The sequence below is a fragment of the Aeromonas sp. s6 genome (genome assembly GCF_040907815.1).
Lineage (GTDB): Bacteria > Pseudomonadota > Gammaproteobacteria > Enterobacterales > Aeromonadaceae > Aeromonas > Aeromonas caviae.
On record NZ_JBFOCN010000027.1, the window covers coordinates 113,350 to 154,725 of the forward strand.

Here is a 41,376-nt window from a genome sequence, read left to right on the forward strand (position 1 = left end):
TGTCCGGGTTGACCTGGATCAGCTGGCGGAACTTCTTGTAGGAGATCTCGGCGACTTCACAGGCGCCTTTGGCACGTACCCAGGCGGAACGCTCCGGATTCTCGTTCTCTTCGAACATCCCCATCTCGCCCAGAAAATCCCCCTGATTCAGGTAGGAAAGGATCATCTCCTTGCCTTCGTCATCCTTGATCAGGACGGCGACGGTGCCCTTGACGATGTAGTAGAGGGTTTCCGCTTTTTCACCGGCGTGGATCAGGGTGCTCTTGGCGGGATACTTATGAATGTGGCAATGCGACAAGAACCACTCAAGGGTGGGATCGCTTTGCGGTTTGCCAATGATCATGAGACTTCCTCTGTAGTGTCATTTTTATGGACTGTGCGTCCAGGCAAGTTGCCAAGCTTGCCATTCCTTACTCTTTGGTCGCAGTAGAATAAGAGCCTTTGCCTGTGCTGACAAGGCTTTGGGGTTTTGCCGTCCACCGGTGAGCCGCCATCTGCTGCGTCGTCCGGGGCATTCTAGGCAAGAAGAGGAGGTCGGATGTTGATTTCGATCTATTTCCCTTTGGGTCGTCGTCCGTTTCGCAGGAGAGGCTGCTGTCGCCACAAACGGGGCTTTATCGTCGGGAACGGGCAAGATCATGGCGCATGTGCCACTCGACCCCGGCTTGAGGTATGCTATGGGCGTTAGAACTGTTGTCATTGAGAGGAAAGTGAGAGATGAAAGCCAAGGTCAGCTGGGTGGAAGGCATGAAGTTTGTGGGGGAGAGCGAGTCCGGTCATCAGGTGACCCTGGATGGCGCCAACCCGGGTGAAGGTGCCAGCCCGATGGAGATGATCCTGCTGGCTGTCGGCGGTTGCAGCTCCATCGATGTGGTCTCCATTCTGGAGAAGGCCCGTCAGTCCGTGACCGCCTGCCATGTCGAACTGGAAGGGACCCGCGCCGATACCGTTCCCCGGGTATTTGAGCAGATCCACCTCAAGTTCGTGGTGACCGGCAAGGGGCTGGCGGAGAAGCAGGTCGCCCGTGCGGTGGATCTGTCCATGGAAAAATATTGTTCAGTTTCCCTGATGTTGGAAAAAGCGGTAGAAATTACCCATAGTTATCAAATTCTTGAGGGTTGACCGCTAAAGTTTGTCCCGTCGATAACGCCATGACATAAGGAAAGTGCGATGAAAAAAATGATGATGTTGCTTCCCCTGTTCGGTCTGGCCGCCTGCAGCATGCCGCAGCCGACCCAGTATCAATACAGCCAGTATCAGTGCGGGGAAGAGTTGCTGGCCATCACCTATGATGCCCAGGCCGACATGGTGCAGTTCCCTTATGCCGGTGTCTATCACAAGCTGGGGCGCATCGAGTCGCCCAAAGAGACTGCCAGCTATTCCGACGGGGTGACTACCTTCTCCCGTCAGGACAAGCAGGCCACCCTGGTCAAGAGCGGTGTGACCCAGCTGACCTGCGAGTTGAAGTGACCCTGATGCCGTCACGGCGTGCATGGAAAACGGCCTGCGTGAAGCAGGCCGTTTTTGTTGAAAGAGACATCAGTCTGACGGTAGCGAGCCCAGCAACTGGGCGGCCAGTTGCTGGCTAAGCTGGCCACGGGCTTCCTCTGCGACAGGCACGTCGCTGGCGAGCTGGATGGCGCTGCTCCACACTGCTTTCTGGCTATGCCCGTCGAGCAGCACGACGGCCAGGGTCCCCTTGCGGGCATTGGCGGCGGCGTTCAGGCCCGGTGTCATGCCGAGGCGGGAGAAGATCTCGCCATCGCTCATGTCCTGGCTGCCAGCTACCCCGATGGCGACCCAGACGTCGGCCTCATCCAGGGGAACGCTGCGCCAGCCTTTGCCGTCCAGTTGCCGGATGACGGCCTGCTGTACCGGCTCGAGCCAGGGCGCGGCGCTGTTGCCCGCATACTGGAATTGTTCGGCCAGCGCATAGCGTGGTGTCGCCCCGTAGGTCCAATGCTCCGCCGGGCGAACCACCATGGTGCCCGTTTCGACCGTGGGGGCGGCGGGGCCGGAGCTGCAACCCCCCAGCAGGGTTGCCAGCGTGAATGAGAGAAGTGCAGCGCGCATCGTTAAGCTCCTTGGCTCAGGTGATCTTGCCCGTTTCGATCAGTTGCTGGATCAGGGGGCGCAGGATCAGTTCCATTGCGAAGCCCATCTTGCCACCCGGCACGACGATGGTGTTCATCCTGGACATGAAGGCGCCGTCTATCATCGACAGCAGGTAGGGGAAGTCCACCTGCTTGATGCCCCGAAACCTGATCACCAGCATACTCTCGTCCAGGCTGGGTATCACCTTGGCGCTGAAGGGGTTGGAAGTATCGACGGTCGGCACCCGCTGGAAGTTGATGTGGGTACGGGAGAACTGCGGCGTGATGAAGTTGATGTAGTCGTCCATGGAACGCACGATGGAGTCGGTCACCGCCTCGCGGGAGTGGCCGCGTTCCGAGGTGTCGCGAATGAGCTTCTGGATCCACTCCAGGTTGACGATGGGCACCACGCCGATGAGAAAGTCCACGTGCCGCGCCACGTTGTGCTCCCCCGTGACCACGCCGCCATGCAGTCCTTCGTAGAACAGCAGATCCGTCTCGCCGGGCAGATCCTGCCAGGGGGTGAAGGTGCCCGGCATCTGGTTGAAAGGCACTGCCTCGTCGAAGCTGTGCAGATAGCGCCGGTACTGGCCTGTGCCGCTCTGGCCATATTCCTGGAAAAAGGACTCCAGCAGACCGAAGTCGTTGGCCTCCGGGCCGAAGTAGCTGATATGCCGCCCCTGCTCCCGGGCCTTGCGGATAGCCACGTCCATCTCGGGCCTGGTGTAGCGGTGAAAACTGTCCCCCTCGACCACGGCCGCCTTGTATCCAAGCTGGTGGAACATGGAGCGGAAGGCGTTGGTGGAGGTGGAAGTACCGGCACCGGACGAACCGGTGACCGCGATGATGGGATGCTTGGCGGACATAGAATTCTCTCTTCCTTGGGAGTTCCGTTATAAGGGGTGGCCCAAAGTGCGGTCAAGTGCGCCGTCATCCTCCCGCTGCCCCCACGCTTCCCGGCAATAGCTGTGAACAAGGGCTGCCCTGTGCTCTGGGTACGTTGGAATAGGTGCTGCTGGGTGGCGAACTGGTCATGCGGCCTGATGATGTGAGCTGGATAGGTGGAGGGCGGGGTGAGCCGCCCGATAAGCCGTGACCGCGTTACGCTTGGGGGAAGTCGTCAGTGGGTGACTTGCTTAAATGAGTCTTTGGGACGACATTGACACTTTCGTGCAGCTCGCTGTAGACAAGCACGGCGCTACCTTGTAGCAATTGTTGCCTGACTGCTTCGACCTTGTCGGTCAGGCTGACATCCTGTTCACCGTATTCGGTGCCTTCTTGCAGCACAAAGTGTTCGAGCAGGTTGGTGAGGGTGTCCGGCTCCAGTTCTTGCCAGGGGATAATCATGATTTCATCTTCACTCAGTGGGTTGCGGATATTGTCGATGTCTGGTCGGCAAGCGCAAGGGATTTGTCTCGTTTTGGACGAGGGGAGCCATGCAATCCATTGACGCACGCCGACCCTCCAGTCAATTCGAACAGCACCTGTTCGATGCCCGCCGCCGCGCCCTGAGCGCCGGTTTGCGCTGGTACTGGGTCATCAATCTCATCGCCCTCGTATTTCTGCTGACCCGCTTCTACATCTATCGGGATGCACACCTGGTACTGGTCGGCAACCTGCCCTGGTCATACAAATGGCAGCTCTTTGCCATGATAGGTGTTGGCCTGCTGCTGCCGCTCGGGTGGGGCTGGCTCTCCCGTCAATCCCATGCCATCTGGCTGGTGTCCCTGTGCGTCTGTGCCCTGGCCTGGGGGCTAGCCTGGGCCATGGTGGGTTACACCATCTCGATCGTCGACTTGAAGGGAGGCTTCAGTTTCATTTTCAACATGGTCAGTCTGTTGCTGCTGACCGGTCTCGTCGCCGCGTATTGCGATGTGCGGCTGTTTTACGCACTGGTGTCGGTCCCCCTGCTGTTCTTGTTGGTGAGAGCCTCCTGGAGTCCTGAGCCCTTTGTTCTGGTCAACACCATAGTGGTCGGGGTCTTGCTAGTGGTGCTGGAGACGGGACGGCGCATGCTCAACGGCTGGTTCGAGCTTGCGGTGTCAAGGGAGCACGACAACCTGATGCTGGCAAACAAGATGAATGCCATGGCCAACCGGGATCCCCTGACCGGCATAGCCAACCGTCGCCACTTCGATCAGGCGTGCAAGCGTGCCATTGCGCAAGGCACCACCCAGGATGTACCGCTCACCGTGATCCTGCTCGATGTGGATTTCTTCAAGCGCTACAACGATCGCTATGGGCATCAGGCGGGGGATGAGTGCCTGATCTTGGTGGCCGAGTGCCTGGAGGAGAGTGTGCGGGAGCCCGGCGATCTGGTGGCGCGCTACGGGGGAGAGGAGTTCGTGGTGTTGCTGCAGGAGACGACGCTGGCCGGTGGCCAGGAGGTGGCGGAGCGCATTCGCGCCACTCTGGCGGCCAGGGCTCTGCCCCATGAGGATTCCGACGTAGCCCCCCACCTCACCCTGAGCCAGGGGATAGCCCAGTGGCGAGCCGGGGAGAGCCTCGTCATGCTGCTCGAGCGGGTCGATGGCGCCCTCTATCAGGCCAAGGAAGAGGGGCGCAACGGTTACCGGTTCGCGCCCTGAGTCTGTTGCCGCAACCACTGGCTGATGCGCTCATCCAGCCAGAAACGGGGGCGCCAGGGAGAGCCGTGCAGGAAGCCCACGTGGCCGCCCTGGCGGCTCAGCTCGTAGCGCACCAGAGGGGAGAGCTGCTCCGCCGCCGGAATGACGGCATCGGTCATGAAGGGATCGTCGGCGGCGTGAATGACGAGGGTCGGGATGGGAATGCGGGCCAGCAGGCTCAGGCCGGAGCAGGTCTGGTAGTAGTGATCGGCGCTTTCGAAACCATGGAGCGGTGCCGTCACCAGCTCGTCGAACTCCCTCAGTGTGGCGATGCGGGTGATCTGGGCCGGCTGCCAGCGCGCCCGTGCCGCGCTCTGGCGCCGGATCTTGCTTTGCAGGTTGGTTCGCATGGTGCGCAGCAGGTAGTTCTGATAGACCCGTGAGAAGCCCTGATTGACCCGATCGGCACAGCTTGCCAGTTGCAGCGGGGCCGACACTACCACCGCCGCCTTCAATGGTGCCGGGCAGGCCCGCGCCAGCAGATTGACCAGCATGTTGCCCCCCAGGGAATAGCCGATGGCGACCAGGGGACGGCCAGGAAAACGCCGCCCCAGCTCGGCAATCACCGCTTGGGCGTCCTCGATGGCGCCTGAGTGATAGGCCTGCAGCAGCCGATTCGGCTCGCCACTGCACCCCCGAAAGTGCATCAGCACCGCCTCGTTCCCTTGCCGCTGCAGGTGGGCAAAGAGCCCTTTGGCATAGTGGGAGTGAATGCTCCCCTCCAGTCCGTGGAACACCACCACCAGGGGTTGTTCATCCTGGCCGGGTTCGCCGCTCCAGGCCAGATCGACGAAATCGCCGTCCGGGAGTTCGAAGCGCTCCTGGATGAAGCGGGCAGGCGAGCGGCGCAGCCACTTGGGCAAAATGGTTTGCAGATGGGGGTTGCGGGCCCACCAGGGGGCGTGGAAGTGGCTTTCTGTCAACATGCAGCGACTCGGAAGAGCTGGGAGGAAAAGGGTGCGGCGAGCCCTTGGCTCGCCGCGACATCAGGCCAGCAGACGATCGTGGTGCTCGGCGCCGCGCAGCATGGCCTGGATCAGTTCGTTGGCTTCAAACTTGGTGAGCGCCTCGTGGGCGCCGACCTGATGGGCCCGCTCCACGCTGATCTCGCTGGAGAGGGAGGTGTGCAGGATGATGTAGGCTCCCGCCAGCTTGGCATCGCTCTGCACCTCGAAGGCCAGCTCGTAACCATCCAGCCCCGGCATCTCGATATCGCTCACCAGGATGTCGATCCGCGTGCCCTGGGAGACCCGGGTCTGCATCAGGGTGAGGGCGTCGCGTCCGTTGGTGCAGACCTCGTAGGGGATGTTGATGTAATCGAGCGCCGCCATGAGCTGGCGACGGGCGACGGAGGAGTCGTCCACCAGCAGGATCCGCATCGGCTTGAGCCGCTCGCGCTGCACGTCGGTCAGCACGGGGTAGAGATGGCTGGGATCGTCCGGATAGACCCGCGACAGGATGAGCTCCACATCCAGCAACTGGATCAACTGATCTCCCACCCGGGTCACGCCGGTGACGAAGACGTTCTGTCCCAAGGAGGGAGGGGGCGGCTCGATGTCACGCCAGTTGCACTCGGTGATCTTGTCGATGCCCCGCACCAGAAAGCCCACCAGGGTGCGGCGGCAATCGGTGATGATGATGAAGCAGTGGGGCATCTCCTCCCGGCTGATGGGGCGGTAGCCCACGGCCATTGCCATGTCGATCACCGGGATGGTGGTGCCGCGCATGCTGGCGGCCCCGAGCACGGTGGGATGGGATTGTGGCAGGGCGGTGAGCTGGGTGTAGGGCACGATCTCCTTCACCTTGAGGGTACCGATGGCGAAGGATTGTCTGGCAGAGAGGTGGAACAGCAACATGCCCTGGGATTGGTTGGCCTTGCTCGTCATGGCGGATGTCCTGTTGATCTAGTCGGTGACGGTCAATCGGGTGTTCAGCATAAAGGATGGTGACATGAATGACTCCTTTGTTGTTAGCGGCGGTGAGCCGCAAAACTGGATTTCTTTTGCCATCCTTTTATGCCTCTCTTATCGGGTCGCGGTCGGCTGAGGGGAGAGGGGCGCCCCGAGCCATTGCAGATGAGCCTCGGCCAGCGCGCTTTCATCCCGATAACCCAGCCTGCTCACCACCTGTGACGGTGTGCTGCCGCTTCGCAGCAGGCGAATCCCCTGCAACAGTTGCCACTGATCCTGCAGTACCCGGGCGTCCGGGCCCTCGAGACCGCGAGTGCCCAGCAGGGTCTGCCAGGCAGCCACGCTATCCGGCTGCGCTCTGGCCAGGGCTTGCCAGGCATCTTGCAGTGCCTGATCCCCCAGTGACGAGATGGTGCAGCCGTGCAACTCATCTCCCACCACTTGCAGCCGCTGCCCATAGGGGCCTTGCCAGTCGCGTGGGCGTGACCAGGCCGCCAGGCTGTCCAGCAGTGCGTCCATCAACGGGCTTGCCTGCAACCAGCCAGCCTGGGCGGGCTGGGGCACCCGCACGGAGCAGGCCAGCAGATCATGCTGGCAGCCAGCCAGAGGGGTGAAGGCGGCGAGGGCATCGGCACAGAGCCAGAAGTGGCTGCCAGGTGTCAGCAGCAGCTCATGGGCACCCAATTTCAGCAGCGCCACCCCCTGGGTGACGCGCAGCAATTGGCCCATGGGGGAGCGCTTGCGGGGGCCGACCTGAAGGGTGGAAGTGGAAAAATGCTGATATTCGATGGCGTGATGCATGTAAAAACCCTGATATGATGCTGCCTGGAGGTAACAAAAATGGAAACCAGACGTAAAAAACGCTTCATTGCCGGGGCAGTTTGCCCGGCGTGCGGCAAGATGGACACCATGATGCTGTATATGGAGCATGGAGTCGAGAAGGTGACCTGTGTCGAGTGCGGGGATACCCAGGTGCAGACCCAGGAGCAGGTGGACAAGGCGACGCGCGAGGCGGAGCAGGTGATAGGGGTGTTTCGTCCCGAGTGAGTGGCATGCCTCAAGGTGATGGTACGCCGGTCAGGCTGGTCGCTGTTGATGACTTTTTCATCACACTGAAGCCGGGCCGACCATATGCTTGTCTGCCTTTTTGAGGTATTCTGAGCCCGTTTTTTTCTATCCGCAGGATCCCTGACATGAAAGTAGCTCCCCTGAGCGTGGTTACGCTGGAATACACGGTCACCGACGAACACGGTGAAGTCATCGACACCACTGTAGGTAAAGAGCCGCTGGTGTATCTGCACGGTACCCGTTACCTGGTCTCCGGCCTCGAAGCCGAGCTGGAAGGTCGCAGCGTGGGCGAGGCGTTCGACGTCACCCTGACGCCGAACCAGGCCTATGGCGAGTACGACGAGAATCTGGTGCAGGAAGTGCCCGGCGAGCTGTTCGACGGTATGGAAGTGTCTGAAGGGGATACTTTTGTGGCCGAGACCGACGACGGCCACCGCCCGGTGACCGTCATCGAGGTGTCCGAGGAGTTCATCAAGGTGGACGGCAATCATCCCCTGGCTGGCGTGACCCTGGGCTTCAAGGTCGAGATCAAGGACGTGCGTGCCGCGACCGCCGAAGAGCTGGCCCATGGCCATGTGCACGGCGCTGGTGGCTGCGGTCACGATCATGGTCATGACCATGATCACGGCCATGATCACGATCATGACCACGGTGGCTGCTGTGGCGGCCATGGTCACAACCATGCACACGATCACGGCGACGATCACGGTCACGGTGGTTGCTGCGGTGGTGGCGGTTGTGGTGGCAAGGGCCATCAGCACTGATCACGGCCTGGCCGATGATAAAAAAACCCGCGCATGGCGCGGGTTTTTTTATGGCTGGCACGCATCAGTAGTGCGGTGGCGGCGTCTCTTCGGCCATGCTGGCGATCTGGCTCGGCTGTACGCTCTGCAATTTATCCACCAGTAGATGGATCTGGTGTTTGAGCCGGTCCAGCTCGCGACCCTGGGTGGTGACCTCGTCGTTGAGCTGCTCCACCGTGTATTCGGCAAAAGCGAGGCGGCTTTCCAGGGTTTCGAGGCGTTCGTTTAGTTGCTGACTCATGGGCCTTTTGGTCCTTACTTGATAGTCCAGATTTCAGCCAGGCCACTGGAGCTGGCACTGACGAGGTGGTCATTGTCGCGCAAAGCCACGCCATAGACCACAGCGCTCGGCGGTTTCACCTTGGGATGGGGCGAGACGCGCCAGCTCTGCAACGGCTGGCCGTCACTCACCTGCCACAGAGTGAGCTGGCGGGAGGGGGCGCCGGTGATGAGCCAGTTGCCGCCGTTGGCGAAGCGGGCGCTGGTGTAGACCTCGAAGCGGTGATCATATTGCAACCTGCTGTGCTCCTTGCCGCTTTTGAGATCCCAGATGCTGGCCTGGCGACTGTCTGCGGTGAAGGCGAAACGTCCGGACGGATCCAGTCTCGCCATCACGACTCGCCCGGCGTGGTTGAAGCGCCACACAACCTGGCCCGTGCGGGTGTCCCACAGATAGGCGCTGTAATCGTTGCCGCCGGTGAGGGCATAGCGACCATTGGGGGAGAGATCCACCGTGTTGACCTGTTCGGTGTGGCCGAGGAATTGCAGCCGGCGTCCGGTCTGGGTGTCGACCACTTCCGCCTTGCCGTCTTCACGGCCGATGAGCACCTGGCGGCCATCCGCCGAGATCGCCGCATCGCGCAGGCGGGATTCTGGCAGAGAGTAGTAGCCCTGGGAGCGGCCATCCTGCAAGCGCCAGATGGCGAAGGTGTGTTGGGTGGCGGTGATGGCATGGCTGTCATCGGGGGAGAAGCGGGTCAGGGTGACGAACTCTTCCTGGTCGTCGCTCTGGCGCCAGCGCCAGCGCTCCTTGCCCTGTTCCAGATCCCACACCACAGTGCCCTGACTCAGGCTGGAGACGAGCGCGAGCTTGCCGGAACTGGCGAGATCCGCGCTCAGCAGACCCTGGTTGGCGAGGCGGATCTGCTGGCTGGGAAGTGAGCGTTGTTCGCACCCCGTCAGCATCAGGCAAATACCGATGAGATAAATGGCACTTTTGATCATTTTTCCTGTCTCATGCTTTCGTTACCTGCGATCACGGCGTTAGTATAAGGCGCTTATCACGATAAACCTCTCATTTCACGAAGGAACCGAGAGCGGTATTTAGAGTTTTGGAGAAACTGATGAACAATTTTCTGAAGGTGTCCCTGTTGGCTGCGGCGGTTGCCGTCGGTCTGACTGCTTGCCAAAAAGATGAGAAACCTGCTGCGACCAACACCGCAGAGGTCAAGGCAGAAGCCAGCAAGCCGGCAGAGGCCCCCAAGGCTGAGGCCAAGAGCTTTGAAGAGCAATCCGGCTATGCGATCGGCCTCTCCATGGGTCGTTATATCGCCAATACCCTGGAGCGCCAGCAGGAGCTCGGCATCAAGCTGGACAACACCGTGATCCTGAAGGGTGTCACCGACGGTCTGGGCAAAGAAGCCAAGATGACCGACGAGGAGATCCAGAAGGTTCTGCAGGAATACGACGCCAAGATCAACGAGCTGACCAAGGCGAAGGCCGACAAGGATGCCGTGGAAAACCTGAAGAAGGGTGAAGAGTTCTTGGCTGCCAACGCCAAGAAAGAGGGCGTGAAGAGCACTGAGTCCGGCCTGCAATATCAGGTCGAGAAGATGGGTGACGGCGCCAAGCCGAAGGCCACCGACATCGTCAAGGTACACTACACCGGTACCCTGACCGATGGCACCAAGTTTGACAGCTCCGTCGATCGCGGCGAGCCGGCTACCTTCCCGCTCAACCAGGTGATCCCGGGCTGGACCGAAGGGGTGCAACTGATGCCGGTCGGCTCCAAGTTCAAGTTCTTCCTGCCGTCCAAGCTGGCCTATGGCGAGCACGGTGCAGGTTCCATCCCGGCCAACGCCGTGCTGGTATTTGACGTAGAGCTGCTGGCCATCGAAAAACCGGCTGCCGATGGCGACAACGCCAAGAAATAAGCTCAAAGCACCATAAAAACGGCTCCCCAGGGAGCCGTTTTTGCTTGTGTATTGTCGCAATCCCCCGGATAAAGCGATGAGGCCGTCTTGAGTGTGTGGCGGCTAGCCCCCAGAATAGACAACAAAATCAAGCGCAAGGATGGATCTCGTGGCTGAAAGCAAACCCCGTGTCCTGTTGGTGGAAGATACCCGCAGTCTGGCGGTCGTCTATGAGCAGTATCTGGCCCAGGATGGCTACGAGGTGCAGCTGGCAGACTGTGGCCAGCAGGCTTTGGCACAATTGCTGGCAAGCCCGCCCCCCGTGGTGCTGCTCGACCTGGAGTTGCCCGACATGTCCGGCATGGACATCTTGCAGCAGATCACGGAGCGGCAACTGCCCTGCTCCGTGGTGGTGATCACCGCTCACGGCTCGGTGGATGTGGCGGTGGAGGCGATGCGGTTCGGGGCCTTCGATTTTCTCACCAAGCCGTTCGATGGCAAGCGCCTGTGCGCCACGGCGCGCAATGCCCTGAAGCACCAGCAGCTCAGCTCGCTGGTGGCCCAGTATCGGGAAAACTTCGAGCGCAGCTCCTTTGCCGGTTTCATCGGCGCCTCCATGGCGATGCAGGCGGTCTATCGCATCATCGAGAGCGCGGCGCCGAGCAAGGCCACCGTCTTCATCACCGGCGAGAGCGGCACCGGCAAGGAGGTGTGCGCCGAGGCCATTCACCAGTGCAGCCCGCGTCGGGATCAGCCTTTCATCGCCCTCAACTGCGCCGCCATTCCCCATGACCTGATGGAGAGCGAGATCTTCGGCCACGTGAAGGGGTCGTTTACCGGTGCCCAGGGGGATCGCAAGGGGGCGGCCAGTCTGGCGAACGGCGGCACCCTCTTCCTCGACGAGATCTGCGAGATGGATCTCGACCTGCAGAGCAAGCTGCTGCGTTTCATCCAGACCGGCACCCTGCAGCGGGTCGGCAGCGGCAAGCTGGAGACGGTGGATGTGCGCTTTGTCTGCGCCACCAACCGGGATCCCCTGGTGGAGGTCAAGGCCGGACGGTTTCGTGAAGACCTTTACTACCGCCTGCACGTGATCCCGCTGGCGCTGCCCCCCCTGAGGGAGCGGGGAGAGGACATCCTGCTGCTGGCCCGGGAGTTGCTGCTGCGTTATGCCGGTGAGGAGAACAAGCGATTCAGGGACTTTGATGCGGACGCAGTGCAGGTGCTGCTCGACTACCCCTGGCCCGGCAACGTGCGCGAGCTGCAAAACGTGGTGCGCAACATAGTGGTGCTCAACGATGGCGAGCTGGTGAGCCCGGATATCCTGCCACCTCCCCTCAACGGGGGGCGTACCCTGGCCCCGGAGCCTGCGGTCGGGATCGCGGATCCCCAGTCAGAACCCGTGGTCGTTCGCAGGCAGGTTCGTCCGCTCTGGCAGGTGGAAAAGGAGGCCATCGAACAGGCCATCGCCAGTTGTGATGGCAACATCCCCAAGGCGGCGGCCCTGCTGGAAATAAGCCCTTCCACGATTTATCGCAAGAAGCAGAGCTGGGAAGAGGCGAGTCCGGCCTGAGCCGTCACCTCTGCTCCCGGGCAGACATGCTGATGTGCGGGGCGGCCAATTGGTCGCCCCGCACGCTTATCAGAGTTTGGCGAGCTGCTTGAGCCTGGCCAGCCGTTCTGCCTCGTTGGCGGTGAACCAGCCATCCTGTGACAGCAGAAACCAGGCGCGGGCAAAGTACTCGGTCGCCGCGGGATCATTGAGCACGAGTGCATTCTCCCCCAGCTCCTCGAACACATAGCCATCCTCGGGGGTGCCGACGGCGGCCATGTCGTCGCGCAACTGTGCCAGTTCGGCCATGGCCTGTTCATGGCGCTCCTGGGCCCGGCTCAGGCGCGCCAGACTCCAGCGGGCGATAAAGGCTTTGCCCTGGTTGTTGTGCTGCTCGTGCCAAGCCAGGCACTTTTGCTGACAGGCGATGGCCTCGTCGAGGCGACCCAGCTCGAACAGGGTCCAGCCCTGATTGTTATAGAGGCTGGCGAGCCAGCCTCGCGTCCGCTTGTCGTGACTGCGCTCGGCCAGGGTCATCGCCAGCTGGTGCCAGTGGCTCTGCTCCTCCAAGGGGGCGGCGATGGCCACCATGTGGGCCGCATCGATGGCCAGATAGTGCTCTTCGTACTGCTCTCCCAGTTGCCAGGCCTGTTCAAACAGGGCTCTGGCGCTGGCCTTGTCACCGGCGGAGTTGAAGGTGCGGCCACGCTCCAGCAAGGCGCGCAGGCGGGCCCGTGGAGTCGCCTCGGTGAGGCGGGGTTCTATCTCGTCGAGCAGCTGGTGCGCCTGTGCAAACTGGCGTTGCAGCGAATGGGTGCGGGCTATCTGGGTGAGGAGCTCCAGCTCCCATTGCAGGTTGGCGGCACGCGCCTCGGGCAGCAGTGCTTGAAAACGCTGGGCGCTGGCAACGGGATCCTGATAATCCCACAGTGCCATGAAATCGGGCGGATTGTTCATCTGGCCTCCATGCCGGTTATCCGCCCACCAAGATGCCTGAAGGCCATTCTTTGTACAAGAAGGGGACTGGCGCCATCGTGACGCCAGCGCTTGCCGATCAGTAGACCATGGCAAGGCTCATCAGCATCAGACCCAGGGCAGCAAAGGCTCCCTCCTTGATAGCCAGGCGCGGTACCAGTGCCTTGGGCAGGGCAGGGAACAGGCTCAGGGCAAAGCCGAACCCCGGCATCAGCCAGTGGAAAGCAGGGCTTCTCAGGGCGGGATCCGCAGCGCCATTGATGACGATGAGCAGGATAAAGAGGGTGAAGGCGGGCAGGATAAACCAGCGGGCATGGCCGGCGGCAACCGCCCGCAGTGGCGAGATGCGATAGAGCACCAGGGTCACGAGGAAGAGGGCGAGGGGAGCCAGCAGATAGAGCGGGGCCGGGTTCATGATGAGTGTCTCCTGACAAGGGGGGCAGAGTGTAGGCAGTCCGGGTGGGGAATGACCAGTCCCCCGCGCCCGGGCTGTAAAGCGGATCGCAGGGCAAAGGTTTGCCTGGGCAGGATCAGCGGAACCAGAACCAGAGCACGGCAAATACCAGCCAGCTCAGCACCAGCAGGATCCAGGGCAGCGGGTGCTGGCGGGTGAGCTCGATGACCTCGGCTTCGCTCTCCTCTTCCGGCGTCTCTTGGGAAGAGTGCCTGGCTTTGGCTTGCAGTTTCTTCTGGCGGCTGGCCTCGCGGGCCTTCGCCTTCATCTGTTTCTTGTATTCGTCTATGCCCTTCTGGATCCCCTGGGCGATGAGCTGGGTTTGCTCCTTGGTCTGCCCCGGCTTCTGGTTGGCACGGGCGATCTTCATCGCCTCCTGCTGGGTTTCGGGGGAAATTTTGTCGTACTTGGCCATTCCAGGCACTCCTTGGCATTGATTGGCGGGCAGTATGCCATAACCGTTACCGGCGGGCTGCCATCATGGGGGAAATTGCTCTGCGAGTGGGGTGCCTCTGTTCCAAATAGGGGAAACAGGTTGCGTGGATGATCACATTTGGCGGAATTTGTGAGTCGCCGATGAAAAACCGTCACATGTTGTTTGTTATATTACCGCCCGATCCTGGATAGGGTCGTCCAATAACAAAATAACAAGGTGATATGGAAATGAATTATAAATTTGTCAAAGGAAGTATCGCACTGGCAGTGCTTGCCGCATTGAGCGGCTGCAATACCTCAAGCAACGACAGCGTCGCCCCCTGCACCGAAAATGTCTGCAAGCTGACCATTTTGCATACCAATGATACCCACGGTCGTTTCTGGCACAACGACAAGGGCGAATATGGCATGGCGGCCCAGAAGACCCTGGTCGAGCGGCTGCGTGCCGAGGCGAAAGCGGCGGGCAGCGAAGTGCTGGTGCTCTCCGGCGGTGACGTCAACACCGGGGTGCCGGAGTCGGATCTGCAGGATGCAGAGCCGGACTTCATGGCCATGAACAGCATCCGTTACGATGCCATGGCGGTGGGCAACCACGAGTTCGACAACCCCCTGACCATCCTCGAGAAACAGCGTCAGTGGGCCCAGTTCCCGATGATCTCCGCCAACATCTATGACAAGACGAGCGGCAAGCGCTACTTCGATCCCTACAAGGTGTTCAAGCTGGAGAGCGGCCTCAAGGTCGCCGTGCTGGGTCTGACCACAGAGGACACCGCCCAGCTGGTGGATCCCAACAACGTCCAGACCCTCGAGTTCCGCGATCCGACCACTGAAGCCGCCAATCTCGGCAAGCAAATCCGCGACAACAAAGAGGCGAACCTGGTTCTTGCCATCACCCACATGGGCCATTACGAGAATGGTCAGCACGGCAGCAACGCACCGGGTGACGTGGAGATGGCCCGTGCGCTGCCGGCAGGTACTCTGGACGCCATCATCGGTGGTCACTCCCAGAACCCGGTCTGCATGGAGCCGGGCACCCCGGACAAGTACGCCGACTTCAAGCCGGGCGACGACTGTCAGCCGGATCAGCAGAACGGCACCTGGATCATGCAGGCTCACGAGTGGGGCAAGTATGTGGGTCGTGCCCAGTTTGACTATCAGAATGGCAAGCTGACCCTGACCCAGTACGATCTGATCCCGGTCAACCTGAAGAATGCGGACGGTGATTTCATTCAGGAAGAGATCGTCAAGGATCCCGAGCTCTACAACACCCTGCTCACCTATCAGGAGAAGGGACAGCAGGAGCTGGGTGTGGTCATCGGTGCCACCGATGGCGTACTGGACGGTGAGCGCGCCAACGTCCGCAACAAGCAGACCAACCTGGGTCGTCTCATCACCACCGCGACCGCCGAGAAGCTGAGCACCGACTTTGGCATCGTCAACTCCGGTGGGGTGCGTGCCTCCATCGCGGCAGGGGACATCAGCTACCGTGACGTGTTGACCGTGCATCCGTTCGGCAACACCGTCAACAAGGCGACCATGAGCGGCAACGAGCTGCTGACCTACCTGGGTCAGGTCGCGACCAAGACCGCCAATACCGGTGGCTATGCCCAGTTCGGCGGCATCAAGATGACGGTGGATTGCCAGGCCAAGAGCGTGGACATCGCCACCATCGGCGGGAAGGCCTTCGATCCGGCAGCAACCTACAGCTTCTCCATCCCGAGCTTCAGCGCGGCCGGTGGTGACGGTTATCCGAAGATCGACACCATCAATGCCGGTCTGGTGGATGCCGGTGTGCTGAAGGATTATATCGCGGTGAAGAAGACCATTCAGGTCGCCGATTATCAGCCGGCCGGCGAGGTCAGCTATATCAACTCCACCTCGGTAGAGGGTTGCAAATAATCCCTGCACCCCGAGCCAATAAAAAAGAGAGGCAGTCATGGCTGCCTCTCTTTTTATTTTCAATGTCATCAGCAGTGTCTCTCGGGAAATATATCCGGCCACGGGAAGCTGCCCCGAAATAGGGCATGACACGATCTGATGGCAATAAAAAGGCGACCCTGAGGTCGCCTTGATGAAATGGGTCGGTTGAGCCTTAGAGCTGCTCGATGCCGACGATATGCCAGGGGGCATTGTCCTTGGCGAGATCACGCTCGAGGTGCCACACCTCCTTGATGTCCTCCTCGACCTGCTCCTGACGGTCCATGTAGCGGCCGCTGAAGCGCACGCTCACCTGGGCCCAGTCGCTGCCGTAGTCGGCACGGACCAGCTGGGTGTCCACGTACATCACCTCGGTGTGCTGCTCACCGGAGAGCTCGGCGCGTTCTGCCTTGAGGTGCTCGAACAGCTCGGGGCTCACGTACTCGCGGATCTTCTCCAGGTCGTTCTTGTTCCAGGCCTCTTGCAGGGTGCGGTAGTGATCGCGGGCGCCGGCCAGGAAGCCGTTCATGTCAAAGCCCGGGGGCAGACGGAAGGGCACGTCGCTGTCGGCAAAACCGGTGGCCTGCGGGGCGCTGTGGCTCTGCTCGAACTGCTGGGGGGCCGCGCTCTGGGGCGGTTGATAGCCCGCATAGGCCGTCTGTGGCTGGGCCGCTGCCGCCTTGTTCCTGCGCAGGGCTCGGAACAGGAAGACACCGCCCAGTGCCAGCAGGGCGATCAGCAGGAAGTCCATCCCTTGCAGACCTTCGAAGGCACCGCTGCCCAGCAGGTAGGCAAACAGACCGCCGGCCAGCAGACCACCCAGCAGGCCGCCCATCATGCCGCCTTTCTTGGGTGCCTGGGCGCCCACGGTCGGGTTCTTGGTGTCGACCGGCTTGGCCGCAGGTTGGGCCGGGGCCGTCTTGTAGCTCTTGCCAAAGGATTTGCCGCCACCAAGTTTCTTGGCCTCGGCGATGGGTGCCCCAAGGCCAATGGCCAGGATCAGGGCAAACAGGGTCAGCATCTTTTTCATTTTGACTCTTTCACTCTCATGTAGGTGGGGGCATGCTCTGCTTGTGCAAGCTCAGCGAGGCGCATGGCAGGCTGCCAGTCCCTTTTTGTGTTGCAGCTTGCGGGTATGATTATCACGGATGGCATGAATTATTCATGAACAGATTGAGTCGTCCGACAGGGGGGCACCCATGAGACACAGACGGCCGAGTCGCTCGGTGCGCAGGTTGCGCAACAAACAAAGAGCAAGAACGAACGCTCAGACCCTGGTCTGGCCCTTTCTCGTACTGTGAGGCAGGTCTGCGGCGCAGAAGTGGATGGCGCTGACGAGGCCAGGGTCCCGTCTTGTCGCCGGATGCGATGACGGGACGTATTAGCACTCGCGATGGCGGGGTTTCTTTTGTAAAATTCCCGTCCCCTTCCCGCTGCGGTTTTTATGTGTATGGCAGAGCAAGTGACGGCGAAAAAAGACGCCAAGACACAACAGCTGAAAGTACCTCCCCACTCTTTTGAGGCCGAACAGTCCGTACTGGGCGGCCTGATGCTGGACAACGAGGCCTGGGATCGGGTCGCCGAACGGGTGATCGACAAGGATTTCTACAGCCGCCCGCACCGCCTGATCTTCCAGGCCATGACCCGCCTCTCCAATGCGGGCAACCCCATCGACCTCATCACTCTGCAGGAGGAGCTCGAGCGCTCCGAGCAACTGGAAGAGGCCGGTGGCTTCGCCTATCTGGTGGAGATCGCCAAGAACACCCCGAGTGCCGCCAACATCAGTGCCTACGCCGAGATCGTGCGTGAGCGGGCGGTGGTGCGGGAGATGATCTCGGTCGCCAACGAGATAGTCGAAGCGGGCTACGAGCCCCAGGGGCGCACCTCCAACGATCTGCTGGACTTGGCCGAGAGCAAGGTGTTCCAGATCGCCGAGCAGCGCACCAGCGCCAACGAGGGCCCCCAGCCCCTGAAGCTCATCCTCGAGCAGACCGTCGACAAGATTGAAGAGCTGTTCAAGACCCCCCACAACGGGGTGACCGGCGTGTCGTCCGGCTACAACGATCTGGACAAGATGACAGCCGGCCTGCAGCGCTCGGATCTGGTCATCGTCGCCGCCCGTCCCTCCATGGGCAAGACCACCTTTGCCATGAACCTGTGCGAGCACGCGGCCCTCACCGCCGACAAGCCGGTGCTGATCTTCTCCCTCGAGATGCCCTCCGAGCAGATCATCATGCGTATGCTCGCCTCCGTGGGGCGCATCGACCAGACCAAGGTGCGGACCGGCCAGCTCGACGACGAGGATTGGGCGCGGCTCTCTTCCACCATGGGGCTGCTGCTGGAAAAGGGCAAGATGTACATCGACGACTCCTCCGGCCTGACCCCGACCGAAGTGCGCTCGCGCGCCCGTCGGGTGGCGCGGGACAACGGCGGCATCAGCATGATCATGGTGGACTACCTGCAGCTGATGCGGGTGCCCAGTCTCTCCGACAACCGTACCCTGGAGATCGGTGAAATCTCCCGCTCCCTCAAGGCGCTGGCGAAAGAGTTGCAGTGCCCCGTGGTGGCGCTCTCCCAGCTCAACCGAAGCCTGGAACAGCGTGCCGACAAGCGCCCGGTCAACTCGGATCTGCGGGAATCCGGCTCCATCGAGCAGGATGCGGACTTGATCATGTTCATCTACCGCGACGAGGTCTATCACGACGACAGTCCCGACAAGGGGATCGCCGAGATCATCATCGGCAAGCAGCGTAACGGCCCCATAGGACGAGTGCGGCTCACCTTCCAGGGTCAGTTCTCGCGCTTTGACAACTACGCGGGCCCGGCGTTTGATGATGACTACTAAGTCGGGAGCCTGCTCCCGGTATCCAGACACAGTTTTCCCGGTTCGACAATTCTGCCGGTCCGGCCTTAGACGATGAGATTTGAGGGCTGACACCACCCGGTGCCTGATTATCATGCCCTCGTAAGGGAAAACAGATGAAAGCGGCTATCGCCCAAATCAATACAGCGGCCCTGCGCCACAACCTCGCTGTGGTCAAACGCCACGCCCCCCAATGCAAGATCATTGCCGTGGTCAAGGCCAACGCCTATGGCCACGGCCTGCTGCCGGTCGCCCGCACCCTGGTGGATGCGGACGCCTACGCAGTGGCCCGCATCGAAGAGGCGCTGATGCTGCGCTCCTGCGCCGTGGTCAAGCCCATCGTGCTGCTGGAGGGCTTCTTCAGCGCCGCCGACCAGCCGGTGCTGGCGGCCAACAACCTGCAGACCGCGGTGCACACCTGGGAGCAGCTCGAAGCGCTGGAGCAGGCCGAGCTGCCTGCCCCCGTGGTGGCCTGGCTCAAGCTCGACACCGGCATGCACCGCCTCGGGGTACGGGCCGAGGAGATGCCCGCCTTTATCGAGCGCCTCGGCAAGTGCAAGAACGTGGTGCAGCCGTTCAACGTCATGACCCACTTCAGCCGCTCCGATGAGCTGGAGCAACCCACCACCCGCGAGCAGATCGACCTGTTCTGCCAGCTGACTGCGCCGCTGTCGGGCGAGCGCGCCATGGCCAACTCGGCAGGCATCCTGGCGTGGCCGGATTCCCACTGCGACTGGGTGCGCCCCGGCGTCATCCTCTACGGCGTCTCCCCTTTCCCCAATACGGTGGCGGCGGATTATGACCTGCAGCCAGTGATGACCCTCAAGACCCAGCTCATCGCGGTGCGCGATCACAAGGCGGGCGAGCCGGTAGGCTATGGCGCCAACTGGGTGTCGGATCGCGATACCCGGCTCGGGGTGATTGCCATCGGCTATGGCGACGGTTATCCGCGCATGGCCCCCAACGGCACGCCAGTGCTGGTCAATGGCCGCATCGTGCCTCTGGTGGGGCGCGTCTCCATGGACATGACCACGGTGGATCTCGGCCCCGGCGCCACCGACAAGGCAGGTGACGAGGCGGTGCTCTGGGGGGAAGGGCTGCCGGTGGAGCGGGTGGCCGACCAGATCGGCACCATTCCCTATGAGCTCATCACCAAGCTCACCTCCCGCGTCTTTATGGAGTATGTGTAGGCGAGTCGCCCCTCATCCCCCATCCTTCTCCCGCGAGGGGAGAAGGGAGAACAAAAAGGCCGCCCCGACAAGGGCGGCCTTTTTCATGGGCGTGTCCCAGAGACGAAAGAACAAGCCCCGCATCGGCGGGGCTTGAGTCTCCGTCACTATGTGGCGCTTAGCCTATGGTCATCAGGCTGGCATTGCCACCGGCGGCGGCGGTGTTGACCGAGAGGGCGTGCTCGATGAGCAGGCGCTCCAGCGGGATGTCGGTCTCGCCGCGATGCAGGCCGTGCACACCGATGATGGCGCCGTTACGGGCTGCCTGGCGCGCGGCGGCGAGCTTGCTCACCTCTCGCAACTGATCCGAGTCGCCGTGGTGCAGCAGGGCATCGAAGTCCGTCTCCCCCGTGGCCCAGTCCGCCACCAGCGCGATGGGATCCCGCACCTCGGTCGGCAGGGAAGAGAGCAGGGAGCGTGTCTGGGCATCGTCCGGCAGCAGCACCTGGCTGCCGACCGCCAGACAGGCGGCCAGCTGGGCCAGCAGGTCGGCCTTCTCCTGGGCAAGACAGAGCACCCGTTCCCGGGGCAGCAGGCTGTAGCTGTTGCGCTCGCCGGTGGGGCCGGTCAGCAGCTGGGTACGGCCGCTCTGGGAGATCGCGGCGTAGTGATCGCACAGGGCGGCGAGGGCCGGATCCTGCTTGCTCGCCCAGTCGCGCAGGGCCACGAGGGGGGCTTTCGCCTCGGCATGCAGGGCACCGGACTCCTGGTGCAGCTGGTTGGCCACCGCCTCCTGGGGACGGGCGCCGAGCAGGCGATACATGTAGAGCGGGCCACCGGCCTTGGGACCGGTGCCGGAAAGCCCTTCCCCACCGAAGGGTTGCACCCCGACCACGGCGCCCACGATGTTGCGGTTGACGTAGAGGTTGCCCACCTTGGCCACGTTCACCACCTGGGCGATGGTCTCGTCGATGCGGGTATGAACACCCAGGGTCAGGCCGTAGCCGCTGCCGTTGATCTGCTCGAGCAACTCCCCGAGCCGGGTGCGCGGGTAGCGGACCAGGTGCAGCACAGGGCCGAACACTTCGCGCCCCAGTTCGTCCAGGCTGTCGAGCTCGATCAGGGTCGGCAGCACGAAGGTGCCGCGGCTGCAGGCATCCCCCTGGGTGCGGGCGATCTGGTGCACTTTGCGCCCCTTGTCGCCCATGGCCTTGATGTGGCGCTCGATGTTGGCCTTGGCCTCGGCGTCGATGACGGGACCGATGTCGGTGGAAAGGTGCTCGGGGCTGCCGACCTTGTACTCGGCCATGGCGCCCTTGAGCATCCGGATCACCCGATCCGCCACGTCATCCTGCACGCACAGCACTCGCAGGGCGGAGCAGCGCTGACCGGCGCTGTCGAACGCCGAGGAGATGACATCCATCACCACCTGTTCGGTCAAGGCGGAAGAGTCGACGATCATGGCGTTCTGGCCGCCGGTCTCGGCGATGAGGGGAATGGTGCGGCCCTGGGCGTCGAGGCGACCGGCCAGGTTGCGGGAGATGATGCCCGCCACCTCGGTGGAGCCGGTGAACATGACGCCGCGCACCCGTTCGTCCGCGATGAGCGCCGCACCCACGGTCTCTCCACGGCCCGGCAGCAGTTGCACCGCACCGGCGGGAACCCCCGCTTCCAGCAGGATGCGCACCGCTTGTGCCGCGATGAGGGGGGTCTGCTCGGCAGGCTTGGCCAGCACCGTATTGCCGGCGGCCAGGGCCGCGCAAACCTGGCCACTGAAGATGGCCAGGGGGAAGTTCCAGGGGCTGATGCAGACCACGGGGCCGAGCGGTCTGTGGGTGTCGTTGGCGAAGTGGTTGCGCGCCTGGGCGGCGTAGTAGCGCAGGAAGTCCACCGCCTCGCGTACCTCGGCGATGGCGTTGGCGAAGGTCTTGCCGGATTCGCGAACCAGCAGGCCCATCAGGGGTTGCAGTTCGGATTCCATCAGATCGGCTGCCCTGTCCAGCACGGCGGCCCGCTCGGCTGGCGGGGTGGACTGCCAGATCTGGCCGCTCGTGAGGGAGCAGGCGAGCGCCTTGTCCACCAGCGCTACCGTGGCTTCGCTCACCTGACCGACGACATCGCGGTGATCCGCCGGGTTGAGCACGGGCTGGAACTGGGTCGGCGCCTCGGTGTCGCAACCCAGCATGGGTACGGCCTGATAGGCGGTGTTGGTGCTGGCGAGCAGGGCGGCGGAGAGTGACCCCAGGCGGTGCTCGTTCGCGAGATCCAGACCTGCGGAGTTCGGGCGCGCCTCGCCGTAGAGATCCCGGGGCAGGGGGATGCGCGGATGGGGCAGACCCAGGGTCCCTTCACGGGCGGCCATCTGCTCGATCTGCTGCACCGGATCCTGCACCAGATCCGAGAGGGAGATGTTGTTGTCCGCGATGCGGTTGACGAAGGAGGTGTTGGCCCCGTTCTCCAGCAGGCGGCGCACCAGGTAGGCGAGCAGGGTCTCGTGGCTGCCCACCGGGGCATAGATGCGGCAGGGGCGACCCAGCTTGCCGTCGGCCACCTTGCCGACCACCTGTTCGTAGAGCGGTTCACCCATGCCGTGCAGGCACTGGAACTCGTACTGGCCCGGGTAGTAGTTCTGACCCGCCAGCTGATAGATGGCAGACAGGGAGTGGGCGTTGTGGGTGGCGAACTGGGGATAGATGGCCTCGGGCACCGCCAGCAGCTTGCGGGCGCAGGCGAGGTAGGAGACGTCCGTGTAGGGCTTGCGGGTATAGACCGGGTAGCCTTCCAGCCCTTCCTGCTGGGCGCGCTTGATCTCGCTGTCCCAGTAGGCGCCCTTCACCAGACGGATCATCAGGCGGTGACGGCTGCGCTTGGCGAGATCGATGACGTAGTCGATCACATAGGGGCAGCGCTTCTGGTAGGCCTGGATGACGAAGCCGATGCCGTTCCAGTCGGCGAGGGACGGATCGAAGCAGAGCTTCTCCAGCAGATCGAGGGAGATCTCCAGCCGATCGGCCTCCTCGGCGTCGATGTTGATGCCGATGTCGTACTGCCTGGCGAGCTGGGTCAGGCCCAGCAAGGTGGGGTAGAGCTCCTCCATGACGCGATCGTACTGGGCGCGGCTGTAGCGCGGATGCAGGGCGGAGAGTTTGATGGAGATACCCGGCCCCTCGTAGATGCCGCGACCGTGGGAGGCCTTGCCGATAGCGTGGATGGCCTGCTCGTAGGAGGCCAGATAGCGTTTGGCGTCCTCCTCGGTCAGGGCCGCTTCCCCCAGCATGTCGTAGGAGTAGCGGAACCCTTTGCTCTCCATGCCGCCTGCGTTCGCCAGCGCCTCGGCGATGGTCTCGCCGGTGACGAACTGTTCACCCATCAGGCGCATCGCCATGTCGACGCCCTTGCGGATGAGCGGCTCACCCCCCTTGCCGATGAGTCCCTTGAGGGAGTTGTTCATGCCCGCCTCGTTGTGGGTGGCCACCAGCTTGCCGGTGATGAGCAGACCCCAGGAGGCTGCGTTGACGAACAATGAGGTGCTCTGGCCCAGATGCTGGCTCCAGTTGCCGCCGCTTATCTTGTCGCGGATGAGGGCATCCCGGGTCGCCTTGTCGGGGATGCGCAGCAGCGCCTCCGCCAGGCACATCAGGGCCACCCCTTCCTGGGAGGAGAGGGAGAACTCCTGAAGCAGCCCCTGCACCAGGCCCTGACGGCCGCTGGCGCTCTTCTGGTTGCGCAGCTTCTCGGCGATGCCCATGGCCAGCTTCTGGGTCGCGTCAGCCTTCTCCTTGGGCAGACGGGCCTGCTCCAGCAGCATGGGGACGGCTTCGGTCTCGGGGCGGCGATAAGCCCCCGTGATGGCGGCCCGCAGCACGGACTGGGGCAGAATGCTCTCGGCAAACTCGAGGAAGACCTGGATGCCCTGCTCGGTCAGGGTCTCGACGGCCTCTTCCCCGGCGGCGGCAGCCAGCCCGGAGTGCTCGGGCGGGGTCAGACCGCGATCCAGTTGCTCCAGATAGGTGAAGATGGCTTGCTTGATCAGCCAGTGGGGAGTGCGATCCAGGGTCTGCGCAGCCTGTTTGAGGCGGTCGCGGGTCGCTTCATCGAGTTTGACGCCGAGGGTGGTAGTGGCCATGGGACTTCCTGTGTCTAGAAGGTAACAATATTACCGGACGGTTAAATTTCGCCGATGATGGTGCAACCAGGTGCAACCTTCAAGCAAGAAATTTTAATGTATTGGTTACATTGTTGAATTCTTCCATGAATCCGGTCTCCATCAGGCTCCTTTCAAGCCCGCCGCTTGTCCGCTTTTCACAGCATTATTAATGGGTTGGCAATGCATCTTATGAATGCCTATATGAGGTGCAACCCACTGTGAATCGGGTTGCGCTTTTGCGTGTTCGACCGAGCCTGGGCTGTGAGCGCGGCTCCCCCGTGCGCAGAAGGGGGCGGAGCGCCACCTGACAGAGCCCCGTGCTCTTCTATGCTGTTAGCTGGCCACAGGGGCCAGCTATCGGTGACAAGGAGAAACCCATGGCGCGTGTCAGTACCTATCTCAATTTTGCCCGGGAGACGGAGGCTGCCTTCCTCTTCTATCGCGAAGTGTTCGGCGGTGACTTCAGCGGCCCCATCCACAGGTTCAAGGAGTCCCCGGGTTGCCCGGGCCAGCCCCCTTTGTCGGAGGAAGACGGGGAGCTGGTGATGCATGTGGCCCTGCCCATCCTTGGGGGTCACGTGCTGATGGGCACGGATGCTCCGGCCAGCATGGGGTTCACCCTGGTGCAGGGCAACAACAGCTACCTCAACCTGGAGCCGGACAGCCGGGGCGAGACCGATCGCCTGTTCGCAGCCCTGGCTGAGGGAGGCCAGGTGGAGATGCCGCTGGCGGAGATGTTCTGGGGTGACTATTTCGGATCCCTGGTGGACAAGTTCGGCACCCACTGGATGTTCAACTGCCAGAGCAAGACCTGACGGCAGATCTGCAATGAAAAGGGCGCCATGGCGCCCTTTTCATCTTTATTGCCCATCACTGTCCCTATTTGCTGCGCCTGCCACCTGCGCTGGTATGCCCCGAGCATGGGATTGCAGTGCAGTGCGCTGCCTTATGGCGTGCGACCCACCATGTCAGCGGGGATCACCCAGGCATCAAACTGCTCCGCGCTGAGGTGGCCCGAGGCAATGGCCGCCTCCCGCAGGCTGAGCCCCTGATGGTGCGCCCGCTTGGCGATCTCGGCCGCCTTGTCATAGCCGATATGGGGGTTGAGGGCCGTCACCAGCATCAGGGAGCGGGAGAGCAGATCGTCGATCCTGGCCTGGTTCGGGGTGATGCCGACGGCGCAGTGGTCGTGGAAGCTCTGCATGCCGTCCGCCAGCAGCCGCACGCTCTGCAGGACGTTGTAGGCGATCATCGGCCTGAACACGTTGAGCTCGAAGTTGCCGCTGGCGCCGCCGATGTTGATGGCTACATCGTTGCCCATCACCTGGGCGCACAGCATGGTGAGCGCCTCGCTCTGGGTCGGGTTGACCTTGCCGGGCATGATGGAGGATCCGGGCTCGTTCTCGGGGATGAGCAGCTCCCCCAGCCCGCTGCGGGGGCCGCTCGCCAGCCAGCGCACGTCGTTGGCGATCTTCATGAGGGAGGCTGCCAGCGTCTTGAGGGCACCGTGGGCGTGAACCTGGGCGTCACTCGCCGCCAGGGCCTCGAACTTGTTGGGGGCGCTGATGAGCGGCAGGCCGGTCTGCTCGGCCAGGGTTCTGGCCACCGCCTCGGCAAAGCCGGGAGGGCAGTTGAGGCCGGTGCCCACGGCGGTGCCGCCGAGCGCCAGCTCGCACAAATGGGGCAGGGCGGCGCGTAGATGGCGCTCCCCCTGTTCAAGCTGGGCGACCCAGCCGGAGATCTCCTGGCCCAGGGTGAGGGGAGTGGCATCCTGCAAATGGGTGCGGCCAATCTTGACGATGTGGTCGAAGGCGGCGGCCTTGCCTGCCAGGGTCTGCTTCAGGGCAGCGAGGGCCGGCAGCAACCGCTGCGTGATGGCGGTGACCGCCGCCAGGTTCATGGCGCTCGGGAAGACATCGTTGCTGGACTGGCTCTTGTTTACCTCGTCGTTGGGATGCACCAGCCGCGCTTCCCCCCGGGGGCCGCCGAGCAGTTCGCTGGCCCGGTTTGCCAGCACCTCGTTGAGGTTCATGTTGGTTTGGGTGCCGGAGCCGGTCTGCCACACCATCAGGGGAAACTCGGCGTCGTGCAGGCCGCGCAGGATTTCGTCGGCGGCGGCCATGATGGCCTGGGCCTTGCGGGCGGGGAGTAGCCCCAGGGCGTGGTTGACCCGGGCGCAGGCGGACTTGATGCAGGCCAGGGCATGGATGATCTCCATGGGCTGGCGCTCCCCCGAGATGTTGAAGTGATGCAGGGAGCGCTGGGTCTGGGCCCCCCAGAGCCTGTCCGCCGGGACGGCTATCTCCCCCAGGCTGTCCCGCTCCATCCTGATATCCATGACGTGTCTCCTGCCGTTGAGGTGGTGGCACCCAGCATGAACCCAAACGGCGGCCGGGGCCAGCTTGCACGTGGATACGCTTTGCATATAATAAGTAAAGCTTACTATATGGGTTGCATATCATGAACAAACAACCGGACACCCTTGGCTTTCTCATCGGCGACGTCCAGCGCCTGATGCGCCGCCAGTTCCAGCAGCAGCTGGAGGGAAGCTGCCTCACCCTGGCCCAGGCCAGGGCTCTGGTGCACATTGCACGCAGCGAAGGGATCCGCCAGGTGGATCTGGCGGAGCGGCTCGACATCCAGCCCATCACCCTGGCCCGTCAGCTCGATCAGCTGGCGGAGAGCGGCCTGGTGGAGCGGCGCAGCGACCCCCATGACAGGCGTGCCTATCAGCTCCATCTGACCGAAGGGGCCACCCCCTATCTGGCGATGATCAAACAGGCGTCCGATCTGGTGCATCAGAGGGCCATCGGCGAGCTGGGGGAGGAGGCGACCGAGGCGCTGTGCCGCTCCCTCAAGATCCTGCGTGCCAACCTCGGCCACCTCTGATGCTTTCCTGTGATGCCAACCAACGTGGAGCCATATCATGACCACTGATTCCCCCTCTTCCTCCCGTCCCGCCGCCAACCGGCGCCGCACCCGCCTGCTGTTGCTGGTGGTGGTGCCGGCACTGGCCCTGCTCGGGGCGGGCGTTATCTACCTGCAGGGCGGGCGCTATGTGGAGACGGACAACGCCTATGTGAAGGCGGACAAGGTCCCCATCAGCACCGAGGTGCTGGGCCGGGTGGCCAAGGTGTTCGTCGAGGAAAACCAGCAGGTCCGGGCTGGCCAGCCGCTGTTCGAGCTGGATCAGGAGTCCTTCCGGGTCGCCGTGGCCAAGGCCGAGGCGGAACTTGCCAAGGTGCGCACCGATCTGGTGGCGTTGCAGACCAGTTATCGCGGCCAGCAGGCGGAGATCGCCGTGGCCCGCACCCGCCATGCCTATGCCCTGAAGGAGGAGCATCGCCAGGCGGATCTGGTGACCAGGCACTTCACCTCCACCGCCAATTACGACGATGCCCGCCAGCTCACCATACAGACCGCCCAGCAGCAGGTGGCGCTGGAGGAGGGGCTCAAGAAGATTGAAGCCTCCCTCAGCGGGGACGTGAACCTGCCGGTGGATCAGCAGCCCGCCTATCAGGAGGCCGCGGCCGAGTTGGCCAAGGCCAGGCTGGATCTGGCTCGCACCACCATCTATGCCCCCGCCAACGGCATCGTCAGCCAGTTGCCCAAGCCCGGCCAGTACAATCTGGTGGGCATGACCGCCATGATGCTGGTGGAGACCGACACCCCCTGGGTGGAGGCGAACTTCACCGAGACGGAGCTGACCCATGTGCAACCTGGCCAGAAGGTGGGCATCAGTGTGGATACCTACCCCGATGCGCACTGGACCGGGGTGGTGGAGAGCCTGAGCCCGGCCACAGGCTCCGAGTTTTCGGTGATCCCGGCCCAGAACGCCACCGGCAACTGGGTCAAGATCGCCCAGCGGGTGGCAGTGCGGATCAAGCTGGATTCGGGAGCGGATCTGCCCACCCTGAGGGCGGGTCTGAGTGCCACCGCCGAGATAGACACCGGCCATCAGCGCACCCTGCCTGGCCTGTCAGGTCGAGGTTGATATGACGAGCGCAGCCACAGGGCAGGCAGACCAGGCTTCCCGTCGCACCTTCATCACCCTGTCGGTGATGGTGGCGACCATCATGCAGGCGCTGGACACCACCATCGCCAACGTGGCCCTCCCCCACATGCAGGGGGCGATGGGGGCGACCCAGGATCAGATCTCCTGGGTGCTCACCTCCTACATAGTGGCGGCCGCCATCTTCATGCCGCTGACCGGTTTCATCTCGGCAAGAATTGGCCGCAAAAGGCTGTTCATGTGGTCGGTGGCGGGCTTTACCGTCGCCTCCATGCTGTGTGGCGCGGCCCAGAGCCTGGAGCAGATCGTGCTGTTCCGCCTGCTTCAGGGGATCTTCGGTGCCAGCCTGGTGCCCCTCTCACAGGCGGTGCTGCTGGACACCTATCCGCCGGAGAAGCACGGCTCCGCCATGGCGCTCTGGGGGATTGGGGTCATGGTGGGCCCCATTCTGGGGCCGTCGCTGGGGGGCTGGCTCACCGAGTACTACAACTGGCGCTGGGTCTTCTACATCAATCTGCCGTTCGGCCTGCTGGCCTGGTTCGGGCTTGCCGCCTTCATCGAGGAGACGAAGATCGATGCCAGCCGCCGCTTCGATCTGCTGGGGTTCGCCCTGCTGAGTCTCGGCATCGGGGCGTTGCAGATGGCGCTGGACAGGGGAGAGTCCCAGAACTGGTTCGCCAGCCGGGAGATCGTCATCGAGACCGCCCTGATGGTGATGGCGTTCTACCTCTTCGTGGTGCATATCTTCACCCACCCGCATCCTTACATAGAACCGGCCCTGTTCCGGGATCGCAACTTCAGCGTCGGTCTGCTCTTCATCTTCATCGTCGGCATCATCTTGCTGGCGACCATGACGCTGCTGCCTCCCTTCATGCAGGGACTGATGGGTTACCCGGTGATCGACGTGGGTTACCTGCTCGCCCCGCGCGGGGTGGGCACCATGGTTGCCATGATGCTGGTGGGCAGGCTGTCGGGCCGGGTGGATGCCCGTTACCTCATCCTGTCAGGGCTGCTGCTCACCAGCTTCTCCATGTGGGAGATGACCCTGTTCAACACGGACATCGACAGCTGGGACATAGTGCGCACCGGCATCATCCAGGGGCTGGGACTCGGCTTCATCTTCGTGCCACTCTCCACCATCACCTTTGCGACCCTGGCGCCGCGCTATCGCAACGAGGGGACGGCGCTGTTCAGCCTGGTGCGCAACATCGGCAGCAGCATCGGCATCTCGGTAGTGATCACCTATCTGGCCCAGCGATCCCAGATGAACCACGAGGCGTTCGCCGCCTACATCACCCCGTTCAATGTCAACCTGCATCAGGGCGGGGGCATGGCGGAGCTGATGACGCCGAAGGGGCTGGCCATGATCAACGGCGAGGTGACCCGGCAGGCCAGCCTGCTCGCCTACCTGCAGGATTTTCGCCTGATGATGTGGGTCAGCCTGTGCGCCGTGCCGCTGGTGGTGTTGCTGAGGACTCCCGGGCGCAGCGGCTCTAGGGAGGAGATGGCCATTCTGGAGTGAATCACGAAGGGGCGAGCAACAAAGAAAGAGGGATGGCGCAGGCCATCCCTCTGTCGTTTGGCAGGATCAGCGTGCCGGCGTGAAGGGGGTGAGCGCTGCCAGAGGCGCAGCGTCCCCGTATTCCCGGACGGGTTCGCCGTGCTTGAAGATCTTGAAGGTCTCGCCCCGGGCGCTCCAGTACTCGATGTGATCGCCGCCGATCTGCAACAGGCTCGCCTCGCGCAGGGCCACCACGGATTCGCTCGGGTTGATGGCGCAGAACTCGGCCAGACGCTCGTCCCGGGTCTCCCCCATGTGGCCGCTGATGCTGGCGTCCAGATAGTGGGGGTTGATCTGCACGGGGAAGAGCCCCAGCGCAGGCAGCACGACGGCGCTGCACACCGGCATGTCGTTGGTGGTGCGGATGCTGGGGGTGGCCACGTTGCAGCCGGCGCTCCAGCCCACATAGGGCACGCTCCGCTCGCGCACCGCACGCTGGATGGGGACCACCAGACCATACTCGTGCAGCCGCTGGTTCAGGAGCCAGGTATTGCCGCCGCTGATGAAGATGGCGTCGGCCCGGTTGATGGCATCCACCGGATCGTCGAAGTGATGGATGCTGATGGCGTCCACCCCCAGACTCTCGGTGAGCTCCCGGGCACGGGCATCCCAGTCGCTGCGGATCACCGCGTAGGGGATGAGCAGGATGCGCTTGACCTGGTTGCGAGCGAGCAGGGCTTGCACCCGGTCGCGGGCCCAGCCGAGCAGGCCGGGGTGTTCTGTGGTTTTACCGTTGCTGAGCAGAAGCAGTTCCATGATGTGTCCTCGAAACAAGGCGCAGGACCCGGGCGATCCTGGTGAAGAGAAGAGGGCACTCTACCGCCATCGAAGCGCCAAATGTGTGATCCCTGCCCGTTTTGTACGGTTGCAGGCCACTCAGAGTTGTTCGTTCACCTGCGCGTAGCGCAGCAGCATCTCGGCGAGGGAGTTCACCGCCAGGCGTTTCATCAGGCTGGCGCGGCACACCTCGACGGTGCGCACCGAAATGCAGAGATCCTGCGCTATCTGCTGGTTCTTGTGGCCCCGGGCGATGAGCTGTAACAACTGGCGTTCGCGCGGGGTGAGGCGCTCAAAGGCGGCCAGCTGGGCGAGGCGGGTGGCCGCCGCCTGCGTCGCCTGCTCGGCCCGCTCGATGGCGGCGAGCAGGGGGGCCAGCTGCACCGGCTTTTGCAAGAAATCCACCGCCCCCTGCTTGAGGGACTCCACCGCCAGGGGCACCTCGCCGTGGCCGGTGAGAAACAGGATGGCGATGGGGCTCTGGGCCGCCTTCAGCCGCTGCTGCACCTCGGGGCCCGACAGCCCCGGCATGCGGCAGTCGAGAATGAGGCAGGCGGGCTGGTGCAGGTCGACCTCTGCCAGAAAGCGCTCGCCATCGGAAAAGCTGAACAGCTGTCGCTCGTCGCAGCTCTCCAGCATGAAGCGCAGGGAGTCGAGCACGGCCTCGTCGTCGTCGACCAGATAGAGCGGGGGGCGGGCAGGGGACGTCATCTCAGTTCCTCGGCATGTCGGTGGATGAAGGGAGGGTTTCGGGGGGCGGCACGGGCAGAATGACCCGGGCCAGGCAGCCGTGGGGGCTCAGGTTCTCCAGGCTGAACTGGCCGCGATGGCTCTCGACCACCTCCCGGCAGATGGCCAGCCCCAGCCCCATGCCATCGGGCTTGTCGCTGTAAAACGCCTGCTGAAGTTCGGTCGTGGGGACCCTCAGGCCGGCACCGTTGTCACGGATCTCCAGCAACAATCTCTGCGCCTCGAAGGCGATCAGCAGCTCAACCCGGGCAGGCTCCTGTGCCGCTGCTGGCGTAGGAAGGCGAGCCCTCTGCGCCGCACTCTCGGCGCCATTCTTGATGAGGTTGACCAGCAACTGCTCCATCCCGGTGCCGTCCAGAGGTAACGGGCGTGGCTGGCCTCGCCAGTGCAGGGTGAAGGCGACGTCGAGCGGCGCCAGCATCTGCTCCAGCAGGGGGCACAGCTCCGCCACCAGGGTGGGCAGGTCGCAAGGCGCGAAGCGGGGAGGGCGCTTTTGCAGCCTGGCTCTGAGCCGGTTGACGGTCTGGGTGATGCGCTGGACCTGGAGCCCTATCTGCTCCAGGGCCTGACGCAGGGAGGCCTGGGCGGCAGACTGGGCCGGATCCTGTGCCAATTTGTCCAGTCGCAACAAGGCTCCCTGGCTGTAGTTGGCGATGGCGCTCAGGGGCTGATTGATCTCGTGGGCCACGTTGGCGCCCAGCTCGCCCAGTTCGGCGAGCCGTCTGGCCTGTGCCAGCTGGCGTCCCTTCTGCTCGAGCTGGTGGCGGGCTTTGAGCAGCCGGCGCTGGCTGCGGTTGAACAGGTATTGCAGCAGCAGGTGGTGGCCCCCCAGCAGCAGCACCAGCGCCAGGGCGCCCCAGCCCCACTGCTGATGCTGGCGCAGCCAGTGCCAGGCCGCTTGCCACCAGGGGCCCTGCAGCGGGTGGCGATCCAGCGCCTTGAGCAGGCGGTCGATGGCGAGCTCGCTGGTGGGCACGGTCCAGCCCGCCGAATCGGCGGCGATGGCCGCCTCGCTATCAGCGGGCAGATCGTACAGCGCGCGGGTCACCGCCAGCGCCAGCGCGGGGGAGGCCCGCTCTGTCTTGGCGAAGGACCAGTTGGGGTAGAGCCGGGTCGAGCTCTGGCAACCAAAGCCGGCCGGCGCCTGATCGTCCAGCACCCGAAACGCCCCCCTGGCGACCTTGCCTTCCCGCTCCATGCGCTCGAGCTGACACACCGGCACGATGGCGGCAGCCACCTCCCCTGCCGCCAGCCGCTCGATGAGCCGGTCCAGCGGAAAGCCGGTGAACTGCACGGTGGAGAAGAAGCGCTCCAGCCTGACCCCCTGTTCGCCTGCCTCGAAGCGAAAGGCGAGGTAGCCGCCGAAGGCGTTCTCCGAAACGGCAGCGACCGCTTGCCCCTCGAGGTCACGCCAGTGTTGGTAGGGGGTCTGGGCAGGCACCACCAGGGCAGCGCCGATGGCGAGGTTGTCCCCCCCGGCCGGACTCTTGAGGGTGGCGAGCCAGGCCAGCGGATACTGGCGCGCCAGACTCACCGACTGGCCCGGGTTGGTGATGACGAAATCGAGGTGCTCGCGGGCGACGGCCTCGGCCAGCTCATCAAGCCCCAGCGGATGCAGCACGAAGCGATGGCCGGGCACGCGCAGTGCCAGCCAGCGAAGCAGCGGTTGCCACTGGGCTCTGGCCAGGGCCGGGCCGCGGGTGGCCAGCACGCCGATGCGTATCGGCTCGGCCATGGCCTGCACCGGCGTGGCCTGGGATGGTGAGGATTCCTGTCGGGCCGGCGCTGGCGAAGAGGGGGGCGGGGCGGCCTGCACCCGCAGCGGCAGGGCTGACAGGGCGAGCAAGAGCAGCAGGCTGAGCAGGGGCAAGGGAACTGGGGCGTGCAGGGGGATCTCCTCTCTATGCAAAGGGGCAGTCTATCACCGGGACGTGCGCTTGCATGCGAACGGGGGCCGGGAGGGGCGGCAAACGCCGCCCCGGTCACAGTTCAGCAGGGCTGGGACATTTTTTATTGCGCTGGATCAACCCGGCTCCCGGTATGTGGAAAACCACAATAGAGGCGACTTCCTGCGTTGAGGACAATCGGCTCAACCCCTTTCAAGCCAGCTCAGCAGAAGGAAAGACGCCATGGAGCCCAGCAAGCGCCGATTGTTATCCGGGATCGCCGCCCTCACCGCAGGGGCTGCCCTGATCCCCGTCACCCAGGTTCAGGCGCAGTCCGTTCCCGCTCCCCGCAACGGGCGGGCGGCCATCAGCCGGGGGGACGGGCGCAAGCGTTACGGCATGCTGATCGACCTGCGCCGCTGCGTCGGCTGTCAGGCCTGCACCGTGGCCTGCACCATCGAAAATCAGCCCCCCCTCGGTCAGTTTCGCACCACGGTGAGCCAGTACGAGGTGAGCGACGTGGCCGCCCTCGCGGCTCCCGCCTCTCTCTTGATGTTGCCGAGGCTGTGCAACCACTGTGCCGAGCCCGCCTGCCTCGATGTCTGCCCCACTGGCGCCACCTTCCAGCGCGACGACGGCATCGTCGTGGTCAACAACGACTGGTGCGTCGGCTGCGGTTACTGCGTGCAGGCCTGCCCCTACGATGCCCGCTTCATCAACCATGAGACCAACACCGCCGACAAGTGCACCTTCTGCGCCCATCGGCTGGAGGCGGGGCTCTTGCCCGCCTGCGTGGAGAGCTGCGTCGGCGAGGCGCGCATCATAGGTGATTTGAATGATCCCAAGAGCCGGATAAGCCGCTTGCTGCGCGAATACGAGCCGGCGCTCAAGGTGCTCAAGCCGGAGGCCAATACCCAGCCGCGGGTCTTTTATCTCGGCATGGACGAGGCCTTCGTCAGCAAGGTCGACGGCAACCCGGCCCTGCGCACCCTGCTCACCGACGATGGCAAGGAGATAGCCCATGGTCATTAACGAACTGCTGGCCCCGGCTCAGCCCATCACCTGGCTGCCCTGGGCGGTGCAATATTTCTTTCTCATCGGCCTCGCCTACGGGGCCCTCTGGCTCGGCGCGTTTGAGCTGTGGCGCAAGGCGCCGGACCCGCGGCTGCAGACCCTGGCGGCGGTGCTGATGGTGGCGGCTGGTCTGGTGGCTCCCATCGCCCTGACCGCGGATCTGCACCAGCCGGCCCGGGCCTGGCACTTCTACGCCCAGACGCGTTTTGGCTCCGTCATGTGGTATGGCGCCTATCTGCTGCCGCTGTTCAGCCTGCTCTCCATGCTGCTCGGCTGGCTGCTGCTAAGACCCGCCCTGGCCCGGCGCGGTGCAGAAGGGGACAAGATAGCCCGCCTTGCCCGGCTGCTCTGCCTGGGAAGCTGGTCGGGGCACGTCTGGCAGCGGCCGCTCTCTCTGCTGGCGGCTGTGAGCGGGCTCAGCATCGCCCTCTACACCGGGCTCGAGACCATGGCGGTGGCGGCGCGCCCGCTCTGGCATACCCCCTGGTTGCCCTGGCTGCTGACCCTGAGCGCCGTGCTGGGGGCCCAGAGCGCCCTGCTGCTGCTCAACCTCTTGCTGGCGGGCTGGCATGCCCAGACCGAGTCGACCCTGCTGCGCCAGAGCGGCTGGACGTTAGGCCTGCTGGCGCTCTCCCTGCTGGGCTGGGCCCTGTTTGGCGGCGCCTCGGCAGCAGAGGCCGCAGCCCTCCATCGGCTCGACCCGAGCTGGCGGCTGGCGGCCCACTGGCTGTTGCTGACCCTGGGGCTGGCCGGCCTGCTGAGGCTGCTGTGGCCAAGGATCTCTGCCCGCCTGGCACTCTGGGGGCTGGCGCTGCTGGGGCTGCACCTGGTGTGGGGCCTGCGCTGGCTGGTGCTGATCCAGGGACAGCTCGCACCCAAGTACGGGGCCGGCGTCTACCTCTATGAAATCGCCTGGGGCCCGGCCGGTGTGCTCGGCATTCTCGGTACTTTCGGTCTGCTGCTGGCCCTGCTGGTGGCCCTCTCGGAGCTGGTGCGCCCCTCTGCTTCCCCCGCCATCAAGGCACCCACTCCTTTTGCACGCGAGGCACTCTGATGGATCACAGCAAACGCAAGTTTCTCAAGGGCGCCGCCATCGCCGGCGGTACCGGATTGTTCGTCGCCGGTTACAGCGACACCCTCAAGCAGGTGGCGACTGGCCTCGCCACCGGCAGCTCGGGCCAGCCGACCCGGGATCCCATCCATGGCAACTCGCTGGCCGTGGAGTACCGGGTTGACGAGCAGGGGGAGCTGCACCCCAACCCGGCCCAGCGGGTTGCCAACACCATGTGCCTCGGCTGCTGGACCCTGTGCGGAGTGCGGGCCCGCATCGACAACGAGCGCGACCAGATAGTGCGGATCCTGGGCAACCCCTATCACCCCCTCTCCGCTCGCCATCACATTGACTTCAAGACCCCGGTCAAGCAGGCGCTGCTCGCAACCAGTGGCTACCAGGAAGGGGGGCTGGACGGGCGCTCCACCGCCTGCGCCCGGGGCAACGCCATGCTCGAGCAGCTCGACAGCCCGCAGCGGGTCACCCGTTGTCTCAAGCGGGTGGGGCCCCGTGGCAGCGGCCGCTGGCAGAGCATCCCCTTCGAGCAGCTGGTGGCCGAGGTGGTGGAGGGGGGAGACCTGTTTGGCGAGGGCCAGGTTGAGGGGCTGCGGGCCATCCGCAACCTCGCCGAGCCGCTCGACCCGGCAAACCCGGAGTACGGCCCCAGAGCCAACCAGCTGCTGGTGAGCAACGCCTCGGACGAGGGGCGGGATCACTTCATCAAGCGTTTCACCTTCAACAGCTTCGGCACCCGCAACTTCGCCAACCACGGCGCTTATTGTGGCCTGTCATTCCGGGTCGGGGCCGGCGCCCTGCTGGACGATCTGGAGAAGAACGCCCACCTTAAGCCTGACTGGGACGAGAGCGACTTCCTGCTGTTCATGGGCACCTCGCCCCAGCAATCGGGCAACCCCTTCAAGCGCCAGTCCCGCCAGCTGGCGGCAAACCGGGCGCGACCGGGCAAGCCGTTCTCCTACGTGGTGGTGGCCCCCAGCCTGCCCAACACGGTGAACATGCCGTCCGCCCCTGCCAACCGCTGGCTGCCCATCCGCCCCGCCACCGACTCGGCGCTGGCCATGGCCATGCTGCGCTGGATCATCGACCACCAACGCTATGCCGAGCCCTTCCTGATGGCGCCCAATGCCGAGGCGGCCGAGCGGGCCGGTTATCGCGGTTTTTGCAACGCCAGCCACCTGGTGCTCAGCGACGAGTCCCACCCGCGCTTCGGTCAGATGCTGCGGGCCAGCGATCTTGGCTTGCCCTTTGATGGGGAAGCCTATGGAGAGGGGGACGCCATGCTGGTAGAGGAGGCGAGCAGTGGCGAGCCGAGACCCGCCGGCCAGTGTGAGCGGGCCAACCTCTGGGTGGATCGCCCCATTCAGGGCCCCAAGGGGGCGCTGATGGTGAAGAGTAGCTTCCAGCTGCTGGCCGAGGCGTGCCGGGAGCACTCCTTCGCGCAATACAGCGCCGAGTGCGCCGTGCCGGTGGCCGATATCGAGGCGCTGGCGCGGGAATTCACCAGCCACGGCACCCGCGCGGCAGTGGTCTCCCACGGCGGCACCATGAGCGCCAACGGCTTCTACTCGGCTTGGGCCATCATGATGCTCAACGTCATGATCGGCAACCTCAACGCCCGGGGCGGCGCCGTGGCGAGCGGCGGCAAGTTCGATCCCTTCGGGGCGGGGCCGCGCTACGATCTGGCGAGCTTCCCCGGCATGGTCAAGCCAGCCGGGGTCTTCCTGTCGCGATCCAAGTTCCCCTACGAGAAGACCTCCGAATATCGCCGCAAGCGCGAGGCGGGTCAGAACCCCTATCCGGCGCAAGAGCCCTGGTTCCCCATCTCCGGCCCCTTGCTCGGCGAGCACCTGACTGCGGCGGTAAACGGCTACCCCTACCGGCTCAAGGCCTGGATCAACCACATGGGCAACCCCCTCTACGGTCAGGCCGGGCTCAGCAAGGCCATCGGTGAAGAGCTCAAGGACCCCGCCGTGCTGCCCCTTGTGGTCAGCATCGACAGCTTCATCAACGAGTCATCGGCGCTGTCGGACTACCTAGTGCCGGATACCCTGACCTACGAGTCCTGGGGCTGGGCCACCGCCTGGCACGGGGTGCTGACCAAGGTTTCCACCGGCCGCTGGCCTATCGTGGAGCCTAGAGTCGCCAAGACTGCCGAGGGGGATCCGGTCTGCATGGAGTCCTTTTTTATCGCGGTGGCCAAACGGCTGGGGCTGCCGGGCTTTGGCGAGGGGGCGCTCAAAGGGGCGGACGGCAAGTTGCATGGCTTGAACAGGGCGGCGGACTTCTCCCTCTACGGGGCGGCCAACGTCGCCTATCTCGGCGAGCCGGTGCCTCCTATCGGGCCTGAGGATCTCGCCTGGTCCGGGGTGGAGCGGATCCTGCCGGTGCTGAATGCCACCCTGAGTGCGGAGGAGGCGGGCCGCGCCGCCTATCTCTTCGCCCGTGGCGGGCGCTTCGAGCCGGCGGCCAAGGGGCGCGATGACGCGGGTCAGCCAAGCAAGCGCTGGCCCAAGCCGCTGATGGTGTGGAACCCCGAGGTGGGCAGCCGCCGCCACAGCCAGAGCGGGCAATACTTGAGCGGTACCCCGCGCTTTTTCCGCCCCCAGCTGGCGGACGGCACGCCGCTCAATGAGGCGTTCAAGCCGGCCCAGTGGCCGCTGCTGCTCACCAGTTACAAGTCCCACACCATGAGCTCCATGAGCATCGGCTCGGATCGCCTGCGCCAGGTGAACCCCAGCAACCGGGTGCGGCTCAATGCGCAGACGGCGGCGCAGCTGGGCGTCGAGAGCGGGGACAGGGTGCGGGTCAGCACCCCGGATGGCAGCGTGATCGGGGTGGCCGAGTGCGTGGCCGGGGTGCAGGCCGATGCCATCGCCATCGAACACGGTTTCGGCCACAAGGAGCTGGGGGCGCGGGAACATTGGATAGACGGCCAGAAAGTGGTCGCCAATCCCCTGCGCGGAGCCGGGGTCAATCTGAATGACTTGGCGGTGCTGGATCCCAGCCGCCATGGCCGCTATCCCCTGGTGGACTGGGCCATCGGCTCGTCGGCCCGCCAGGGGCTGCCGGCCCGGGTGGAGAAGCTGGTATGACAAACCAATGAAAACGGGGCCTGCGGGCCCCGTTGCTTGTCTGCTCTGCGTCACTGTCACAGTGTGACGTCGACCCACACCAGGCGGTGATCCGAACTGACGCCCTTGGCGATGCCGAGCTTGGGGTCATACACCAGGTGGTAGCCCGGCTCGAAGCTGGCCGGCCAGAACACGCCGGAGGCGACCGCGTTCAGGTTGGCGGAGGGCAGCACGTGGTCGAGCTGCAGGCCGCTGCTGCTGGTGATGCGCTCCGGGGTGGGGCGGTTGTTGTTGCGCTTGCACTGATCCGGATGGCTGGCGAGGCACTCGGGGCCGCCCTGGCTGACCGGGATCAGGCCGCCGTTGGTGACGGCCTGGTTGACCAGCACATGGTTGTGCAGCGCCTGAATGGCGGTGAGATCCCCATCGCCAATCTGGGGATCGGCGTTGAGATCGCCGGCGATGACGAACCTGGCACCCGCGGGCAGGCCACCCGCCTTGCCGGCGTCATCCACCATGTAGCCAGCCCCTGCCACATAGTCCTGCCAGAAGGCTATCTCCGCACGGTTGCGTTTGACGTTGTGGCGCGCCGCGTTGCCGAAGATGGGCGGGGTCGGGTGGGAGATAAGGAAGTGGATCACCTCCTCCCTGTCTCCCTGCCTGATGTGCACCGGCACGTCGGCGTGGTTCTTTGAGGAGAGGGGGAGCGCCTGCCAGGCTGCGTCGTCATACCAGGCATCGCCACACTGGCGGCCGCTCGGGATCGGTGCCCTGGGGTTGTGGCAGTCGTCGATGACGGGGTTCGCTTCGCCCGGCATCTCCTTCCACTTGAATGTCTGGAAGGTGCGGATCTGCCTGGTATCGATGGGATAGCGGGACATCACGGCGAAGGCGTACTGGCCGTGATAGCTGCCAAAGCCCCAGGCGTCGTCCGGCCTGCTCACTCGGCCATCCAGGTTGAGGTCATGGCCGCTCATCAGGCCGGTGTTGGTGGCGAAGTTCTGCAGCACCGGATAGCTGATGGCGGTCACCTCGTCGTGCTGGGCATGGGCCAGGTAGTTGTCGTTGAAGGCGTGGAGGTCCGTGGTGTCGCGGCCCTTGCCGTCATTGTCGAATTCGCTTAGCAGCAACACGTCCGGCCGGGTGCGCTGGATGATTTCGGCGATGTTGCGGATCTGCTGCACGTCGAGGGCCTTGGTCTTCTCGGCGCCGCTCAAGGTGCCGTCGGCGAGGCGGGCCAGCAGGGCATCCTGCTCGGTGCGGGTCAGGGCGAGCTCTTCCCCCAGCATGCCGGGTGCAGTGCGATCGAAGGCGAGATTGAAGGTGGCAAAGCGAACCATGGCGGGCCTCGGCGTCAGTGTGGCCGGGACAGCCTGCCATCTTTGGCAGGAAAATGGCAGCACCCTGCCGAATTTCATGGGAAAGGTGCCCGGGTTTCCCCCGTGACACGCAAGCGTTCGGCTCAGGCCCAGCGGGAGAGAGGGGAGGGAATGGCGTAGGCGTAGCCCTGCTGGTAGTCGCAGCCCAGCCGGTTCGCCACCTCGATATGGGCCTGGGTCTCCACTCCCTCGCACACCACGGCCATGCCGAGTCGTTGCAGGTATTTCACCAGCCCCGTCAGCATGTTGAGGGCATGGGTGCTGCGTACAGCCTGGAGCAGCAGGGAACGATCCAGTTTCACGATCTCGTAGGGGAGCATCATCAGGCGCTGGAAGTTGCATGCCAGGGAGCCGAAGTCGTCACAGGCGATGTGGGCGCCATGGGCTCGCAACACCTCGATCATCTCCCTGTGCTGGTGCTTGATCCTGACGTGTTCCAGCACCTCGAACCAGATGGCGATCCCCAGCTTGCGGGCCTGGAGCAGCACCAGCAATAGCAGATTGCGGTAGGTGGGGCTGGAGAGCGCCGGATTGAGGTTGATGGAGAGCGCATAGGGGCCTTTTTGGGCGAGCACGGGCAGATCGCGCATGATGGCCCTGAGCATGACGATATCGAGGTGCAGAGCATCATCCTCGCCGAGGGCGGCAAAATCGATGCTCTGATAACCCTGGTTGCCGGCATCCCAGCGCCTGGCCAGCACCTCATACCCCTTGACCTGACGATCCTGGCCGATGATGGGCTGATAAAAGGGGATGACGATATCCGCCATGCTGACCATGGCACTCACGGGATACTCTTCTTTGAACGCAAACATGGCTCTCACCTGACGGAACATGGCTGCGCATCATACAGGGAGGGTCTAAAGGGAGGCTGTAGGAAGAGTCTGATAATGGGCGTGGGCAGGAAGGAGGGGGTCAGGGAAGGGCATGGCCCTGTGCAGGTGCGGCGCCAGCCAGGGGGGCTGCGTGCATGGCCTGGGCAAGCCAGGACCAGTCGAGCATGGGGGAGCCCGCCTTGAAGCGCTGATAGGCGCATCCCTGACGGATGGTCAGGAAGAGGGTGCTCGGCAGGCCGAGGCGGTTGAGGTAGCGCACCATCACGTCTCCCTGATAATCCCGCAGCCGCAGTTGCAGCTCGGGCAGTGTCAGCCCGTGCTCGCGACCCGTTTCATCCCAGATTTCAAACATCTGTGTGCACTCCTTGCGACATGAGGCTCCACTGTTTCTAAAAAGTGCGGGAAGGGCAATTGTCAGATCTGACAGCGCCATGTGGATTCTATCCAGAAAAGCGAAAACCCGGCGCGAGGCCGGGTTGTCTGAAGGATGGTGGAGGGAGAAGGATTCGAACCTTCGAAGGCAGAGCCGTCAGATTTACAGTCTGATCCCTTTGGCCGCTCGGGAACCCCTCCACAGGGGCATTGCATATTGTGTTCAGGAAGATGGTGGAGGGAGAAGGATTCGAACCTTCGAAGGCAGAGCCGTCAGATTTACAGTCTGATCCCTTTGGCCGCTCGGGAACCCCTCCACGGGGTATTTTCCTGATTTTTACTTACTTGACGCACTTGAATGGTGGAGGGAGAAGGATTCGAACCTTCGAAGGCAGAGCCGTCAGATTTACAGTCTGATCCCTTTGGCCGCTCGGGAACCCCTCC

Annotated in this window: 37 protein-coding genes, 3 tRNA genes and 1 pseudogene (1 of these 41 only partly in view); 17 read left to right on the forward strand and 24 right to left on the reverse strand. The window is 63.7% G+C overall.

What is annotated here, in order from left to right:
- Positions 1 to 343, reverse strand: the 5' portion of a protein-coding gene (gene crp / locus AB5Y50_RS03150) for a cAMP-activated global transcriptional regulator CRP (protein ID WP_010673237.1). Its footprint begins 296 nt before the window's first position; 343 of the gene's 639 nt are visible here — the first part of the coding sequence; its start codon is at positions 341 to 343; the stop codon falls past the left edge of the window.
- 374 nt (positions 344 to 717) lie between these two features.
- Between crp and AB5Y50_RS03155 the strand changes: the two genes are divergently transcribed.
- Positions 718 to 1,122, forward strand: coding sequence for an OsmC family protein (locus AB5Y50_RS03155; protein WP_010673238.1), 405 nt, complete (start codon positions 718 to 720; stop codon positions 1,120 to 1,122).
- Positions 1,123 to 1,170: 48 nt separating this feature from the next.
- Positions 1,171 to 1,470 carry a hypothetical protein gene (locus AB5Y50_RS03160; protein WP_010673239.1) on the forward strand — a complete coding sequence of 100 codons (300 nt, stop codon included), beginning with the start codon at positions 1,171 to 1,173 and terminating at the stop codon, positions 1,468 to 1,470.
- Positions 1,471 to 1,539: 69 nt separating this feature from the next.
- On the opposite strand, the gene AB5Y50_RS03165 is transcribed toward AB5Y50_RS03160, so the two are convergent.
- From AB5Y50_RS03165 to AB5Y50_RS03175, 3 genes are all read right to left on the reverse strand, one after another.
- The gene (locus AB5Y50_RS03165) at positions 1,540 to 2,073 is read right to left on the reverse strand and encodes a lipoprotein (RefSeq protein WP_043152620.1); all 534 of its coding nucleotides are present in this window, start codon (positions 2,071 to 2,073) and stop codon (positions 1,540 to 1,542) included.
- A gap of 16 nt (positions 2,074 to 2,089) precedes the next feature.
- A complete protein-coding gene (locus AB5Y50_RS03170; RefSeq protein ID WP_010673241.1) occupies positions 2,090 to 2,959 on the reverse strand; it encodes a phosphoribulokinase in 870 nt (289 codons plus the stop codon).
- 235 nt (positions 2,960 to 3,194) lie between these two features.
- The gene (locus tag AB5Y50_RS03175) at positions 3,195 to 3,440 is read right to left on the reverse strand and encodes a YheU family protein (RefSeq protein WP_010673242.1); all 246 of its coding nucleotides are present in this window, start codon (positions 3,438 to 3,440) and stop codon (positions 3,195 to 3,197) included.
- 89 nt (positions 3,441 to 3,529) lie between these two features.
- Between AB5Y50_RS03175 and AB5Y50_RS03180 the strand changes: the two genes are divergently transcribed.
- The gene (locus AB5Y50_RS03180) at positions 3,530 to 4,681 is read left to right on the forward strand and encodes a GGDEF domain-containing protein (protein ID WP_042864339.1); all 1,152 of its coding nucleotides are present in this window, start codon (positions 3,530 to 3,532) and stop codon (positions 4,679 to 4,681) included.
- On the opposite strand, the gene AB5Y50_RS03185 is transcribed toward AB5Y50_RS03180, so the two are convergent.
- The 3 genes from AB5Y50_RS03185 to AB5Y50_RS03195 all read right to left on the reverse strand — a co-directional run bounded on the left by AB5Y50_RS03185 (position 4,663) and on the right by AB5Y50_RS03195 (position 7,431).
- Positions 4,663 to 5,646, reverse strand: coding sequence for a hydrolase (locus AB5Y50_RS03185; protein ID WP_045523726.1), 984 nt, complete (start codon positions 5,644 to 5,646; stop codon positions 4,663 to 4,665). The genes AB5Y50_RS03180 and AB5Y50_RS03185 overlap by 19 nt on opposite strands.
- Before the next feature lie 60 nt (positions 5,647 to 5,706).
- Positions 5,707 to 6,606, reverse strand: a complete 900-nt coding sequence (locus tag AB5Y50_RS03190) for a chemotaxis protein (protein WP_045523724.1) — start codon at positions 6,604 to 6,606, stop codon at positions 5,707 to 5,709.
- Positions 6,607 to 6,744: 138 nt separating this feature from the next.
- Positions 6,745 to 7,431: a hypothetical protein gene (locus AB5Y50_RS03195; RefSeq protein ID WP_049636174.1), complete on the reverse strand. Its 687-nt coding sequence runs from the start codon at positions 7,429 to 7,431 to the stop codon at positions 6,745 to 6,747.
- 39 nt (positions 7,432 to 7,470) lie between these two features.
- Here AB5Y50_RS03195 and AB5Y50_RS03200 point away from each other — a divergent pair, with 39 nt between their 5' ends.
- Both AB5Y50_RS03200 and AB5Y50_RS03205 read left to right on the forward strand, forming a co-directional pair.
- Positions 7,471 to 7,677, forward strand: a complete 207-nt coding sequence (locus AB5Y50_RS03200; RefSeq protein WP_010673247.1) for a YheV family putative zinc ribbon protein — start codon at positions 7,471 to 7,473, stop codon at positions 7,675 to 7,677.
- Between the two features lie 146 nt (positions 7,678 to 7,823).
- On the forward strand, positions 7,824 to 8,462 hold the full coding sequence (locus AB5Y50_RS03205; RefSeq protein WP_010673248.1) for a peptidylprolyl isomerase: 639 nt from the start codon (positions 7,824 to 7,826) through the stop codon (positions 8,460 to 8,462).
- 64 nt (positions 8,463 to 8,526) lie between these two features.
- Here the strand turns inward: AB5Y50_RS03205 and AB5Y50_RS03210 are convergent, their stop codons facing one another.
- Both AB5Y50_RS03210 and AB5Y50_RS03215 read right to left on the reverse strand, forming a co-directional pair.
- On the reverse strand, positions 8,527 to 8,742 hold the full coding sequence (locus AB5Y50_RS03210) for a SlyX family protein (protein ID WP_010673249.1): 216 nt from the start codon (positions 8,740 to 8,742) through the stop codon (positions 8,527 to 8,529).
- A gap of 14 nt (positions 8,743 to 8,756) precedes the next feature.
- On the reverse strand, positions 8,757 to 9,725 hold the full coding sequence (locus tag AB5Y50_RS03215) for a WD40 repeat domain-containing protein (RefSeq protein WP_010673250.1): 969 nt from the start codon (positions 9,723 to 9,725) through the stop codon (positions 8,757 to 8,759).
- A 119-nt stretch (positions 9,726 to 9,844) separates the two neighbouring features.
- Here AB5Y50_RS03215 and fkpA point away from each other — a divergent pair, with 119 nt between their 5' ends.
- Positions 9,845 to 10,654: an FKBP-type peptidyl-prolyl cis-trans isomerase gene (fkpA, locus tag AB5Y50_RS03220; protein ID WP_029313875.1), complete on the forward strand. Its 810-nt coding sequence runs from the start codon at positions 9,845 to 9,847 to the stop codon at positions 10,652 to 10,654.
- A 148-nt stretch (positions 10,655 to 10,802) separates the two neighbouring features.
- On the forward strand, positions 10,803 to 12,206 hold the full coding sequence (locus AB5Y50_RS03225) for a sigma-54 dependent transcriptional regulator (protein ID WP_029313876.1): 1,404 nt from the start codon (positions 10,803 to 10,805) through the stop codon (positions 12,204 to 12,206).
- Between the two features lie 69 nt (positions 12,207 to 12,275).
- On the opposite strand, the gene AB5Y50_RS03230 is transcribed toward AB5Y50_RS03225, so the two are convergent.
- From AB5Y50_RS03230 to AB5Y50_RS03240, 3 genes are all read right to left on the reverse strand, one after another.
- Positions 12,276 to 13,142, reverse strand: a complete 867-nt coding sequence (locus AB5Y50_RS03230) for a tetratricopeptide repeat protein (protein WP_010673253.1) — start codon at positions 13,140 to 13,142, stop codon at positions 12,276 to 12,278.
- Positions 13,143 to 13,239: 97 nt separating this feature from the next.
- Entirely contained in the window at positions 13,240 to 13,575 is a 336-nt protein-coding gene (locus AB5Y50_RS03235) for a hypothetical protein (protein ID WP_010673254.1), read from the reverse strand.
- Between the two features lie 115 nt (positions 13,576 to 13,690).
- The gene (locus AB5Y50_RS03240) at positions 13,691 to 14,029 is read right to left on the reverse strand and encodes a DUF2956 domain-containing protein (RefSeq protein ID WP_010673255.1); all 339 of its coding nucleotides are present in this window, start codon (positions 14,027 to 14,029) and stop codon (positions 13,691 to 13,693) included.
- Positions 14,030 to 14,277: 248 nt separating this feature from the next.
- On the opposite strand from AB5Y50_RS03240, the gene ushA reads away from it, so the two are divergent.
- Positions 14,278 to 15,948 (forward strand): bifunctional UDP-sugar hydrolase/5'-nucleotidase UshA, encoded by a 1,671-nt coding sequence (gene ushA, locus AB5Y50_RS03245; protein ID WP_010673256.1) that lies wholly within the window; start codon positions 14,278 to 14,280, stop codon positions 15,946 to 15,948.
- Between the two features lie 193 nt (positions 15,949 to 16,141).
- Here ushA and AB5Y50_RS03250 read toward each other — a convergent pair whose 3' ends face one another.
- Positions 16,142 to 16,996 (reverse strand): Tim44 domain-containing protein, encoded by an 855-nt coding sequence (locus tag AB5Y50_RS03250; RefSeq protein ID WP_010673257.1) that lies wholly within the window; start codon positions 16,994 to 16,996, stop codon positions 16,142 to 16,144.
- A 420-nt stretch (positions 16,997 to 17,416) separates the two neighbouring features.
- Here AB5Y50_RS03250 and dnaB point away from each other — a divergent pair, with 420 nt between their 5' ends.
- Complete coding sequence (dnaB, locus tag AB5Y50_RS03255) at positions 17,417 to 18,811, forward strand: replicative DNA helicase (protein ID WP_010673258.1); 1,395 nt, start codon at positions 17,417 to 17,419, stop codon at positions 18,809 to 18,811.
- A gap of 134 nt (positions 18,812 to 18,945) precedes the next feature.
- On the forward strand, positions 18,946 to 20,019 hold the full coding sequence (alr, locus tag AB5Y50_RS03260; RefSeq protein ID WP_010673259.1) for an alanine racemase: 1,074 nt from the start codon (positions 18,946 to 18,948) through the stop codon (positions 20,017 to 20,019).
- A 157-nt stretch (positions 20,020 to 20,176) separates the two neighbouring features.
- Here alr and putA read toward each other — a convergent pair whose 3' ends face one another.
- Positions 20,177 to 24,124 carry a trifunctional transcriptional regulator/proline dehydrogenase/L-glutamate gamma-semialdehyde dehydrogenase gene (gene putA / locus AB5Y50_RS03265; RefSeq protein WP_010673261.1) on the reverse strand — a complete coding sequence of 1,316 codons (3,948 nt, stop codon included), beginning with the start codon at positions 24,122 to 24,124 and terminating at the stop codon, positions 20,177 to 20,179.
- A 398-nt stretch (positions 24,125 to 24,522) separates the two neighbouring features.
- Between putA and AB5Y50_RS03270 the strand changes: the two genes are divergently transcribed.
- Positions 24,523 to 24,960: a VOC family protein gene (locus tag AB5Y50_RS03270; RefSeq protein ID WP_010673262.1), complete on the forward strand. Its 438-nt coding sequence runs from the start codon at positions 24,523 to 24,525 to the stop codon at positions 24,958 to 24,960.
- 131 nt (positions 24,961 to 25,091) lie between these two features.
- Here the strand turns inward: AB5Y50_RS03270 and fumC are convergent, their stop codons facing one another.
- The gene (gene fumC, locus AB5Y50_RS03275; RefSeq protein ID WP_010673263.1) at positions 25,092 to 26,483 is read right to left on the reverse strand and encodes a class II fumarate hydratase; all 1,392 of its coding nucleotides are present in this window, start codon (positions 26,481 to 26,483) and stop codon (positions 25,092 to 25,094) included.
- A 122-nt stretch (positions 26,484 to 26,605) separates the two neighbouring features.
- Between fumC and AB5Y50_RS03280 the strand changes: the two genes are divergently transcribed.
- Genes AB5Y50_RS03280 through AB5Y50_RS03290 form a run of 3 tightly spaced genes read left to right on the forward strand, consistent with a single transcriptional unit; the run spans position 26,606 to position 29,679 of the window.
- Positions 26,606 to 27,034 (forward strand): MarR family winged helix-turn-helix transcriptional regulator, encoded by a 429-nt coding sequence (locus tag AB5Y50_RS03280; RefSeq protein ID WP_010673264.1) that lies wholly within the window; start codon positions 26,606 to 26,608, stop codon positions 27,032 to 27,034.
- Between the two features lie 37 nt (positions 27,035 to 27,071).
- Positions 27,072 to 28,139, forward strand: coding sequence for an HlyD family secretion protein (locus AB5Y50_RS03285; protein ID WP_010673265.1), 1,068 nt, complete (start codon positions 27,072 to 27,074; stop codon positions 28,137 to 28,139).
- 1 nt (position 28,140) lies between these two features.
- Complete coding sequence (locus AB5Y50_RS03290) at positions 28,141 to 29,679, forward strand: DHA2 family efflux MFS transporter permease subunit (RefSeq protein ID WP_010673266.1); 1,539 nt, start codon at positions 28,141 to 28,143, stop codon at positions 29,677 to 29,679.
- Positions 29,680 to 29,745: 66 nt separating this feature from the next.
- Here AB5Y50_RS03290 and pepE read toward each other — a convergent pair whose 3' ends face one another.
- The 3 genes from pepE to AB5Y50_RS03305 all read right to left on the reverse strand — a co-directional run bounded on the left by pepE (position 29,746) and on the right by AB5Y50_RS03305 (position 33,115).
- The gene (gene pepE, locus AB5Y50_RS03295; RefSeq protein ID WP_043152647.1) at positions 29,746 to 30,474 is read right to left on the reverse strand and encodes a dipeptidase PepE; all 729 of its coding nucleotides are present in this window, start codon (positions 30,472 to 30,474) and stop codon (positions 29,746 to 29,748) included.
- 120 nt (positions 30,475 to 30,594) lie between these two features.
- Positions 30,595 to 31,206, reverse strand: a complete 612-nt coding sequence (locus AB5Y50_RS03300) for a response regulator transcription factor (RefSeq protein WP_010673268.1) — start codon at positions 31,204 to 31,206, stop codon at positions 30,595 to 30,597.
- Position 31,207: 1 nt separating this feature from the next.
- The gene (locus AB5Y50_RS03305; RefSeq protein ID WP_010673269.1) at positions 31,208 to 33,115 is read right to left on the reverse strand and encodes a PhnD/SsuA/transferrin family substrate-binding protein; all 1,908 of its coding nucleotides are present in this window, start codon (positions 33,113 to 33,115) and stop codon (positions 31,208 to 31,210) included.
- 259 nt (positions 33,116 to 33,374) lie between these two features.
- Between AB5Y50_RS03305 and dsrO the strand changes: the two genes are divergently transcribed.
- Genes dsrO through AB5Y50_RS03320 form a run of 3 tightly spaced genes read left to right on the forward strand, consistent with a single transcriptional unit; the run spans position 33,375 to position 38,366 of the window.
- The gene (dsrO, locus tag AB5Y50_RS03310) at positions 33,375 to 34,163 is read left to right on the forward strand and encodes a sulfate reduction electron transfer complex DsrMKJOP subunit DsrO (RefSeq protein ID WP_010673270.1); all 789 of its coding nucleotides are present in this window, start codon (positions 33,375 to 33,377) and stop codon (positions 34,161 to 34,163) included.
- On the forward strand, positions 34,153 to 35,259 hold the full coding sequence (nrfD, locus tag AB5Y50_RS03315) for an NrfD/PsrC family molybdoenzyme membrane anchor subunit (RefSeq protein WP_010673271.1): 1,107 nt from the start codon (positions 34,153 to 34,155) through the stop codon (positions 35,257 to 35,259). Before dsrO ends, nrfD begins: the two co-directional genes overlap by 11 nt.
- Positions 35,259 to 38,366 (forward strand): tetrathionate reductase subunit A, encoded by a 3,108-nt coding sequence (locus AB5Y50_RS03320; RefSeq protein WP_010673272.1) that lies wholly within the window; start codon positions 35,259 to 35,261, stop codon positions 38,364 to 38,366. Before nrfD ends, AB5Y50_RS03320 begins: the two co-directional genes overlap by 1 nt.
- Positions 38,367 to 38,422: 56 nt before the next feature.
- Here the strand turns inward: AB5Y50_RS03320 and AB5Y50_RS03325 are convergent.
- The 6 genes and pseudogenes from AB5Y50_RS03325 to AB5Y50_RS03350 form a co-directional block, all read right to left on the reverse strand.
- A pseudogene (locus AB5Y50_RS03325) lies at positions 38,423 to 39,725 on the reverse strand (endonuclease/exonuclease/phosphatase family protein).
- Between the two features lie 82 nt (positions 39,726 to 39,807).
- The gene (locus tag AB5Y50_RS03330) at positions 39,808 to 40,539 is read right to left on the reverse strand and encodes an EAL domain-containing protein (RefSeq protein WP_029313880.1); all 732 of its coding nucleotides are present in this window, start codon (positions 40,537 to 40,539) and stop codon (positions 39,808 to 39,810) included.
- Positions 40,540 to 40,639: 100 nt separating this feature from the next.
- On the reverse strand, positions 40,640 to 40,912 hold the full coding sequence (locus AB5Y50_RS03335; RefSeq protein ID WP_010673275.1) for a hypothetical protein: 273 nt from the start codon (positions 40,910 to 40,912) through the stop codon (positions 40,640 to 40,642).
- A gap of 136 nt (positions 40,913 to 41,048) precedes the next feature.
- A tRNA-Tyr gene (locus AB5Y50_RS03340) sits at positions 41,049 to 41,133 on the reverse strand.
- A 31-nt stretch (positions 41,134 to 41,164) separates the two neighbouring features.
- Positions 41,165 to 41,249: transfer RNA gene (locus AB5Y50_RS03345), tRNA-Tyr, on the reverse strand.
- 42 nt (positions 41,250 to 41,291) lie between these two features.
- Positions 41,292 to 41,376, reverse strand: a tRNA-Tyr gene (locus AB5Y50_RS03350).

What these genes read in the sequence shown, in the direction of transcription:
- AB5Y50_RS03215 (WP_010673250.1), bottom strand. Translation starts at nt 9,725, where the DNA reads ATGATCAAAAGTGCCATTTATCTCATCGGTATTTGCCTGATGCTGACG.
- AB5Y50_RS03180 (WP_042864339.1), top strand. Translation starts at nt 3,530, where the DNA reads ATGCAATCCATTGACGCACGCCGACCCTCCAGTCAATTCGAACAGCAC.
- AB5Y50_RS03235 (WP_010673254.1), bottom strand. Translation starts at nt 13,575, where the DNA reads ATGAACCCGGCCCCGCTCTATCTGCTGGCTCCCCTCGCCCTCTTCCTC.
- AB5Y50_RS03270 (WP_010673262.1), top strand. Translation starts at nt 24,523, where the DNA reads ATGGCGCGTGTCAGTACCTATCTCAATTTTGCCCGGGAGACGGAGGCT.
- AB5Y50_RS03320 (WP_010673272.1), top strand. Translation starts at nt 35,259, where the DNA reads ATGGATCACAGCAAACGCAAGTTTCTCAAGGGCGCCGCCATCGCCGGC.
- AB5Y50_RS03175 (WP_010673242.1), bottom strand. Translation starts at nt 3,440, where the DNA reads ATGATTATCCCCTGGCAAGAACTGGAGCCGGACACCCTCACCAACCTG.
- AB5Y50_RS03170 (WP_010673241.1), bottom strand. Translation starts at nt 2,959, where the DNA reads ATGTCCGCCAAGCATCCCATCATCGCGGTCACCGGTTCGTCCGGTGCC.
- fumC (WP_010673263.1), bottom strand. Translation starts at nt 26,483, where the DNA reads ATGGATATCAGGATGGAGCGGGACAGCCTGGGGGAGATAGCCGTCCCG.
- AB5Y50_RS03155 (WP_010673238.1), top strand. Translation starts at nt 718, where the DNA reads ATGAAAGCCAAGGTCAGCTGGGTGGAAGGCATGAAGTTTGTGGGGGAG.
- pepE (WP_043152647.1), bottom strand. Translation starts at nt 30,474, where the DNA reads ATGGAACTGCTTCTGCTCAGCAACGGTAAAACCACAGAACACCCCGGC.
- dnaB (WP_010673258.1), top strand. Translation starts at nt 17,417, where the DNA reads ATGGCAGAGCAAGTGACGGCGAAAAAAGACGCCAAGACACAACAGCTG.
- AB5Y50_RS03165 (WP_043152620.1), bottom strand. Translation starts at nt 2,073, where the DNA reads ATGCGCGCTGCACTTCTCTCATTCACGCTGGCAACCCTGCTGGGGGGT.
- fkpA (WP_029313875.1), top strand. Translation starts at nt 9,845, where the DNA reads ATGAACAATTTTCTGAAGGTGTCCCTGTTGGCTGCGGCGGTTGCCGTC.
- AB5Y50_RS03280 (WP_010673264.1), top strand. Translation starts at nt 26,606, where the DNA reads ATGAACAAACAACCGGACACCCTTGGCTTTCTCATCGGCGACGTCCAG.
- AB5Y50_RS03185 (WP_045523726.1), bottom strand. Translation starts at nt 5,646, where the DNA reads ATGTTGACAGAAAGCCACTTCCACGCCCCCTGGTGGGCCCGCAACCCC.
- AB5Y50_RS03190 (WP_045523724.1), bottom strand. Translation starts at nt 6,606, where the DNA reads ATGACGAGCAAGGCCAACCAATCCCAGGGCATGTTGCTGTTCCACCTC.
- AB5Y50_RS03250 (WP_010673257.1), bottom strand. Translation starts at nt 16,996, where the DNA reads ATGAAAAAGATGCTGACCCTGTTTGCCCTGATCCTGGCCATTGGCCTT.
- AB5Y50_RS03330 (WP_029313880.1), bottom strand. Translation starts at nt 40,539, where the DNA reads ATGTTTGCGTTCAAAGAAGAGTATCCCGTGAGTGCCATGGTCAGCATG.
- AB5Y50_RS03335 (WP_010673275.1), bottom strand. Translation starts at nt 40,912, where the DNA reads ATGTTTGAAATCTGGGATGAAACGGGTCGCGAGCACGGGCTGACACTG.
- AB5Y50_RS03210 (WP_010673249.1), bottom strand. Translation starts at nt 8,742, where the DNA reads ATGAGTCAGCAACTAAACGAACGCCTCGAAACCCTGGAAAGCCGCCTC.
- alr (WP_010673259.1), top strand. Translation starts at nt 18,946, where the DNA reads ATGAAAGCGGCTATCGCCCAAATCAATACAGCGGCCCTGCGCCACAAC.
- AB5Y50_RS03240 (WP_010673255.1), bottom strand. Translation starts at nt 14,029, where the DNA reads ATGGCCAAGTACGACAAAATTTCCCCCGAAACCCAGCAGGAGGCGATG.
- AB5Y50_RS03205 (WP_010673248.1), top strand. Translation starts at nt 7,824, where the DNA reads ATGAAAGTAGCTCCCCTGAGCGTGGTTACGCTGGAATACACGGTCACC.
- AB5Y50_RS03195 (WP_049636174.1), bottom strand. Translation starts at nt 7,431, where the DNA reads ATGCATCACGCCATCGAATATCAGCATTTTTCCACTTCCACCCTTCAG.
- AB5Y50_RS03200 (WP_010673247.1), top strand. Translation starts at nt 7,471, where the DNA reads ATGGAAACCAGACGTAAAAAACGCTTCATTGCCGGGGCAGTTTGCCCG.
- AB5Y50_RS03285 (WP_010673265.1), top strand. Translation starts at nt 27,072, where the DNA reads ATGACCACTGATTCCCCCTCTTCCTCCCGTCCCGCCGCCAACCGGCGC.
- AB5Y50_RS03230 (WP_010673253.1), bottom strand. Translation starts at nt 13,142, where the DNA reads ATGAACAATCCGCCCGATTTCATGGCACTGTGGGATTATCAGGATCCC.
- AB5Y50_RS03290 (WP_010673266.1), top strand. Translation starts at nt 28,141, where the DNA reads ATGACGAGCGCAGCCACAGGGCAGGCAGACCAGGCTTCCCGTCGCACC.
- AB5Y50_RS03160 (WP_010673239.1), top strand. Translation starts at nt 1,171, where the DNA reads ATGAAAAAAATGATGATGTTGCTTCCCCTGTTCGGTCTGGCCGCCTGC.
- dsrO (WP_010673270.1), top strand. Translation starts at nt 33,375, where the DNA reads ATGGAGCCCAGCAAGCGCCGATTGTTATCCGGGATCGCCGCCCTCACC.
- AB5Y50_RS03300 (WP_010673268.1), bottom strand. Translation starts at nt 31,206, where the DNA reads ATGACGTCCCCTGCCCGCCCCCCGCTCTATCTGGTCGACGACGACGAG.
- nrfD (WP_010673271.1), top strand. Translation starts at nt 34,153, where the DNA reads ATGGTCATTAACGAACTGCTGGCCCCGGCTCAGCCCATCACCTGGCTG.
- ushA (WP_010673256.1), top strand. Translation starts at nt 14,278, where the DNA reads ATGAATTATAAATTTGTCAAAGGAAGTATCGCACTGGCAGTGCTTGCC.
- putA (WP_010673261.1), bottom strand. Translation starts at nt 24,124, where the DNA reads ATGGCCACTACCACCCTCGGCGTCAAACTCGATGAAGCGACCCGCGAC.